Genomic DNA, 57,671 nt, shown 5'->3' with positions numbered 1-57,671 from the left:
CGATGAACGAGCACACCCCGTCCCAGGCCGAGGGCGAACGCGACGACGATCCGGGCGCCGAGCGCTCCTACGACCCGCCCTGGACGACGCCGTCCCAGGCGGAGGGCGAGAGAGAAGAGGAACCGGACGACTCGGAGGAACGCCCGCTGCCCGGCCCCCCGGACCGGTGACCCGACCGGGGCGGTCGCTGGAGGGGCGGCTATGCCCGCCGCGTCGCCGCCCCGATGGCCGCCGCCACCGCCGCCAGCACCGCCACGCTCGTGAGGGCGGCCGGCAGGGAGATCCCGTCGGCCATGAAGCCGATCGCCGGCGGGCCCAGCAGCATGCCGCCGTAACCGAGGGTGGAGGCGGTCGCGACGCCGCTCGGGCCGGCCAGCGCGCCGGCGCGTTCGACGGCCACCGGGAAGAGGTTGGCGAGGCCGAGCCCCGTGACGGCGTAGCCGAGCAGGGCCGCCCACAGGGTGGGGGCGAGTGATCCGAGCAGCATGCCCGCCGCCGCGAGGGCGCCCCCGGCCACGACGGTGCGGGTCCGCCCGAGGCGCTCCAGGAGGGCTGTGCCGCTGAGGCGGCCCAGCGTCATGGTGAGCGCGAAGCAGGAGTAGCCGGCCGCCGCGAGACCCGGGTGGGCCCGCAGGTCCTCCTCCAGGTGCAGCGCGCCCCAGTCGGCCATGGCGCCTTCGCCGTACGCGGTGCACAGGGCGATCAGTCCGAAGACGGTCACCAGGCCGCGGGTGCGGGCGTCCGGACGGCGTGGCCCCGGCTTCTCCTCGCGGGGCCGGCCGGGAGGCGCCGCGGGTTCGAGACGCAGCAGCGCGGGTCCCGCGACCGCGGTGACGAGCAGTCCGACGGCCGTGAGGCCCAGTAGATGGCGGGTCGGGGAGACGGCGCCCGCGACCAGCCCGCCCAGGCCCGCGCCGACCATGCCGCCCAGGCTGAACGCGGCGTGGAAGCTCGGCATGACAGGCCGTCGCAGCGCGGCCACGAGATCGACGGCGGCGCTGTTGAAGGCGACGTTGACGCCGCCGTACGCGGCCCCGAACAGCAGAAGCACCGCGCCGAGCGTGGACGCGGAGTGGGTGAGCGGGGGCAGCGCCACGCTGAGGGAGAGCAGGACCGCGCAGACCACCGTGACCGGATGGCTGCCGTAGTGGCGGCACAGGCGGCCGGTGAGGGTCATCGTGATGACCGCCCCGGCGGACACCCCGAGCAGTGCGAGGCCCAGCTCGGTGGCGGATGCGTGCGTCTGCTCCTTGACGGCCGGGATGCGGACGACCCATCCGGCGAAGATGAAGCCGTCGAGGGCGAAGAAGGTGGTCAGGACGGCACGGAGGCGGGACAGGTCGGCGGGGCGGCCCGGCACGGCGCTGTGCGGACGGGCTTTGTTTATTGGCGGCACAAAAGCAGGCTAAGTGTGCCCCGGGGGTGGGGCAAGGGCGATCCACCAGGACATGCATCCGGGTTCCGCAGGCTGTTCCCGCGGGCGGTCCGCTCCCATTCGCGCTCCCCGTGCTGCCGCCACGCCGGCGGCTCACCGGAAACGCCGGGGCCGGCCCTCCGTCGGACCGGCCCCGGCGCCCCGGCGCCCGAAGAGCGGGGCGGGGATCAGAGCGCCGGTGTCGCCGGGTACGTCGGGTACTCCACCCCGGAGACGTACTGGACGACCCGGACGACCTGGCAGGAGTAGCCGAACTCGTTGTCGTACCAGAGGTAGAGGATCGCGTTGTCGCCCTCCACCTTGGTGGCGCCGGCGTCGACGATCGACGCCTTGCGCGAGCCGATGAAGTCGCTGGAGACGGCGTCGGGCGCGCTGATGAAGTCGATCTGCCGCTTGAGCGGCGAGGTCAGTGACACGTCGCGCAGGTGGTCGAGGACCTCCTCGCGGGTGGTCTCGCGCGCGAGTTGCAGGTTGAGGATCGCGATCGACACGTCCGGGACGGGGACGCGGATCGAGCTGCCCGTGATCTTCGCCTTCAGGCCGGGCAGCGCCTTGGCGACGGCGGAGGCGGCGCCGGTCTCGGTGATGACCATGTTGAGCGGCGCGGAACGGCCCCGGCGGTCGGACTTGTGGTAGTTGTCCAGCAGGTTCTGGTCGTTGGTGAACGAGTGGACGGTCTCCACGTGGCCGCGCAGCACGCCGTACTCGTCGGCCATCGCTTTCAGCGGCGGGACGATCGCGTTGGTGGTGCAGGACGCGCAGGACAGGATGTTCTCGTCCGGCTTGAGCGTGTCGTGGTTGACGCCGTGCACGATGTTCGGGACGTCGCCCTTGCCCGGTGCGGTCAGGACGACCTTGTCGACGCCGGGACGCAGATGCTTCGACAGGCCTTCGCGGTCGCGCCACTTGCCGGTGTTGTCGATGAGGATGGCGTCCTTGATGCCGTACGCCGTGTAGTCCACCTGGGACGGGTCGTCGGCGTGGATGACGCGGATCTCGTTGCCGTTGGCGACGATCGTGCTGTTGGCCTCGTCCACCGTGATCGTGCCCTGGAACTGGCCGTGCACCGAGTCGCGGCGCAGCAGCGAGGCCCGCTTGACGAGGTCGTCGACGGGCCGGCCGCCGCTGCCTCGCACGACGATGGCACGCAGTCGCAGGCCGTTGCCCGAGCCGGCCTTCTCGATGAGGAGGCGGGCCAGCAGACGCCCTATGCGGCCGAAGCCGTAGAGGACGACGTCGCGCGGCTCGCGGCGCTCGATCTTGTTCGTGCCCGTGGCGCCCGCGACGGCCCCGGCCGTGAACTCCTCGACGCTCAGGCCCCGGTCGTCGGCCTTGTAGGTCGCGGCCAGCATGCCGATGTCGATCTGGGACGGGCCGAGGTCGAGGGCGGTGAGCGCCTTCAGGAACGGCAGGGTCTCGGTGACCGAGAGCTCCTGGCCCGCGATCTGCCGGGCGAACCGGTGGGTCTTGAGGATGCTGACCACCGACTTGTTCACCAGGGAGCGGCTGTGGAGGAGGACGGTGACGTCCCGCTCCCGGTGCAGCTTCCCGATGAGCGGGATCATCGACTCCGCGATCTCCTCGCGGTTCTTCCAGTTGGTGAACGAGTCCACGGTGGCAGTCACAGGTTCATCTTTCGAGCTAGGCGGTGCTCATATGTTAATCACCTGCCATTCTTGCCGATCACGTGGGTCCCTCTGCGCTCAGGTGTGAGCGCGTGCTGCCGGGATGCACGGGGGCGCTGTCGCTGCCCGCCGCGCCGAGGCGGCGCGAACGGTGGCCGCAGCCGTGCGCGCGGAGCCCGCTTTCGTAGCCGCAGCCGGTCGTGGACCGGGTCAGGCGTGTGCGTCGCGGCCCCGCATGTCGTCCCAGTAGGTGGCGTCGTCGGCGCTGTGATGTTCGCGTTCCCTCTTGCGGCGCCGGTGCGTCCGGGCCGCCGACATCAGAGCCAGCCCCAGGCAGAAGATCAGCGCCAGCGCGAGGCCGGAGCAGAACACGGCCAGCGTGTTCATGGTCGCGAGCTTCTCGCTCAGGATGGACACGGTGTACTCGGGACCGCCCGACAGGTTGTCGGCGATCAGCAGGACGGTGAAGGCGGCCGAGCCCGCGAGGAGCAGCAGTCCGAGGATCAGCATCCGAGTCATCTCCCCTGGTAGTCGTGCCGTGCCCGGGTACCCGAGGCCATCCGCGCCTACCGCGTCAACCGCCCGCGGAGGCCGGCGGCGCCGCACGCCGGGGAGGCCGGCGGCAGAGTGGCTTGGAGGCGGACGGCGGCGATCCGGTTCGGGCTGCGCGGGTACCCGGCACGACGGAGTTCCAGACAGCGGCTCACGCAGCCGAACGGTCCGAGGAAACGGGTGATGCTCATGATCTCCGAGATGGTGTCGGTGCCCGCCGGCCGCGTGACGCTCGGAGGCGATCTCGTCGTCCCGGCGCAGGCGCGGGCGATGATCCTGATCGCGCACGGCACCGACAGCTCTCGCCGGAGTCCGGGAAGTCGTTCGGTCACCGCCGCACTGCACCGGGCCGGCTTCGGCACGCTCGCACTCGACCTGCTCAGCGAGGCCGAGGACCGTGGTGTCTCCCCGGACGGCGATCAGCGTTTCGACGTGCGCCTGCTGGGCCGCCGTACCGCCGCCGGCAGCGACTGGCTCAAGGCCCAGCCCGAGACGCGGGGGCTTCCCATCGCCCTGTTCGGTACCGGCGTGGAGTCGGCGGCCGTGCTGGAGGCCGCCGCGGAACTGCCCGACGAGGCGCTGACCGCCGTGGTGTGGGGCGCCCGCCCCGACCTGGCCGGCGACGCGCTCCGCAGGATCCGGGTGCCGGTGCTGTTCCTCGCGGGCGGCCGGGACCCCGGGATGCTGCGGCTCGACCAGCAGGCCGCGGAGCAGATCCCGGCGGTCAGCGCCGTCCGCGTCGTGCAGGACGCCGGGCCTCTGTTCGACGAGCCCGGCTCGCTGGACGAGATGGTCGCCCTGGCCACGGCCTGGTGCGACGAACGGCTGCGGACCATGGCCGCGGCCGGTACGGACCCCGGCCCTGTCCGCTGAGGCGCGGGGCGTCGGAAAGGGCCGGCAGTCGGCGCGGGCCTCGGCCCGGCCGCTGGGGCGCGCGGCGCTGAGACATGGCTGGCGCTGGCGCGAACCCCGGCCCTGTCGGCGCTGCGGCGCGGGGCGCCGCGACACTGACGCAGTCGGCACGGGCCGTCCGCCGACGCGCGGGGCGCCGACGGACGGGCCGTGCGGCCGAGGGCCGGGACAACGGAAAGCCGGGAGAGCGAAGGGTGCGGGATGCCCCAGGACCCGGGTGAGCGAAGGTTCGGGGCGACGCAGGACCCGGGAGGGCGAAGGGTTCGGGATGACGCAGGACCCGGGAGGGCGAAGGGTTCGGGATGACGCAGGACCCGGGAGAGCGAAGGGCTCGGGAGAGCGCCGGGCCCGGGATGACGGAGGACCGCGGGAAGCCGAGGACGACCGGAGTCAGCGTGGGGCGGGGTAGGGCTTCGGCAGGCGCATGCCCCGTTCCGCCATGATCGTGCGGAGCCGGTCCGGGTAGTCCGTGATGATGCCGTCCACGCCGAGGTCGATGAGCGCCTCGAGGGTCGCCGGGTCGTCGCACGTCCACGGCACGACCTTCAGGCCCCTCGCGTGCGCGGAGCCGACCATCGCCCGGTCCGGGTAGAAACGGAAGCCGGGGTCGCCGACCTTGCCGCTCTGCGGGAAACCGTAGTTGGGCGAGAGCGCCGTCACGCCGGGGACGGCCGCGGCGGCCTTCACGAAGTCGCCGTCGTAGTCGTCGGCGTCGATCCCGCCGAGCCAGGGGGACGCGCCGGGCCTGCCGACCTCGAGGAAGTCGTAGTTCGTGAGCGCCACCAGCGGCCACCCGGGGGCCAGCCTGTGCATCGCCTTCAGCGAGCCCCAGTCGAAGGACTGCACGGTGACCTGGTCCTCGATGCCCGACGCGTGGATCTCCTCGTACACCCGGCGCACGAACAGTTCGCGCGGCGCGGTCTGCTCGGGCGCGCCCGCCTCGACCTTCGTCTCGATGTTGAGGGTGACCTGCTTGGCCCTGTAGCTCTTGACGAGGTTCAGGACGTCCTTCAGCTCGAGCAGGCGATGGCCGTGGACGACCTCCTGTCCGGGGTATCCGGGTACCTGCTGGTAGCCGCAGTCCATGGTGCGGATCTGCGCCAGCGTCAGGTCCTTGATGTACTTGCCCACGTACGGGTACACCGGGTCGCCGGCCTCGACCGGTGCGGTGTCCCGGCACTTCTGGGCGCTGACCTGCCGGTCGTGCGTGACGACGACCTTCTCGTCCCTGGTGATCTGGGTGTCCAGTTCCAGGGTGGACACGCCGAGCCGCAGCGCCTTCGCGAAGCCCGGCAGGGAGCTCTCCGTCGTCAGGCCGAGGCCGCCGCGGTGCGCCTGGAGGTCGAAGTGCGTCTTCTGCGGCGGTACGTGCGGCCCGCCGGGCGGGGCGGCGCCGGCGTGCGCGGTCGCCGGAACGGCCAGGGCGAAGGCCAGCAGGGGTGCCAGGGCTGCCGGCGCTGCCAGGGTGCGGATGAGCGGTCGTCTCGAGGGCATCGCAACCTCACGTCTCTCGGTCGGGGCCCCGCAGACGCTAGTGGGAGCCCGGGCGTGTGCAACGACCCGGACGTGAGGGTGTCGTGAACGCGCGGGTGACCTGGCCCGTGAACGCGCCCGTCCGGCACCGGTCCGGCTGGTACCCGGACCCCGCCTCGCCGGTACGTCCAACCGGCCACGGGTGGGAGGACGGGTGGGAGGGGCCGTCCCGGCCGGGACGGAACGCGGGCCGCTGCCCGGTGCCGTGCCTGGCCGGACCCGGGGGCTCACACCGTGAGGACGGTGAGGCCCGCCTCCTCGAACCGGCGCACCGTGTCCGCGTCGGCCGCGCTGTCCGTGACCAGCGTGTGCACGGTCTCGGCCGCGCAGATCCGGGCGAACGCCCGCCGGCCCAGCTTGCTGGAGTCGGCGGCCACCACCACCCGTTCGGCCCGCTCGCACAGCAGCCGGTTGACCGCGGCCTCCGCCTCGTCGTGGGCCGCCGCGCCGTGCGCCACGTCGAACGCGACCACGCCGACCACGGCCACGTCGAGCGTGATCTGGCCCAGCACCCCGTCCGCGAGCGGCCCGATCAGCTCGTACGACTGCGCCCGCGCGACCCCACCCGTCACCACGATCTTGAACTGCGGGCGCACGGCCAGTTCGTTGGCGATGTTCAGCGCGTTCGTCACGACGGTCAGCGCCGGAGAGCCGGACGACAGGTCGGCGCGCACGGCCAGGGCGCGCGCCACCTCCGTGGTGGTCGTCCCGCCGGTCAGCCCGACCGCCTCGCCCGGCACCACCAGCCGGGCCACCGCCGTCGCGATGCGCTGCTTCTCCGAGGCGCGCCGCGCCGTCTTGTAGCGCAACGGCAGCTCGTACGACACCCCGTGCACCACCGCGCCGCCCCGCGTGCGCACGAGCATCTGCTGCTCGGCGAGCTGGTCGAAGTCGCGCCGGATCGTCGCGGCCGACACCTCCAGCTCCGTGGCCGCCTCCTCGACGTCGAGCCGGCCGCGCTCCACGAGCAGCTCCAGCAGCGTCTTCCAGCGGGCGTCGCGCGACATCCGCAGCCTCCGTCCCCGGGCCGTACCCCTCTTGCGTGTCGGCGACCCTAGCGCACCCGATCATCGACGCATGCTTGATGTTGCTCGAAATGGCGCGCTATCTTGCAGGAACAAGCAAAGCGGGATGATGGTGACCAGGAATGGAGTGTGCGGTGACGGCGACGCATGTCGAGGACGAGCTGACCGGCCAGCCCGCGTGCTGGGAGCGTGCAGCGTCGCAGGCGGCGGACCATGTCCGCGCGCTGCCGCAGCCGGGGGAGCGGGTCGCGATCGTCGGCTGCGGCACCTCGTACTTCATGGCGCAGGCCGCCGCCGCGCTGCGCGAAGGCGCGGGTCAGGGCGAGACGGACGCCTTCGCCGCCTCCGAGTTCCCGCACGGCCGCGCCTACGACCGCATCGTCGCCCTCACCCGCTCCGGCACCACCACGGAGGTCCTCGACCTGCTGCACCGCGTCAAGGACCGTCCCGACAGCGCCACCGGCGCCCGTACCACCGCCCTCACCGCCGACCCCGGCACCCCGGTCATGACGGCGGCGGACGACGTCGTCGTCCTCGACTACGCCGACGAACGGTCCGTCGTGCAGACCCGGTTCGCGACGACCGCCCTCACCCTGCTGCGTGCCCACCTGGGCCTGCACCCGGAGTCCGCCGTGGCCGACGCGCGCACCGCGCTCGACGAACCCCTCCCCGAAGGGCTTGTCGACTGCACGCAGTTCACGTTCCTGGGCCGCGGCTGGACCGTCGGCCTCGCCAACGAGGCCGGGCTGAAGATGCGCGAGGCCGCACTCGCCTGGACCGAGGCCTACCCGGCGATGGAGTACCGGCACGGCCCCATCAGCATCACCACGAGCGGCACCGCCACCTGGATGCTCGGCGCGGCACCCGACGGGCTCGCCGAACAGGTCCGGGAGACCGGCGGGCGCTGGATCGCCGGAGGCCTCGACCCGCTCGCCGAACTCGTCCGCGTCCAACGGCTCGCGGTCGCCGTCGCGGCGGCCCGCGGCCTCGACCCGGACCGGCCGCGCCACCTCACCCGCTCGGTGATCCTCACCCCCTGACGACCGGCCCGCCCGACGGCGACCGGCCCGCCCGACGGCGACCGGCCCGCCCGACGATGACCGGCCCTACTCACGACAACCGGCAGTCCACAGTCCGGGGTGACGACCGACACCCCCTCACGTCCGGCAACCCCTCGCCTCTTCGACGGCGACGGGCCCCTGTCACGACAACCGGCAGCCCTCCGAAAGGACCCGCGTGCCCCTCGCCACCACCGGTGACCTCGTCACCCGCGCCGCCGCGGCCGGATCGGCCGTCGCCGCGTTCAACATCATCACGCTGGAACACGCCGAAGCCGTCGTCGCCGGAGCCGAGTCGGCGAACGCGCCGGTCGTCCTGCAAGTCAGCGAGAACGCGGTCACGTTCCGGCAGGGCCGTGTCCTGCCGCTGGCCCGCGCCGCCGTCGCCGTCGCGGAACGCGCCGCCGTGCCCGTCGCGCTGCACCTCGACCACGTCAAGAGCGACGCCCTGCTGCGCCGGGCGCCGGACGCCGGGTTCAGTTCCGTGATGTACGACGCCTCCGGGCTGCCGTACCAGGAGAACCTCGCCGTGACGCGGGCCGCCGTCGACTGGGGACACGCCCACGGGCTGTGGATCGAGGCAGAGCTGGGGGAGATCCGCGGCAAGAACGGCGAGGCGCCGCCCGGCCCGCACGCACCCGGCGCGCGCACCGACCCCGCCGAGGCCCGCGCCTTCGTCGCCGACTCGGGCGTGGACGCCCTGGCCGTCGCCGTCGGCAGCACCCACGCCATGACCAGCCGCACCGCCACCCTCGACCACGACCTGCTCGGCCGACTGGCCGACGCCCTGGACGTGCCGCTCGTCCTGCACGGCTCCTCGGGCGTCCCGGACGACGAACTCGCCGCGGCCGCCGCCGGCGGCATCGCCAAGGTCAACATCGGCACCGCGCTCAACGTCGCCATGACCGGCGCGATCCGCGAGTACCTCGCCGCGCACCCGGAGGCCGTCGACCCGCGCGCCTACCTGGCCGTGGGCAGGGAGGCGATGGCACGGACGGTCGCGGACCTCGTCGGCGTTCTCGGCCGGCCCTCGCGCCCGGCCACGGTCCGACAGCCGGGTCCCGCTACCGCTTGACGGCCTTCACCACCACGAACTTCCGGTCCCCGGCGACCAGCCGGCTGTTGCCGAACAGCCGCCGCAGCTTCGCGGGATAACCCAGGTGCCGGTTGCCGACCACCCACAGCTCACCCCCGGGCCGCAGCACCCGCCGCGCGCCGGAGAACATCCGCCAGGCCGTCGCGTCGGTCGTCGTCTGGTGCGAGTGGAACGGCGGATTGTTCAGCACCACGTCGACACTGTCCGACGGCACCCCCGCCAGGCCGTCCCCGACCCGGAACTCCGCGTGCCCCGGCACCCCGTTCGCCCGGTACGTCTCCTCCGCCGACGCCACCGCCTGGAACGACTCGTCCACGAACAGCACCTCGGCCCCCGGCTCGGCCAGTGCCACCGCCGTACCCACCACGCCGTTGCCGCAGCCCAGATCCACCACATGCTGCCCGCCACGCACCTGCGGCAGGTGCGCCAGGAAGAACCGGGTGCCGATGTCGAGCCGGTCGGCGCAGAACACCCCGGCGTGGTTGACGACCGTGCGCCCCGACATCGGGCCCACACCGTCGGGTAGCGCGTAGCGGTACGGCCACGGGCTCGCCGGCGGCTCCAGCGCGGGGTCCGGCGTGCAGAGGATCAGCCGGGCCTTCTTCTCGGCGAGCGAGGTGCGGGTCGGGCCGAGGATCCGCTCGAACAGCCGCAGCGTCGAGGTGTGGATCTCCTTCACCATGCCCGTGCCGATCACGACCGTGCCCTCGTGCACCGACGGCGCGAGCCGCAGCAGCTGGTCCTCCAGCAGGGCGAGACTCTTCGGCACCCGCACCAGCAGCACGTCGATCCGGCCGGGAGGCGGGTCCTGCGTGGTGAGCAACCGGACGGCGCCCGGCGTGACGCCGACCCGCGCGAGGTTGGCACGGGTCGCCTCCTGGGCCAGGAACGAGTCGGTGATCTGCACCGGCCCGTGCTCCGCCAGCGCGGTCACCAGGGCACCCCAGCGGTCGCCGACCACCACGACCGTCCCATGCAGCGGGACCTCCTGCCCGGCGGGACGGCCGGGAAGGTGCCCGGCGAAGTGGCCGGCGAGATGCCCGAGGAGGTACTCGTCGGAGGCGTCCCAGGCCCGCAGCTGCTCGCGGGGGTCCTCGGGGAATCGGGTGAGCGCCGCCTTGCCCCAGGGCGTCGTCATACGGTCGTTCGTCGCGCGGTCGTTCATCGCGCCCAGGCTAGCCGAGCCCCAGCTCAGACCTCGTCCGGCAGGATGGGGGCATGCACGCCGAGCTGTTCCCCAGGCCCCGCAGGCAGGTGGCGCCGGGCGCGGTGCACGTCCCCGACTGGCTGGACCCGGCCGCGCAGCGCGAACTGCTCGCCGCCTGCCGGGACTGGGCACGCCCGCCCGCCGGGCTGCGCACGGTCCGCACCCCCGGCGGCGGCACCATGACCGCCCGCCAGGTCTGCCTGGGCCGGCACTGGTACCCGTACGGTTACGCCCGCACCGCCGTCGACGGCGACGGCGCTCCGGTGAAACCGTTCCCCGCATGGCTCGGTGACCTGGGCCGCCGCGCCGTGATCGAGGCCCTCGGCCCCGACCCGGACCCGGATGCGGCCGCCGCGTACGACATCGCCCTGATCAACTTCTACGACGCGGGCGCCCGCATGGGCATGCACCGCGACAGCGACGAGAAGTCCGGCGCGCCGGTCGTGTCGCTCAGCCTGGGCGACAGCTGCGTCTTCCGCTTCGGCAACACCGGGACGCGCGGCCGCCCGTACACGGACGTGGAACTGCGCAGCGGCGACCTGTTCGTCTTCGGCGGCCCCTCCAGGCTCGCCCATCACGGGGTCCCGCGGGTGTACCCGGGGACGGCCCCGCCGGAGCTGGACCTGACCGGCAGGCTCAACATCACCCTGCGGGCCGGCGGCTTCCGGGACGACACCGTCGAGGCGCCACGGCACCGGTCCTGGCACGGGCGGACCATGGGAGACTCGCCCCCATGAGCGGCAAGGCGGACCCCCGGGCGGCGGGGGATGAAGGCACCTCGAGAGCGCGGCTGGACCGGGGGCGCGGCGCGCTCGGGCCCGCGTTGGAGCTCGTGCACACCGGCCGCGCGCCCACCCGTGCCGTACTCACCGCCGAACTCGGGGTGACCCGGGCGACGGCCGGCGCGGTCGCCGCCGAGCTGGAGGCCCTCGGGCTGATCCGCGTCGACGCCCGGCCGGGCGCCGCGGCCGGTTCCCAGGGCCGCCCCTCCCACCGCCTCGCGGTCGCCGAGGAAGGCCCCGTCGCTCTCGCCGCGCAGGTGCACGCCGACGGTTTCCGGGCGGCGCTGGTCGGGCTGGGCGGCCGGATCGTTGCCACCGCGCCCGGCTGCGAGGTCGTCGACGAGGATCCCGCGAAGGTGCTCGGTTCGGTCGTCGAGGCGGGCGCGGAGCTGCTCCGCGAGACCGGCCGGCGCTGCGTGGGCGCGGGCCTCGCCGTGCCGTCGGCGGTCGCCGAACCCGAAGGGCTCGCGCTGAACCCGCTCCACCTGGCGTGGCCCGCGGGCGCGCCCGTGCGGGAGATCTTCGCCGAGCAGATCCACGCGGCCGGCATCGACGGGCCCGCGTTCGCCGCCAACGACGTCAACCTCGCCGCGCTCGCCGAGCACCGGCACGGAGCCGGGCGCGGCTCCCGCGACCTGCTGTGCGTGGCCACCGGGCACCGCGGCGTGGGCGGCGCCCTCGTCCTCGACGGGCGGCTGCACAGCGGCAGTTCGGGACTGGCCCTGGAGGTCGGCCACCTCACCGTGAACCCCGAGGGCGGCCGGCCCTGCCACTGCGGCAGCCGCGGCTGCCTCGACGTCGAGGCGGACCCGCTCGCCCTGCTCACCGCGGCCGGCCGCGAGCCGGGCCCGGAGGTGTCGCTGCTCAAGCAGGCCCAGGATCTGATCCGCGGCCAGTACGACGAACCCGCCGTCCGCGTCGCCACCGAAACGCTGATCGACCGCCTCGGCCTCGGCCTCGCGGGCCTGGTGAACATCCTCAACCCCGACCGCATCATCCTCGGCGGCCTGCACCGCACGCTGCTCGACGCCGACCCCGAACGGCTGCGGGCGGTCGTCGCCGACCGCAGCCTGTGGGGCCGCAGCGGCGGCGTGCCCATCCTGGCGTGCAGTCTCGACCACAACAGCCTCGTCGGCGCGGCCGAACTGGCCTGGCAGCCCGTCCTGGACGACCCGCTCGGCGCGCTGACGCGTTCGGCGTGAAGCGGTCACGTTCGGCGTAGGGCGGGCATCCACCCGGGGCCCGCCCACCCGTCCCGCTGGCCTACGCGCCCGGTCCGCCCGGCCGGTCTGCGCGCCCCTCCCGCCCGGCAGGCATACGAGCCCCGTCCGCCGACCGAGCCTCGTCCGCCCGGCGGGTCTGCGCGCCCCGTCCGCCCGGCCTACCCGCGAGCCCTGCCCGACCGACCCGCTGGCCTACGCGTCCCGCCTGCCCGACCCGCTGGCCTACGCGTCCCGCCTGCCCGACCCGCTGGCCTACGCGTCCCGCCCGCCCGGCTGGCCTACGCGCCCCTCCCGCCGATCGAGCCCCGTCCGCCCTGCCGCCCCGCCCGCCGGTACACGTACACCTGGAGCAGCCACCGCGCCGCCTCGGCCGCAATCGCGCCGCCATGGGGCAGGCTGAACGTGGGCACCCCAGGACCCCGCGGGTACCGCACCGCCCCACACCCGCGCCTGCGCCGTCGCGCCGTCCTGCCCCCACACCGCCCCACACTGCCCCACACAGGAACAGGAAGCCGACGTCATGACCGACACACTGACCGTGAGCGTCCTGGGCACCGGCATCATGGGCGCCGCGATGGCGCGCAACATCGCCCGCGCCGGGCACACCGTCCGCGTCTGGAACCGCACCCGGGCCAAGGCCGACCCGCTCACCGCCGACGGCGCGCACGTCACCGGCACCCCCGCCGAGGCGGTCCAGGACGCCGACGTCGTCCTGACCGTGCTGTACGACGGCCCCGCCGCCCTCGAGGTGATGCGCGAGGCGGCCCCCGCCCTGCGCCCGGGCACCGCCTGGCTCCAGTCCACGACCGCGGGACTCGACGACGTCGCCACGCTGGCCGGCTTCGCCGCCGACCACGAACTCGTCTTCTACGACGCCCCGGTGCTGGGCACCCGGCAGCCCGCCGAGGCCGGGCAGCTCACCGTGCTCGCGGCCGGCCCCGCCGCACACCGGCAGAAGGTCGCACCCGTCCTGGACGCGGTCGGCGCCCGCACGGTGTGGACCGGCGAGGACGGCACGGCGGGCAGCGCGACCCGCCTCAAACTGGTCGCCAACACCTGGGTGCTCGCCGTCACGGTCGCCGCGGGAGAGGTGCTGGCCCTGGCGAAGGCGCTCGGCGTGACGCCCGACAGCTTCTTCGACCTCATCGAGGGAGGCACGCTCGACATGGGGTACCTGCGCGCCAAGTCCGCGCTCGTCCTGGAGGACCGGCTCTCCCCGCCACAGTTCGCGGTGCGCACGGCCGCCAAGGACGCCAGACTGATCGTCCGGGCGGGCGCCGACCACGGCATCCGCCTCGACGTGGCCACCGCGAGCGCCGAACGCCTGGAGCGCGCCGCCGGCCAGGGCCACGCCGACGAGGACATGGTCGCCGCGTACTTCGCGGGCTTCACCGCGCCACCGACCCCCTGAACCCGCCCGCCTCGACGACCACACCGACCCGCCCCACGACCCGCGAACCGGAGGAGAACCCCCGTGTCCAAGCCCCCGCTCCCGCCCGAGGCCGTCACCCTGCTGGGCCACGCCAACCCGTGCGTCATGGCGACCGTGCGTTCGGACGGCTCACCCGTGTCCACGCCCACCTGGTACGTGTGGGAGGACGGCCGCGCGCTGATCAGCCTCGACCTGGGCCGCGTACGCCTGAAGCACCTGCGGCACGATCCGCGCGTGACCCTCACCGTCCTCGACAAGGACAACTGGTACACGCACGTCACCCTCATCGGCCGCGTCGGCGAGATGCGCGACGACGAGGACCTGACCGACATCGACCGTCTCTCACGGCACTACACGGGCCACCCCTACCCGGACCGCGTACGCCCCCGGGTCAGCGCCTGGATCGAGGTCGACCGCTGGCACGGCTGGGGCGAGCTGCGCGACAGCGACCAGGCGTCGCCCTGACCACCACCCACCTCCGCGACTGACCGTGGCCGCCCTCACCACTGCCGCCCCCGGGGCAGCCGGTCCCGCCCCGGGGCCGACAGATGCAGTACCCGGAGCACCTCGCCTTCCCGCTCACCGCGGGCGTTCGGCGCGTCGTGCGCCCAGAGCGAGAAGTGGACGAGTTCCCAGCGGCCGGTGTCCACGGCGGTCGCCGCGAGCACCGCCCCGTCGAGCTCCGCCGGACGCGTCGTCTCACGCACCGCGTCCGCCACGGCGTCGGCCAGGCGCGCACGGTCCGGCAGGGCGGCCCGGCGCCGCACCGCGACCCGCGCCACGGAGTCCACGGCGCCGCCGGCCCCGTACGCCAGGCCGGTCCACTGCCGCACCGACGGCCGCCCGAAGTCGTCACGGATCCGCTGGGGGCCGCCGCCCCACAGGAACGCGTTCATGCCGGCCACGGTGTTCCACAGGTAGAAGCGCGTACTGGTTGACCGGCGAGCCGTCCCTGCCGCGCTCGCGCATCAGGTACGCCTTGACGCCCAGGCCCTCCCAGTCGTCCAGCAGATGCCCGGCGCGCGCGACACGGTCGCGGACGATGCCCTTGTCGTCATCGGCGGGCAGGCCGATCTCGTACTGCATCGCGTGCATCGGGGCGCCTCCGGGGCGGGGTGGCGGTACGTCAGGGGGTGAGCAGTGCGAGCAGGCCCCGCACGGCCGCGTCGAACGCGGCGGGCGGCACAGGGGAAGCAGCGCACCCGGCCCCGCCTACTCCCCGCGGGGTACGCACACGGCCACCGGCCGTACGACGACCCGGACCCCCTCCCGGGACGACCCTCGGAGGTGACATCACCACTCACGGCGTGACGAGGTGACGACGTCACCACGACACGCCATCGCATCCGAGGAGCTGACCGGTCATGCAGACCCTGGCAGACTTCACCGACGGCGGGCCCGGCCCGTGGATCCTGCTCTTCCCGCTGATCTGGGCGGCCGTCATCGGCGGTGGCATCGTGCTGCTGCGCCGCACCGTGTGGCGCGGCCGGCGTGGCCCCTGGCACCCCGCCCGCGAGGACAACTCGCCGCTCTCCGTGCTCGGCCGCAGGTTCGCCTCCGGCGAGATCGACGAGGACGAGTACTGGCGCCGGCTGTCCGTCCTGGAGGAGCAGTTCGGCCGCAAGGGCGGTGCGGCATGACGTCCACGACGAGCACGAGCACGGCGTCCACGACGACCGGGCGAGCCGCCGCCCGGGTCGTGGACGCCGTGAAGGTGTACGGCGCCGGAGACACCGCCGTACGCGCCCTGGACGGCGTCACCGTGGATTTCCCGGCCGGCCGCTTCACCGCGATCATGGGCCCCTCGGGGTCCGGCAAGTCCACGTTGATGCACTGCGCGGCCGGTCTGGACACCCTCACCTCCGGCAGCGCCTTCGTCGGCGACACCGAACTCGCCGGGCTCGAGGACCGCCGGCTCACCCTGCTGCGCCGCGACCGCGTCGGCTTCGTCTTCCAGGCGTACAACCTGGTGCCGACGCTCACCGTCGCCGAGAACATCACCTTGCCCCTGGACCTCGCGGGCGGCACGGGCGACCCGGACTGGATCGACGCGCTGATCGACGTCGTCGGACTGCGCGGCCGGCTCCACCACCGGCCCGCCGAACTGTCCGGCGGGCAGCAGCAGCGCGTCGCCGTGGCACGGGCGTTCGCGAGCCGCCCCGAGGTCGTGTTCGCCGACGAGCCGACCGGCAACCTCGACTCCCGCTCCGGCGCGGAGGTGCTCGGGCTGCTCGGCCGTACCGTGCGCACCACCGGCCGCACCGTCGTCATGGTCACCCACGACCCGGTCGCCGCCGCCCACGCCGACGAGGTCGTCTTCCTGGCCGACGGGCGCCTCGTCGACCGCATGACGGACCCGACCGCCGACAAGGTCCTGGACCGCATGAAAGCCTTCGAGGTGCCGTCATGAACACCGCCGGACGCCCGCATAAGCCCGCACCCCCGCGTACACCCGCAGCCCCGCACACGTCCGTACGCCGCAAGACTTCCCCGCGCCGGAACACCTCCGGCCCCCTGACCGCCTCCCTGCGCCTCAGCCTGTCCTCGCTGCGCGCCCACGGCCGCCGCTTCGCCGGCACGTTCCTCGCCGTGTTCCTCGGTGTCGCCTTCCTGGCCGGCACGCTCGTCATGGGTGACACGCTGCGCGCGAGCTTCGACTCCCTGTTCGCGGGCGCGAGCAGCGGCACCGACGCCGTGGTGCGCAGTGCCGACGCCATCACCGCACCGGGGGAGAGCCAGGGCGTACGGCAGCCCGTCGGCACCGCTCTCGCCGACCGGGTGGAGCGGGTCCCGGGCGTCGCGGCCGCCGAGCCCGACATCCAGGGCGCCGGCCAGCTCGTCGGGTCCGACGGCGAGCCGATCGGCGGCCAGGGCCCGCCCACCCGCGCGGGCAACTGGATCGCCGACCCTGACCTGAACCCGTACCGGCTCGCCGAGGGCCGCGCCCCGCACGCCTCCGGTGAGGTGGTCGTGAACCGCGGCACCGCGGAGCGGGGCGGCCTGCGCATCGGAGACACCACCACGCTGCGCACCCCGGACCCGGTGCGGGTCACGATCGTCGGCCTCGCGACCTTCGGCGGCGAGGACGGCATGGCGCAGATCACCTACACCGGCATGACGCGCTCCGACGCCGAGCGCTACCTCACGGCCGGGCCCGGCCGGGCCGCGAGCATCCTGGTCCGCGCGGAACCCGGCGTCACCCAGGCGGAACTGGTGGGCCGGCTCACGCCCGGCCTGCCCAAGGGCGTGGAGGCGATCACCGGGGAGGAGTCGGCCCGGGAGAACACGGAGATGATCTCCAGCCAGTTCCTCACCCTCTTCACCACGTTCCTGCTGGTGTTCTCCGGCGTCGCGCTGCTGGTGGCGACGTTCTCCATCCACAACACGTTCGCGATCGTGGTCGCCCAGCGCACCCGCGAGAACGCCCTGCTGCGCGCGCTCGGCGCCTCCCGCCGCCAGGTCACGACCGCCACCCTCGTCGAGGCGGGCGCGGTCGCCGTGACCGCGTCGGCCGTGGGCCTCGCGGGCGGCGTCGGCATCGCCGCCGGCCTCCAGGCCCTGTTCCCGGCGATCGGCTTCCCCTTCCCGGACGGTGATCTGGTCGTCAAGGCGCTGTCCCTGGTGCTGCCGCTCGCCGTCGGCGTCGTGGTCTGCCTCGGCTCGGCCCTGATGCCCGCCGTACGGGCCGGGCGCACCGCACCGCTCGCCGCGCTGCGCGAGACGGCCGTCGACGGCTCGGGCGCCTCCCGCTCGCGCGCGGTCACCGGAGCCGTCCTCGCCGCGCTCGCCCTGGCGGTCACGCTCACCGGCGTCCTGCTGGAACCGTCGCTGTGGCTGGCGGGCGGCGGCGCCGTGCTCGCCCTGGCCGCCTTCGTGGTCCTCGGCCCGGTGGTGTCCGGCACCGCCGTACGCGTCCTCGGCAGCCCGCTTCCCCGGCTGCGCGGTGTCACCGGTTCCCTCGCCCGGCGCAACGCGCTGCGCAGCCCCAGGCGGACGGCCGCCACGGCGGGCGCGCTGATGATCGGTGTGGCGGTCGTGTCGCTGTTCACCGTGTTCGGCGCCTCGCTGAAGGCCACCATGGACCAGACCGTGTCCCGGTCCTTCGCCGGCGACGTCGCCGTGAGCGCGCCCTCGTTCGGCGCGGGCGGCAGTGGGCTGAGTCCGCGCCTGGCCGCCGCCGTGCAGCGGCTGCCCGAGGTGGACACGGCCGTCGGTCTGGGCCGGGGGGTCGCCGAAGTCGACGGCAGTGGACGGGCGTTGACCGTCACCGACCCGGCCGCGCTGGCCCGCACCTTCGACCTCGGCGAGGTACGGGGCTCACTGACCGGCCTCGGCACCGACGGCCTCGCCCTCACCGCGCAGGAGGCCGGCAGGCTGGGCCTGACCACCGGCGACACGGCACGCCTGACGTTCACCGACGGCGACCGCGAGACCTTCACCGTCCGCGCCGTCTACGACCGGTCCGAACTCGCCGGCGACTACGTCATCACCCGCGGAGCCTGGGCCCCGCACCGCACCCAGGACTCCGACACGCTCGTCGCCGTCACCTTCGCGGACGGCGTGGGCGAGGACGAGGGCCGCGCGGCGGTCGAGAAGGCCACGGCGCCGTACGGCAACCCGGAGGTGCAGACCCGTGCGGAGTACGCCGAGTCGTCGGCGGCGGGCATCGACATGATGCTGACGCTCGTCTACGCGCTGCTCGCCCTCGCGGTCCTGATCGCGCTGCTCGGCATCGCCAACACGCTGACGCTGGCCGTCCACGAACGCACCCGAGAACTCGGACTGCTCAGGGCCGTCGGCCAGACCCGTGCCCAGCTGCGGGCCATGGTCCGCTGGGAGTCGGTCCTGGTGGCCGCGTTCGGCACGGCGGGCGGCCTCGGCCTCGGCGCCTTCCTCGGCTGGGTCCTGGTCACGGCGTCGGACGGGGCGTCCGACAGTGACTTCGTCTTCGCCCTGCCGCCCGGACGGCTGGCCCTGGTCGCCCTGGTGGGCCTCGCCGCCGGAGCCCTCGCGGGCCGCCGCCCGGCACGCCGCGCGGCCCGCCTGGACGTGCTGCGGGCCGTCGCCACGGAGTGAACACCGGGCCGGCGGCAGTAACAGCGCGACCAGTGCGAACCGGGGGTGCCGGGCGGCAGCCGGCACCCCCGTACGGCGTTACCGCCCGGTCAGCCGGCAACGGCCGACCGGGCGGGAGCGTGCCGAGCCCCGCGCGCCTCAAGAACCGGCTCCACGCCCGGCCCACAGACAGGTTCCCTGCCCGGCCCGAGGACGGGTTCCCTGCCCGGTCCGAGGACCGTCTCTGTGCCAGGCCCGGGGAGCGGCTCCATGCCCGATCCGAGGACCGGTCCCACGCCCGGCCCGAGAACCGGCCTCGTGCCCGGCCCGGAAGCCTTCTCCACGGACGGCTCGAGGATCAGTGCGAGATCCGGCGCGAGGGCCGACTCCAGGACCGGCTCGAGGTCCGGTTCACGGACGGGCGCAGAGGCCGGCCCGAGGACCGGCTCGGCTTCGGGTTCGAGCACCGGCTCGGGTTCCGGTTCCAGGATCGGCTCGGGTTCCGGTTCCAGGACAGCCTCGGGGCCCGGCTCCCACGTCAGCTCCCCGGCTTCGCCCCCCACCAGCACCGGGCTCGTCCCCTCCCCGGCATACACCGGCGAGCACCCGGCCCCGGCCGCCGCGGGCGCCGGCGCGAGCGCCGCCGTGGGCAGCGTGAACCACACGACCTTCCCGGTGTCGCCCTCCTGCCGCACACCCCAGCTCTCGCTGAGCGCGGCCACCATGGCGAGCCCGCGTCCGCAGGTCGCCAGCGGCTGCGCGTCACCCATTTCCGGGAGGCGCGGATCGTGGTCGCGCACCGAGACCGTCAGACGGTCGAGCTCCAGCTCGATCTCCACGGTGCACGTCTTGTCGGGCCGGGCATGCCGGTGGACGTTGGACAACAGCTCTGTCACACCGAGTATCGCCTGGTCGGTCAGGGAATCCAGATGCCAGTAGCGCAATTGCGCAGATACGATTCTGCGGACCTGGCCGATCCGCGACGGCAGGACCTGCAGCTCCACGGTGCAGCGCCTGCTTCGATGACTGATCACGGCTGCGACTCCCCGGTGTCAGGTCCGGAGGGGGATCCGGAAGAACGCGGAGTACGGATCCAGCAGGGCGCCTGCGTGACACTGCCGCCTGCTGTCGTGGCCGGCGGGCTGGTTCGCAGCGTTATCGCCGGTAAACCCAGAGTGATGTGGGATCAGCGTCACCCAGTGCACGAGGTACCGCAACTCGCGGCGTCTCAGTGACCGCGTCCCGCCGCCCTGCGTACCGCCTCGATGAACCTGCTGGCGGCCGGCGGCCCGGATTCGTCCGGCGCGGGGTCGCTCTCGCGCAGCGTCAGCAGGTACCGCTTGCCGTTGACATCGGCGAGCGCCCTGTCGTCCGGCACGAACCACGGCTTGGAGGCGCGCACCGCCTGCACCGGCGCGCTGTCTATCTCGCTGCCGTAGCTGGTGAGCAACTCCAGCCTGCCGTCATTGATCCGTACCTGTCCGGCCCGGGTCAGCGAGCGCAGTCCGTTGCCTATCCGCACGCCCCTGGCCGTGAACTCCGGCTCCGCCATCTCGTGCGCCCCCTCGCGTGTGTCCTCGGACTGCCGGCCTGTGCGGCCGGCGCCCGTCCGGCTGCCGCCGCGATCCAGTGTGCCCCGGTTCGGGGCCTCTGCCCGCCCCGGTGCAGTGTGCCCCCGCCGAGAGCCGAGCACCAGTGCGCGTGGCCCCTTCGTTCCGGGTGCCCGGAGCATTGGGGCGAATGCGCCCCACCCGAGGCGCATCCGCTGCCCCAGCTACGCCTTTGACTGGCCCAAAGATGCGTTTATGCAGGTGAGAAGTGGGGCGAGCGGTGCTTATGATCCGTGTACCGGCCGTGCGACGCGCTGTCGGCGCACAGCGCAAGGAGCACCGCCGTGAGCACCCCGCAGCAGATCAGACCCGGCGAGACCCTCGACGTCGACCGCACCGACCCTGTCTATCGGGCCTGGCTGAAAGAAGCCGTCCGCAGGGTGCAGGCCGACGCGAACCGCTCGGCCGACACCCACCTGCTCCGCTTTCCGCTGCCGGAGCACTGGAACATCGACCTGTACCTGAAGGACGAGTCGACCCACCCGACCGGCAGCCTCAAGCACCGCCTCGCCCGCTCCCTCTTCCTGTACGGGCTCTGCAATGGCTGGATCCGGCCCGGACGGCCGGTGATCGAGGCCTCCAGCGGCTCGACCGCCGTCTCGGAGGCGTACTTCGCGAAGCTGATCGGCGTGCCCTTCATCGCGGTCATGCCGCGCACGACCAGCCGCGAGAAGTGCCGCCTGATCGAGTTCCACGGCGGCCGGTGCCACTTCGTGGACGACCCGCGCACGATGTACGAGGCGTCGGCCGCCCTCGCGGCGGAGACCGGCGGCCACTACATGGACCAGTTCACCTACGCCGAACGCGCCACGGACTGGCGCGGCAACAACAACATCGCGGAATCGGTCTTCCGCCAGCTCCGCCTGGAGCGTTATCCCGAACCGGCCTGGATCGTCGCCACGGCCGGCACCGGCGGCACCTCGGCGACCATCGCGCGCTACGTCCACTACTTGCAGCACGACACCCGCATCTGCGTCGCCGACCCGGAGAACTCCTGCTTCTTCGACGGCTGGAGGACCGGCGACCCGGATGTCACCTGCGACTGCGGCTCCCGCATCGAGGGCATCGGCCGGCCCCGCATGGAACCCAGCTTCGTGCCCGGCGCCGTGGACCGCATGATGAAGGTGCCCGACGCCGCGAGCGTCGCCGCCGTACGGGCCCTGGAGGCGGCGATCGGCCGCAGGGCAGGCGGCTCGACCGGCACCGGGCTGTGGAGCGCGCTGAAGATCGTCGCCGAGATGGTGGCCGAGGGCCGCCAGGGCAGCGTGGTGACACTGCTGTGCGATCCCGGCGACCGGTACCTCGACAAGTACTACTCGGACGCCTGGCTCGCCGAACAGGGCCTGGACATCGCGCCGTACAGCAGCGCGATCACGTCCCTGCTGGAGACGGGCGTCTGGCCCTGCTGACCACCGCCTAGGACGTCAGGCGCCGGTCCAGCGCCGTGACCGCGTCGCGGAACGCACGGTCGAGCCCGGCCCGCGCCAGGTTCAGCGCGCCACGGAAGAGGGCGGTCCCGTCCGCCGCGAACGTCCACTGCACGCGCGTGCCCGTCCCGATCGGCACGAGCCGCCACTCCTCGGCCAGGGCACGGACGCCCGGCGTGTTGGTGACGTCCACGCGATAGGCATACACATCGGGCGCCTCCGTCACCAGGACGGTCTCCAGGAACCGGGCGCCGCCCCTGAGCCGGATCTCGCGCCCCGCGCCGCCGCGCGCCGGCCGGGCCACCGCCACCGCCGGGAACCACTCCGCCCAGCCCGCGACGTCCTCGGCGAGGGCGCGGAACACCGCCGGGGGCGGCGCGCCGATGCCACGCGCGAACACGAGCCGGACCGGCGCGCTCCGCACGAACCCGTGCTCGACGGGGCGCAGACGATGAGCCATGGGCGTAACTCCTCTGCCAGAGACCGTGGGACCAGGAGGGCGGAGCGGGCGGACGAGGGGGGCGGACGGGGACGTCCCGTCGGGCGGACCGGGAGCCGTCCGTCCGACGGCTCAGACCTCGGTGTCGTCGCCCTCGGGCTCGCCCGCGACCACCAGCCGCCGCAGATGTTCCGACACCTCGGCGCGCGCGCCGGCCGGCAGTCCCGAGTCCGTCACCAGAATGTCGATCTGCTCCAGCGCCGCGAACGAACTCAGCCCCACCACACCCCACTTGGTGTGGTCGGCGACCACCACGACGCGCCGCGCGGACTGCACCAGCCGCCGGTTGGTCTCGGCCTCCGCGAGGTTCGGCGTCGACAACCCGGCCTCGACCGATATGCCGTGCACGCCGAGGAACAGCAGGTCGAAGTGGAGCGCGGCGATGGCCTGGTCGGCGACCGGACCCACCAGCGAGTCGGACGGGGTGCGCACACCGCCGGTCAGGACGACCGTCGCCGCGCCCTGCCGCGGCCCCGCGGTGCGCTGCGCGGCATGGAACACGTCGGCGACCCGCACCGAGTTGGTGACCACCGTGAGATCCGGCACGTCGAGCAGCTGGTGCGCCAGCGCGAACGTCGTCGTACCGCCCGACAGCGCGATCGCCGCGCCCGGCGCGACCAGCCCCGCCGCCGCCCGCGCGATGTCCTCCTTGGCGGTCAGCTCCAGGCTCGACTTCGCCTCGAAACCCGGCTCGTGCGTACTCGCCTCGGCCACCGGCACCGCGCCGCCGTGCACCTTCTCCAGCACACCCTGGCGGGCCAGCGCGTCGAGGTCGCGGCGGACCGTCATGTCCGACACGCCCAGCTTCCGCGTGAGCTCGTTGACCCGCACCCCGCCCCGGCGCCGGACCTCGTCCAGGATGAGGGCGCGGCGCTGCTCCGCGAGGAGGTTCTGATTCTCGCTCACGTACGCTCCGGTCCTTTCGCCTCAAGCCGCCGTCCGGCCCGCCCGGCGCACCCGCTCCGACAAGGACGTTCCCCCCGCCCCCGGTGCGCGGACGCCCCATCCTCGCACGCTCCCGCACACGCCGCGTCACCACCCAGCGCGATGTGCACATGACACATTGGCATCGGAAGGGTCACACCTGCCGCACGGATCGGGGAAATTCGGTGTCGAGGCGTGCGCACCCGCCCGGAACGGGAGATCCTGGTCCCGCACATCGACAGCCGACGGCGCGTCACGGGGGAAGTGCCAACAGTGGAACGTGCGCAGGAACACGCGACGACGGACGACACACACGACCCGGCAGCGCGGCCCGCCGGAGCCGCACTGGAACTCCTCGTCCACGGAGTGGGCGGGACGACACCCGGAGAGATGCTCGACGATCCGCGCACCGTGCGGATCACCGGCGACGACATCGCGGCCGTCTTCCGGCGCGCCGACGACGTCGACGCGGAGACCGACCCCACCACCGACAGCCGACGCGACGGCCCCGTGCCCGAGGCCTACGTCTGGTGCAACCTCACCTCCGGCAACGGCTCCCGCGCCCTGTGGCTGCTGCTCTTACCGTTCATGGTCGTCAATCTCGCCCACTGGATGCGCCCCAGCACCCACGGCCGCACCCGCACCGTGCGCCTGTACGGACTGCTGGTGCGGCTCGCGGGACTGTCCCTGACCGTGCTGTTCGTGGCCGCCGCCTGCGAGGTCGCCCTCGACCTGACGGCCTGGCAGTGCGCGGGCACCTCCGCCTGCGCCGAACGGCACTCCTGGCTCGGCTTCCTGTCGCCCGAGGCCTCCGACGGCGGCTGGTGGAGCCTGCCCGGCCGCCGCCTCGCCCTCGCGTCCCTGGTGCCCGCGGCGCTCACCGGCCTGCTCTGGTACCTCTCCCGCCGCACCTGGAGCGACTACGAGTCCCAGCAGCCGATGACACACCCCTCCGACCCGGAGGAGGACAACGCCGCGTCCGTGCCCACCGCGCTCGGCCGGCCCGGCTTCTGGTACGGCCGGCGCCTGGTCGCCCGGCTGCGCGCCGCGCACACCGCCGCCGCCCTGCTCACCGTCGCCGCCGCCGTGGGCACCTCGGCTGCCCGACACGACAGCGCCGCAGGGGGCTCCACGTCGCTCGACCTGGCCGGCCGGCTGCTGGAGGCGGCCCTCGTCGTCGGTGCGGCGGCCGTGCTGTGGGTGGTGTGCCGCCGAGGCCGCACCGAACGCCGCCTGGACTGCCGGCTCGACAGGACCGTGGTACGGGGCCTCCCGCTCGCCGCCCTCGCCCTGTTCGCGCTCACCCTGCTCTACGCCGCCTGGGACCGCCCCGGCTGGGAGTCCACCGGCCGGCTGCCCGGCGACGCGACCTTCGGCGCCATCGTCCTGGGACAAGGCCTGCTGGTGACCGCCCTCGCCGTGGTCGCCCACCTGCTGCACCGCACCCGGCCCGACGGGCGCGCCGCCATGCACGGCCTGGGAGGTCCCGCCGTCGCCATGCTGGCCTGCGCACTGGGCGGCGTGATGTCGGGCGGCGTCGCCCAGCGCGTCGCCGACTGGCTGGACGGCACCGGGGCGTCCATCCCCGGCCCGCCGGTCCTGCTGACCTGGCAGGCCTCCGCGATCCCGCCGCTGCTCGTACTGCTGCTGGTGCTGTGCGCCGAGCTGGCCCGCCGCACCTGGCTCCTCGCCCGCGCCGAACGCGCCGCCGTGGAACGCGACCACCCGCACGACGTCCGCGACCCCGGCCGCACCCGCCGCATCGCCACCATGCGCGCCATGGCCCGTCTCACCGACCGGGCCCCCCTCATCGTCGCCGTCACCGCCACGGCCACCCTGCTCCTCGGCGCGGGCGCCCTCCTCGGCGCCCTCGCCACCGACAAGACCCCCGGCGAGGCCGCCGACGACTCGTACGCCTTCGTGCACGGCGCCGCCCAGGCCGCCGAGGCACTGGGCTCCTGGCTCATAGGGTTCGGCTTCGTCCTGTTCGTCACCTGGGGCCGGCGCGCCTACAAGGACCCCTCCGCACGGCGCACCATCGGCATCCTGTGGGACGTCGGCACCTTCTGGCCGCGCGCCGCCCACCCCTTCGCCCCGCCCTGCTACGCCGAGCGCGCGGTACCCGACCTGACCTGGCGGGTGGCGACCTGGACCCGCGTCACCGGGGGCCGCCTCGTCATCTCCGGACACTCCCAGGGCAGCGTCCTCGCCGCCGCGACGGCCTGGCAGCTCCCGCCGTCCGTCCGCAAACGGGTCGCGCTCCTGACGTACGGCTCACCGCTCGAGCGCCTCTACGGCCGCTGGTTCCCGGCCCACTTCGGGCCGGACGCGCTGCTCTCCCTGCACCACGAGGTGGCTTGCTGGCGCAACCTGTACCGGATCACCGACCCCATCGGCGGCCCCGTCCGGCTGCCCGGCGCCTGCGGCCCCGAGGTCGACGGCGAAGCCCTCAAGGACCCGCTCGCCTACGGCCGTACCGAACTGCTGCCGCTGCCCGCGCCGATCCTCGGCCACTCCGACTACCAGGCCGACCCGGCGTTCGCCGAGGAACGACAGCGGCTGCTCGCCCGGCTGCGCCCGGACGTGCCCGCGCCACGTCGTCACACGGCGCGGGGGGACGGGGCGGCTCCGAAGGGGGAAACGGATCCGGAGGGGGAGCCGCCTCAGGACAGCTCGGGCAGGTCCTCGCCGTAGAGCAGGGTCAGGTCGTCCGTGCTGGGGTCCGCCACCTGGGCGACCCGGCTCGCGTGCCGCTCCACCATCGCCTCGAAGGTCTGCCGGGCCGTCCGGCCGTTGCCGAACGCCGGGCCCTTGGGGATCGCCGTGAAGTACTTCAGCAGCGCCTCCCCGGCGCCCGGCGCGAGCCGGTACTCGTGCTCCTCGGCCTGCTGCTCCACGATCCGCAGCAGCTCCTCAGGGCCGTAATCGCCGAACGTGATGGTGCGTGAGAAGCGGGACGCCACACCCGGATTGACGGACAGGAACCGCTCCATCTCGGCGGTGTATCCCGCGACGATGACCACGACGGCGTCGCGGTGGTCCTCCATCAGCTTCACGAGCGTGTCGATGGCCTCCCGGCCGAAGTCCCGGCCCGAGTCCTCCGGGGACAGCGCGTACGCCTCGTCGATGAACAGCACGCCGCCGCGCGCCCGCTCGAAGGCCTCCTGCGTGCGGATCGCCGTGGAGCCGATGTGCTCACCGACCAGGTCGACCCGGGACACCTCCACGAGATGGCCCTTCTCCAGCACACCGAGGGACGCCAGGATCTCGCCGTACAGCCGCGCCACCGTCGTCTTGCCGGTACCGGGGGAGCCCGTGAAGACCAGGTGCCGCTTGACGGAGGCCGCCTTCAGGCCCGCCTGCTGCCGGCGCCGTCCCACCTCGATCATGTCGGTGAGGGCACGCACCTCGCGCTTGACGCTCTCCAGACCGACCAGGGCGTCCAGTTCACCCATCACGTCCTTCGAGGACCGCGCCGGCTGCTCCGGGTGGGCCGTCGCGACGAGGGCCTCCTGCTCCGTGGTGCGCTGGCCGGGGATGGCGCCGAGCAGACCGGAGGAGGGGGACGCCGTCTGCACGGCCGTCGCCGGCGCCGCGGGCGGCTTGAGCCCCGCGCTCTCGTCGCTGCTGCAGTCCTCCACGACCGGGCCCCCGCCCGAGGCGGCGTCGCTCCCGCTGTCCGCGAACTCGTACCCGCCGCGCGTGCAGCGCTCGGTGCGGCACTTCTTCAGTGTCGTGCGGCAGCCGTCGATCACGTGGAAGCCGTAGCCGCCGCTGTCCGCCACCCGGCAGCCCAGGAAGCTGCCCCGGCCGCCCGCCGAGACGTAGAACCCGGCCTCGGACGGCGACTCCACGGTGCAGCGCTCGATGGTCGGGTCGGCGCCCTTGGTGACGATCACACCGGTCTGTGTCCCGGTCAGGGTGCAGTTGTTGAGGGTGCCGCCGCTGCCGTGGTCGCGGAACCAGGCACCGGTGGCGGCGTCCCGGATGCGGCAGTCGTCGAGCTGCGCCGTCGCGCCGTCGCTCACCGACACCGCGGTGTTGCGCACCTGGGTCAGGTCGCTGTCGACGACGTCCGCGCGGGAGCCGCGGTCGAGGACGAACAGCGCGTCCGGCACGTCGTGCACCCGGCAGGAGTCCAGTACGGCCGTCGCGCCGTCGCTGACCCACACCGCGGGATAGTCGCCGGTGCTGTCGAAGATCTCGCACTGGTTGGCGTCCACGCGTGTGCCCGGATCCCACACCGACAGGCCGTTGCGCCCGAACTGCCGCACCGTCGTGCGGGTCAGCGTCAGCACGGAGCGCGACCGCAGGTCGACCGCGTTCTCCGGGATGTCGTGGATGCGGCAGTCCGCCAGCGTCAGGACGGCGTCCGTGTCGAGCGTGACACCGTCCCCGGTGGTGCGGTGCACGTCGCAGTCGGTGAGGTGGGCGGTGGCCCGGCCGGTGACCTGGACGCCGCTGCCCCGCACCTCGTAGACCTCGCAGCCCACGGCCTCCAGAGCGGAGTTCTCACCGGTCGCCGTGAGGCCCGAGCCCGAGGCGTGGTGCACCTGGCAGCGCTCGAGCCGCGGATGGGCGCCGCCGCGCACCGCGATCCCGGCCTGGCCCGCCGCGACGACCTCGCACTCCTCGAACACCCCACCGCCGCCGTCGAGTACGGCGATGCCGATGCCCGCCGGATTGTCGACGGTGCAGCGCCGCACCGTCGGCCGGGCGCTGCCGCGCACCTCGATGCCCGCGGCGGACCGGGTCACGACCCGCACGTCCAGCAGCTCCGGGGCGCCCTCCTCGACCAGCAGCGCGGGCGCCGCCGCGTCCTGGCCCTCCACGTGCAGGTCCTGGATCACCGCCGAGGCCCGCACGGTGAGGGGCACGCCCTCGGTCGGCGCGATGCGGACGGAACCGGGGGAGCCCTCCGGACCGCGCAGGGTGACCGCCTGCTGGACGACGAGGTTCTCCCGATAGGTGCCGGGGGCGACGGTGAGTACGTCACCGTCCGTCGCGGCCTCCAGGGCGGCGGCGAGCGTGGCGTACTCACCCGTGCGGCGCCGCCACCGCGATGTGCCGGTGTGCGTCACCTGGACCGTGCCCTGTGCCATGGCGTTGCTGCGCCCCCACCTCGTCGTACGCGGGAAGTGCCGATCGGTTCGGCCGGTCCACCGTAGCGTGTGCGCAGGCGGTGAGTTGACCGGAGGCGGAACGCCGTCAGCCGCCGGTGCCGGTCCTGCCCCAGCCCTGGGCCGCCCTGTCCCAGGCCTGGTCCCAACGGGCGTATCTGCGGCGGACCATGTGCCAAAGGACCAGCCGACGCGCCGTCTCGACCAACGCGGTCGTCACCAGGACGGCGCCGAGACCGGCGAGGAAGGCATGCGTCGTCGCGGTGGCGGAGTCGAGCGGCCGGGTCGCCTTCCGGCCGTGCCGGTCGGTCCACATCGCGAAGCGGTCGCCCGGGTGCGGGTCCGCCAGTCCGGCCCGCACGATGCCGCGGCGCGGGGTGCCGTCCGGCGCGGTCCAGCGGGCGAGGACGCGGCTGCGCAGGTCCCGTCCCGTGCTCGTCTCCGGGTCGGTGTCCGGCAGGGACCGGTCGAGCCGGCGCAGCACGCAGGCCCTGACCGGGTGCCGGTTCCTGTGCTGGTCGCGCACGGCACGCTGCAGGGACTCCTCGGCCGCGCCGCCCACGCGGGTGCCCGCCACCGGCGCCAGGAGGAGGACGAGCAGCAGGGAGCCGAGGGCGAGCCAGGCCTCGGCCCGGTCGGTCGCACGGCACAACGGATTGTGCCGCCAGCGCCAGAGTCCGCTGATCGCGCGCACGATCCGCACCCCTCCTTCCCGCTCCGTGACAACTCTTGCCGGAGCCGTTCACCCCGGACCCGGGCCAGGAGAGGGCGCCGTCACTCCCTCACCCGCCCGGACCGGAGCCCTCACGAACTCCTCACACCACGTCAACGCGGTGCATGTCACCCCGGGTTCCCGTCCCCGCGCCGCCCGGCGTACGGACCAACGGTCTCAGCCGACGACGCGCACCGGGTCGCCCACTCGGATCGTGCCGGGCGACAGGGGCACCAGGTTCTGTCCGAAGACGGCCTTGCCGTCCATGAGGCGGTGCCGGGCCAGCGTGTGCAGCGGCTCCTTGCCGCGCTCGCCGCTGCTCTGGTCGGTCGTGGTCACGACGCAGCGACCGGATCTCTTCGCGACGCGGAAGGCGACCTCGCCGATGGACACGCGCGACCAGTCGTCCTCGGCCCAGGCGTCGGTGCCCGTCACGACCACGTTCGGCCGGAAGCGGTTCATGGGCAGCGGGCCCTCGCCGGGGTGCTCACCCCGCGCGATCAGGGAGTTGAGGGCTTCGAGGGAGGCGGTGGTGGTGACCAGCAGCGGATAGCCGTCGGCGAACGAGACGGTCTCGCCCGGCAGCGCGTACTCCGGGTCGACGGGCCGGCAGCCCGCCGGGTCGGCCATGTGCACGAGGCGTACGTCGGTGCCCAGGAACGCGCTGCACCAGGCGTGCACCGCCGCGTCCTCGGCCGGGACCGCCCGTACCTTGTCCCGGAAGATCTCCACCGGCACCGCTCCGTCCGGACGGGGCACGGCCACCGTCACCGGCTCCGCCCCGGGCGCGGACAGCCGCAGGCCGCCGCCGGGCAGCAACTCGGCGGCGGCCGTCGCGAGGCGCGGCTGCTGGCGCTGGGTGACGACCCTTCCCCCGTCGTCGACCAGCATCCAGCGCCGGTCTCCGGCCAGCCCCCAGGGCTCCACGACGGCCTGCCTGGGCGAGAGGCGACCGAGCGCCTTGACCGGGTGGATGTGTATCGACTGCAGCTGAGCGTTCCCCATGCGGCCATCGTGCCAGGTGGCACCGACAGGCCGGGGAAAGTCTCAGTAACCGCGGTACTGCTGGTTGTTGTACGGGTCCTGGTAGGAAGCCGGAGCCGGAGCCGGAGCGGGCCGGGGAGCCGCGGGGCGCATCGCCTCGTAGCCGGCGGGCGCGGCGGGTCGCGGCTGCTGCGGGTACGGCGCGGGGTAGCCGCGCGGCGCGGCGGCCTGCTGTGGGATGTACGGCGCGGGCGCCTGCTGCAGCGGAGCGGACTGCGGTGCCTGCTGATAGCCGTAGGAGGGCTGGGACGGGGCTGCCGGGAGGGCGGGGAGCGCGGACGGCAGGGCGGGCAGGTGGCTGCCCGGCATGTCGTAGGCGGCGGGGACCCGGATCGGGGCGATCTGCGGGGTGCCCCGCTCGGCCACGAGCGAGTCGTAGATCGGAGTGTCCGGGAAGGAGGCGGAGTAGTAGCCGCCGCCATAAGTGGAGCGGGGGGAGGTCATGGCACATAAGTTAAGCCCACGATGTGCTGATTGGGGAGACCGATAAGAGGGTTGTTTTTCGTGCCCGGGGTGACGCCGGATCCCCAATGCGAGCGAAGTTGGCAAAATGGGGCAGCGGAAGATTGCTTGATCGTGTAAAGGCCGAGATCCGGGCGGGTTACCGACGGGTCGGGCTGTTCTGCCTCCGGCCTCCTCGGTGACGCTTCGGGGACGTGGAATAGGTTGTGCGGACAGAGATCAGGACGGGCGGCCGGATTCGGTCGGCGCGCTGACACGTGATGGGGGCGGACATGACAATGTCGAAAGGATCGAACACGCCGGTGCCGACCGCGGCACTGAGGGTGGAAGTCGGATGGCGTTCCGGGCCGGGCGTGCCCGACGCGGATGCCTCGGCATTGCTGCTGGTCGGCGGAAAGGTCCGTTCCGACGGCGACTTCGTCTTCTACAACCAGCCGGTGCATTCCTCCGGCGCGATCCGCCACGAGGGCAAGCGGAACGACGGCGGTCGGGTCACCGACAGCCTCCTTGTCGACCTCGCGCGCGTGGAGCCCGCGATCGAGACGGTGATCCTCGCCGCCTCCAGCGACGGCGGTTCCTTCGGCCAGGTCCCCGACCTGTACATCGAGGTCCGCGACGCCGCGCAGGACACCGTCGCGGCGCGCTTCGACAGCAGCGGCGCGAGCGTCGAAACGGCGTTCGTGCTCGGCGAGTTCTACCGTCGGCAGGGCGCCTGGAAATTCCGCGCGGTCGGCCAGGGCTACGGCAGCGGGCTGCAGGGCCTGGCCACCGACTACGGCATCACCGTGGACGAGCCGCAGCGGACCGCGCCCGCCGTCGCACCCCCGCCCCCGCCCATGCCGCCCGCACCGCCCATGACCGTGGCACCGCCCGTCGCCGTGCCCCCGCCCCCGCCCACGGCGCCCCCGGCCGCTCCCGTCCGGCTGACCAAGGTGACGCTCACCAAGGCGGCCCCGTCGGTGTCCCTGACAAAACAGGGCGGCGCCTCCGGCCAACTGCGCGTCAACCTCAACTGGCAGGTGCGCAAGCAGTTCTCCGGCTGGGCGAGCAAACTGGGCCGGCCCGTCGCCATGCACGACGACCTCGACCTCGACCTGTGCGCCCTCTACGAGCTCAGCGACGGCCGCAAAGGTGTCGTACAGGCCCTCGGCAACGCCTTCGGGTCGCTGCACCAGCCGCCCTACATCCATCTCGACGGCGATGACCGCACCGGCGCCGTGTCGACCGGTGAGAACCTCACCGTCAACCTGGACCACAAGAACGACTTCCGGCGCCTGCTCGTTTTCGTGACCATCTATGAGGGCGCCCGCTCCTTCGCCGACCTGAACGCCACGGTCACCCTCCAGCCGCAGCACGGCGCCCCGATCGACTTCTCGCTCGACGAGTGCACGGTCCCCTCGCCGGTCTGCGCCCTCGCACTGATCACCAACAACGGCGGCGACCTGGTCGTGCAGCGCGAGTCGCGGTTCCTGGTCCCCGAACGCGGCGTCAGCCCGCAGCGGACGGTCGACTACGCCTACGGGTGGGGCATGAATTGGACACCGGGCCGCAAGTGAACCGGTCCGCGGCTCACCCCTCGTCGGGCGCCGCGTGCACGCGCGCGTAGGTGCGGCCCTTCCACGCCGCGCCGCGCCCCCGCTGGTGCTGCACCGCGGAGCCGACCGTCATCAGGAGATAGAGGAAGGCGGTGAACGGCAGCAGGGGCGCGAGCCACAGGGGCTGTCGGTAGTGGCGGAGCATCGGCACGTACGTCCCCGTCATCACGAGCCACGCGAGCGCGCCGAACAGCGCCCCCGCCCCGTCCCCGGTCGCCGCGCCCACGGTCACCGCCACCGGCGGCACCAGGTACACCAGGGCGAGCCCGGCGACCGTACCGGCCAGCAGGACGGGACTGTGCCGCAGTTGCGCGTAGGCGCTGCGCGAGACCATCCGCCACAGATCGCGCAGCGCCGGGTACGGGCGCACGCTGTCCACCCGGTCGGCCAGACCCAGCCAGACGCTGCCCCCGCTGTTCTTGACCGCCCGCGCGAGCGCCACGTCGTCGATCACGGCGTGCCGGATGGCGTCCGGGATGCGCGCCCGCTCGGCGGCCGCGGCACGCAGCAGGACGCAGCCGCCTGCCGCCGCGGCCGTACGCGCCCTCTTCCTGCCGACGCGCCGGAACGGATACAGCTGCGCGAAGAAGTAGACGAACGCCGGGACCACCAGCCGCTCCCACACGCTCTCGACGCGCAGCCTGGCCATCTGGGAGACGACGTCGAAACCGCCCGTGCGGGCCGCCGCCACCAGCTCCCGCAGACTGTCCGGCGCGTGCGCGATGTCGGCGTCCGTCAGCAGCAGGTACTCGGGTGAACGCGCGCGGGCCAGGCCGATGCCGTGCCGCACCGCCCACAGCTTGCCCGTCCAGCCGGCGGGCGGCTCGCCCGGCGAGTCCACGGTGAGCGCCAGCCCCCCGTGCCGACGGGACAGGTCCCGGGCCAGCTCACCGGTGCCGTCCGTGCTGCCGTCGTCGACGAGGAACACCTCCGCCCGGCCCGGATAGTCCTGCGCGAGCAGGGACGGCAGGCTCATGCCCAGTACCGCCGCCTCGTCACGCGCGGGGACGACGACGCACACCGACGGCCACGTGTCAGGCTCCCGGCGCGGCGGCAGCCTGACGTCCGTGCGCCAGAAGAAGCCCTGGCAGAGCAGCAGCCAGAGCCAGGCGGCGAAGGATCCGGCGGCGGTCCACGCGAGGATGCTCACGCCGGCAGTGTGCCCCACGGCACGGGCCGGACACGGCTCATCGTCTATCGTGGCCGGGTGAAGATCGCGCTCATGGACTCCGGAATCGGTCTGCTCGCGGCCACGGCCGCGGTACGGCGTCTCCGCCCCGACGCCGATCTCGTCCTCTCCCTCGACCCCGACGGCATGCCCTGGGGACCGAGGACACCCGAGGACCTCACGGAGCGCGCGCTCGCCGTCGCGGGGGCCGCCGCCGAGCACCTGCCCGACGCCCTCATCGTCGGCTGCAACACCGCCACCGTGCACGCCCTGACCGCACTGCGCGCCCGGCTGGAGCCCGGCATCCCGGTCGTCGGCACCGTCCCGGCGATCAAGCCGGCCGCGGAGGGCGGCGGACCCGTCGCCATCTGGGCCACCCCCGCCACCACCGGCAGTCCCTACCAGAAGGGCCTCATCGAGGACTTCGCCGACGGCGTGAGCGTCACCGAGGTGCCCTGCTGGGGGCTCGCGGAGGCCGTCGAACACGCGGACGAGACCGCGATCGACGCCGCGGTGGCCGCCGCCGCGCGGCTGACACCCGGCGACGTGACGACCGTCGTCCTCGGCTGCACCCACTACGAGCTGGTCGCCGAGCGCATCCGGGCCGCCGTCCAGCGCCCCGGTCTCCCGCCGCTGGTCCTGCACGGCTCCGCGGAAGCCGTCGCCGCGCAGGCGCTGCGCCGGATCGGAGGGCGGCCGGCGCCGCACGCCGCGGCCGCGGGCACCCTGACGGTGCTGCTCAGCGGCCGGGAGGGCCCCCTGCCCCCCGCAGCGCTGTCCTACGAGGAGGGGCGGACGCTGCGGACGGTGGCGACGGCGGGCTGACCGGGACCGGATGCGCGTCCCGAGGCCGGCGGCCCGGAACGCGGTCCGGTATCCCACGCGTCGCCCGTCCGGCGCAGTCACCGTCCGTGACGACGGCTTGCGCAGCGGATCCTGAGTACGCTCGAAACATGAGGGACCACATCCACGGCAAGAGGCACGGCCCGCACCCCGACGTGTGGACCGGGCGTGCCACCAACCGGGTCCAGTGGCTGGCGGCGCTCGCCGGTGCGGCCTGTCTCGCCCTCGGCATCGAACTCGCCGTGGACTCCGCGTGGACCTCCGGCATCGCGCCGCTGGCCATGGCGGTCGTCGGCTGCATCGCGGCAGGCCTGCTGGCCCTCTTCGGCACTCTCGCCTTCGTGCACGTCGCGCTGCGCGTCGACCAGGAGACCCTGGAAGTGCGGTGCGGCCACATCGGCGTGCCGCGCCGCCGCATCCCGCTCGCCCACGTCGTGGGCGCCGACTTCGCCCCGCACGTCACCCCGCGTCACTGGGGTGGCTGGGGATACCGCTGGCGTCCCGAGCAGGGCACCGCCGTCGTCGTACGCCGTGGCGAGGGTGTCGTGCTGCGCCTGTGGGACGGGCACACGTTCACGGTCACGGTGGACGACGCCGAGGCGGCGGTGCGGGTCATCAGGGACCGGCTGCGGCCGGGGTCGCCCGGCTCGGCCCACTGAGGTCCACCGCCCGTACGCATGGCGTCCGTCCCGCGGTTCTCGTGCGGCTGGCGTCAGTCACCCGGTCGGGCGGTCGCGCTGCCGGTACGTGTCATCCCGGGGGGCTCGGGAGTTCCTGAACCTCGTCCGTGAACGGTCGTGCGGTGGCCAGGCCCGCCAGTACGCCCGCTCCCGCCGTGACCGCCGTGAAGCTCAGCGCGTTGCCGGCCGACGCGATGGCCGCGAGCACCGTCAGGGCGGCACCCGCCGTGAGTGCGATCGGCGTCGGACGCGGGGTGCGCCACAGCGCGTGGAGCACCCACCCGAAGACCGCCGCCAGCAGAACCACCCCGGTGACGCCCTGCTCGGCCGCCTGCTGGAGCGGCGCGGAGTGCGGCTTGCCGTCGGCGGGCGGCAAGCCGGTCGCCGTCGCGGTCGCCGTCGCGCTCAGGTCCCCGAAGCGACCGGGTCCGACGCCCAGGGCGGCGTCCTGCCGGGCCATGTCCAGCGCGTCGTGCCACAGCCGTACGCGGTGTGACGTCAGGTGTCCGTCCAGGACCGTGGCGAGCCCGCCCGGCAGGTGATGGGAGGCGACGGCCCAGGTCAGCCCGGCTACCAGGGCAGCGGCCAGCGCCAGCCCCAGGATGCCCGAGCCGCGGTGGCGCATGTGACCGGCCGCCAGTGAGCACACCAGCACCGCGCCGCACGCCACGCCCCCGGCGGCGGAACCGAGCACGACGGACGCCACCACGGTCGCCACGGCCGGCACGCCCAGCGCGAGGCGCGCGGCCCGGGACCGGCAGGCCCAGACCGCACAGCACGCGGAACCCGCCGACAGCGCCAGCACGGCCGCGGTGGCCCCCGCGTGCCCGAGCGGCGCGACGATCTGCGGCCCCGGCGCGAGATGCGGAACGGCGACCGCGAGCGCGACACCGGCCAGCGCCCACGCGCAGGGCGCGGCGACCGGCAGCAGCGCGCCGGACATCCGGCCCGCGGCGTAACCGGCGGCCACGGCCAGCACCGCGAGGAGCACGCCCTCGGGCCGGCCATTGTGTGCCGCGGCCGTGGCCAGGGACCAGACGGCGCACGCGCCGAGGATCACCGTGCCGGCCACATCGGAAGCGTTCCGTACGCCGGAAGCGTTCCGTCTTTCACCGTCCGCCGCGTCCGCAGACGGCATCCCCCTGATGCCCACCCCGCCCCCCGAACCAAGAACCAGGTCGCCCCCGACCTGTGACCGTCCCGGTGGCACGCCCACGAGGGGCCATGACCAGGAGGTGGCCACCGTAACCGCTGGTGGACGGTTTGTGGATAAGTCGCGGACGAGTTATGTGGAAACGGTGGGGTGGTTCAGTGATCCGGGGCGACCCGCCCGTCACGGACTGATCACCGTACGGCTGCGGACTGCGGACTGCGGACTGCGGGCTGCGGTCTGCCTGTGGTCTGCGGTCTGCCTGTGGTCTGCGCTTCGCGGTCTGCGCGCCGCGCCGCTGCCGGCAGGCGGCATGGGCGGAGTCCCGGACGGCTGGGGACCGCTGTCGTGGGCGGAGGCGGTGGATCTCCGTCCGGTGAAGGGGGGCGGTGGCGGCGCCGCGGACCGTGCTGTCTGTGCCCGAGCCGGCCGCCGTACACTCCCGGAGTGACCGTCACCGCAACCTCCGTCGGCGAGTCGGACCGGCTGGAGCCCCGGGCGGCGTCCGCGTCGCGCGGCGCCCGCCTCGCGCGGCTCGGACGTCTCGCGCCGTACGCCGCGGCCGTGCTCTCCGGAGTGCTGCTCTACGTCAGCTTCCCGCCGCGCACCCTGTGGTGGCTGGCCCTGCCGGCCTTCGCCGTCTTCGGCTGGGTGCTGCGCGGCCGGAACTGGAAGGCGGGCCTCGGCCTCGGCTACCTCTTCGGCCTGGGCTTCCTGCTGCCGCTGCTGGTGTGGACCGGCGTGGAGGTCGGTCCGGGGCCCTGGCTCGCGCTCGTCGTGGTGGAGGCGGTGTTCGTCGCGCTGGTCGGCGCGGGCATCGCGGTGGTCTCCACACTGCGCGCCTGGCCGGTGTGGGCCGCGGCGCTGTGGATCGCGGGCGAGGCGGCACGCGCGCGTGCACCGTTCAACGGCTTCCCCTGGGGCAAGATCGCCTTCGGGCAGGCCGACGGCGTCTTCCTGCCGCTCGCCGCCCTGGGCGGCACCCCCGTGCTGGGCTTCGCGGTCGTCCTGTGCGGCTTCGCGCTGTACGAGACCGTCCGCCTCGCCGTCGAAGCGCGCCGCACGCGCGCGGTGCGGCGACCCGCCGCGGCGGCGGCCCTGCTCGGCCTGGCCGTGCCCCTTCTCGCGGCCCTCGCCGCCCGCCCGCTGGTCAGCGACGCGGCCGAGGACGGCACCGTCACCGTCGCCGTCATCCAGGGCAACGTCCCGCGCGCGGGCCTCGACTTCAACGCCCAGCGCCGCGCCGTGCTCGACTACCACGCGCGCGAGACGGAACGGCTGGCCGCCGAGGTGCGGGCCGGGAAGACCGCCAGGCCCGACTTCGTGCTGTGGCCCGAGAACTCCTCGGACATCGACCCGTTCGCCAACCCCGACGCGCGCGTGGTGATCGACACCGCCGCCAGGTCGATCGGCGCGCCCATCTCCGTCGGCGGGGTGGTGGACAGGGACGGCAAGCTGTTCAACGAGCAGATCCTGTGGGACCCGGACGACGGCCCCGTCGACACCTACGACAAGCGGCAGATCCAGCCGTTCGGCGAGTACCTGCCGCTCCGCTCGCTCCTCGGGGCGATCAACGAGAACTGGACCTCCATGGTCCGCCAGGACTTCAGCCGGGGCGGCGAACCGGGCGTCTTCACCCTCGACGGCACGCGCGTGGGCCTCGCCACCTGCTACGAGGCCGCGTTCGACTGGGCCGTGCGCGCCACCGTCACCGGCGGCGCACAGATGATCTCCGTGCCCAGCAACAACGCGACCTTCGACCGCAGCGAGATGACCCACCAGCAGCTCGCCATGTCCCGCATCCGGGCCGTCGAGCACAGCAGGACCGTGACCGTGCCGGTGACCAGCGGGGTCAGCGCGGTCATCATGCCGGACGGAACCATCACGCAGAGGACCGGCATGTTCGTGGCGGACTCGCTGGTCCAGGAGGTGCCGCTGCGCTCGTCGCGGACGCCCGCGACCCGGCTGGGCATCCTGCCCGAGATCGCTCTCGTGCTGGTCGCGGCCGGTGGCCTCGGCCGGGCGATCGGCGCGGGAGTGCGCGGTGGGCGCGCGGGTGGCGTGTAGCCGTACGACCGCCGTACGCCCCCACAACCGGTCGGGGCGCCGGATCGGGGCCATTAGGGTCGGGCTCATGGCAACTCCTGAATTCATCCGCTCCCTGCGCGTATCGGCCGGTCAGCAGCTGCTGTGGCTTCCCGGAGTCACCGCTGTCGTCTTCGACGACGAGGGCAGAGTGCTGCTGGGGCGTCGTACGGACAACGGCAAGTGGTCGTTGATCGGTGGCATCCCGGAGCCGGGCGAGCAGCCCGCGGTCTGTGCCGTGCGGGAGGTCCAGGAGGAGACGGCGGTGCACTGCGTCGCGGAACGGGTCGTCCTCGTGGAGGCGCTGGAACCCGTCACCTACCCCAACGGGGACGTCTGCCAGTACATGGACATCACCTTCCGGTGCCGCGCGGTGGGCGGCGAGGCCTGCGTCAACGACGACGAGTCGCTGGACGTCGGGTGGTACGAGGTGGACGCGCTGCCGCAGATGGACGAGTTCGCGCTGCACCGGATCAAGCAGGCGCAGTCGGACACGCCGACGTGGTTCGAACCCATCGCCTCCCTGTGAAGTGTGGGTTCTGAGCACATGGGGTGGTGGGGGGCGGCTGCCTAGGGTCGAGGCATGACCGTGCCCAGTCCCTTCCAGGGTCCCCACGCCCCCTCGCCCGACCTCGGCGGCCGGACCGCCCTCGTCACCGGTGCCGCCGGCGGTATCGGCCGCGCCTGCGTGCTGCGGCTGGCCGCCGCCGGGGCGAAGGTCAGAGCGGTCGACCGTGACGCCGCCGGTCTCACGGCGCTCGCCGCACCGGCCGCCGGCCTGCCGGGCACCGTCGAACCGCACGTCCTCGACCTCACCGACCTGGACGCCGCCGAACACGCCGCCGCGGGCACCGACATCCTCGTCAACAACGCGGGGCTGCAGCTGGTCAGCCCTCTCGAGGACTTCCCGCCCGACGTCTTCCACACCGTGCTCACCGTCATGCTGGAGGCCCCGTTCCGGCTCGTCCGCGGAGCCCTGCCGCACATGTACGGGCAGGGCTGGGGCCGCATCGTCAACATCTCCTCCGTCCACGGCCTGCGCGCCTCGCCGTACAAGTCGGCCTACGTGTCCGCCAAGCACGGTCTGGAGGGGCTGTCCAAGACGGCCGCGCTGGAAGGCGCCCCGCACGGCGTCACCTCGAACTGCGTGAACCCCGGCTACGTCCGTACGCCGCTCGTGGAGAAGCAGCTCGCCGACCAGGCCCGGGCGCACGGCATTCCCGAGGAGCGCGTGCTGACCGAGGTGCTGCTGCGGGACAGCGCACTCAAGCGGCTCATCGAGCCGGAGGAGGTCGCGGAGGCGGTGGCGTATCTGTGCGGGCCTGCGGCGTCCTTCGTGACCGGTGCGTCGCTCGTCATGGACGGGGGGTGGACCGCGCACTGAGGGTGCCTTCTGTGCAGTACGGGCCCCGAAAGCGTTCGGGCCCGGCGGATGCGCGGCGGTCCGGGGTGCGCGGGTCCGCTGATCCTCCGGTCCACCCGGCCCCGTGAAGCCGGGTGAGCCGGGCGAGGCCCCGTGAGTTTTCCACAGGCCTGCCGGACGGACGGGGCGATGGTGAATCCTGTGAGCATGTCCCGCGATCACGTGCAGCCGACCGAGCGCCCCACCCCCGGCGCTGACGCCCGGGCGGAGCGCCCGGCCACCGATGCCGTTGCCGCCGCCGAGGGTGCCGCCACGGCCGCCGGTGCCCCGGGCGATGCCGGGAACGCCGCGGTCCGGGCCGGAGCGGCGTCCGGCGGCACCGGGGCGCCGTTCCTCGAGCTGCTGGCCAGAGGCGCGGCGGCCGACGCCTACGAGCAGCCGGTGCTGCGGGCCCGCGCCGAGGGGGCCACGGCCGAGCGGATCGCCGAGCTGGAACACGCCAAGCTGCTCGCGCTGCGGGTCCGGGCCGAGCTGGAGGGAAGGCGCCGCCGGGAGGCCGAGCTGTCGGCCCTCTTCGAGACCGCCCACGACCTGGCGGGCCTCAGGGACCTGGACGCGGTTCTCCAGGCGATCGTGCAGCGCGCCCGCTCCCTGCTGGGCACGGACGTGGCCTACCTCAGCCTGAACGACCCGGAGCGCGGCGACACCTACATGCGTGTCACCGAGGGCTCGGTCGCCGCCCGCTTCCAGCAGCTCCGCCTCGGCATGGGCGAGGGCCTCGGCGGACTCGTCGCCCAGACCGCCCGCCCCTACGTCACCGACGACTACTTCAAGGACGCCCGCTTCCAGCACACCGTCACCATCGACACGGGCGTCCAGGACGAGGGGCTGGTCGCCATCCTCGGCGTGCCGCTGATGCTCGGGTCCGGCGTCATCGGCGTGCTGTACGCCGCCGACCGCCGAGCCCGGGTCTTCGAGCACGAGCAGATCGCCCTGCTCGGTTCCTTCGCCGCGCTCGCCGCGGCCGCCATCGACACGGCGAACCTGCTGACCGAGACCCGTGCGGCCCTCGCCGGCCTGGAGCGGGCCAACGAGATCATCCAGGACCGCAGCGCCGTCATCGAGCGGGCCTCCGAGGTCCACGACCGGCTCGCCGAGCTCGTTCTGCGCGGCGGCGGGGTCCATGACGTGGCCGCCGCCGTCTCCCAGGTCCTGGACGGCACGGTCGAGTTCAGCGAGGCGGGCGACGCGCCCGCGGGCCCCCTGGAGGCCTCCCGCGCCGAAGGACACGCGGTGCGGCACGGCGACGCGTGGGTCGCCGCCGTCACCGCGGGCGGCGAACTGCTCGGCGCGCTCACGCTGCGCGGGCATCCCGGACTCGACCCCGTCGACCAGCGCACCCTGGAACGCGCCGCGATGGTCACCTCGCTGCTGCTGCTCGCCCGGCGGTCCGCCGCCGAGGCCGAACAGCGCGTCCGCGGTGAGCTCCTCGACGATCTGCTGGACGCCCGCGACCGCGACCCGCGCCTGCTGCGGGAACGGGCCACCCGGCTGCATGCCGACCTCGGTTCCACACACGTCGTGCTCGCCGCCCGCCTCGACAGCACGGCGCAGGACGCCGAACAGGAGGCGGACGCCCGTCGCCGGCTGTGGGCCGCCGCGTCCCACCTCGCCGCGACCCGGCAGGGCCTCGCCGCCGCCCGCGACGGCGGCACCGTCCTGCTGCTGCCGCTGGGCACGGGCGACACCGCCACCGAGGTGGCCCGCCGTACCGCCCGGCACCTGGGGGCGGCCGTCCACGAGGCCGTCACCGTCGGCGCCTCGGCCCCGGTCGAGGACCTGGCCACCGCCCCGGACGCCGTGGCCGCGGGCTATGCGGAGGCCAGACGCTGTCTCGACGCGCTGCGCCTCCTCGGCCGCGCGGGGGACGGGGCCGCCGCCGAGGACTTCGGATTCCTCGGGCTGCTCCTCGCCGGGGAGCGGGATGTCGCGGGCTTCGTCGAGCGCACCATCGGCCAGGTCGTGGCCTACGACGAGCGGCGCGGGACCGACCTGCTGCGCACCATCGACGCGTACTTCGCCTGCGGCATGAGTCCGGCCCGCACCAAGGACGAACTGCACGTCCACGTCAACACGGTCGCCCAGCGACTGGAGCGCGTCGCCCGGCTCCTCGGCGACGACTGGCAGAGCCCGGCCCGCGCCCTGGAGATCCAGCTGGCCCTGCGCCTGCACCGGCTGTCGGCACCAGCACCGGCACAGCACTGACCCCCGTACGGGCGGGCGTACGGGGGCCGGTGAGACCGGAGGGCCCGGTTCAGCGTGTGGGCGAATCGGCCGCGCGGGCCTTCGCCGGCGTCCTGCGGTTGCCGGAGGGCGCCACGTCGGTCACGTCGGCCAGGTCGCGGTCGCGGGTCTCCTTGGCGGCGACGATGGCGACCACCGTCAGCAGCACGGCGGCGATCACGTAGAGGGAGATGGGGGTGGAGCTGTCGTAGTCGGACAGGAGCGCGGTCGCGATCAGCGGGGCGGGGGCGCCTGCCGCGACGGAGGCGAACTGGGCGCCGATGGAGGCACCCGAGTAGCGCATCCGGGTCGCGAACATCTCGGAGAAGAAGGCGGCCTGCGGCGCGTACATCGCCCCGTGCAGCACCAGGCCCACGGTCACCGCGAGGAGGAGGGCGCTGAACCTGCCGGTGTCGATGAGCGCGAAGAACGGGAACATCCACAGGCCGATGCCGACCGCTCCGATCAGATACACCGGCCGGCGGCCGATCCGGTCGGACAGCGCGCCCCAGAGCGGGATGACCACGAAGTGCACGCCCGAGGCGATCAGTACGGTGTTGAGCGCGGTCTGCTTGGAGAGACCGACCGACGTGGTGGCGTAGACGAGGATGAAGGCGGTGATCACGTAGTAGCTGATGTTCTCGGCCATGCGCGCGCCCATCGCGACGAGCACGTCACGCCAGTGGTGGCGCAGAACGGCCACGAGGGGCATCTTCTCGGCGACCGGGTCCACCTCGGCCTTGCGGGCCTCGGCCTGCGCCAGCGCCTTCTTGAAGACCGGCGACTCGTCGACGGACAGCCGGATCCACAGACCGACCATCACCAGCACGCCCGACAGCAGGAACGGAATCCGCCAGCCCCAGCTTTCGAACGTGGAGTCCGACTGCACGGCGGTGAGCAGTGACAGCACACCCGTCGCCAGCAGCTGGCCGGCCGGTGCGCCGGTCTGCGGCCACGAGGCCCAGAATCCGCGCCGCCGCGCGTCCCCGTGCTCGGAGACGAGCAGCACCGCCCCGCCCCACTCGCCGCCCAGCGCGAAGCCCTGCACGAGCCGCAGTGCGGTCAGCAGTATGGGCGCGGCGCCCCCGACGGTGGCGTGCGTGGGCAGCAGACCGATGGCGAACGTCGCCCCGCCCATCATCAGCAGGCTCAGCACCAGCAGCTTCTTACGCCCGAGCCGGTCTCCGTAGTGCCCGAACACGAGGGCGCCCAGCGGTCGGGCGGCGAATCCGACCGCGTACGTGAGGAACGACAGGAGTGTGCCGACGAGCGGGTCGGAGTCCGGGAAGAACAGCTTGTTGAAGACGAGGGCGGCGGCGGAGCCGTAGAGGAAGAAGTCGTACCACTCGATGGTGGTGCCGATGAGGGACGCGGCGACGATGCGCTTGAGGTTGTTCGGCGTCGGTGGAGCGGATGCTGGGGAGGCCATGTGCGCCACTTCCTCGTGTGCGGTGGGGACGGGTGGGTGTCGGCACACCGTAGGAAAGCGCAGGTCAGGCGCACATGTGGTGGGGCAACATAGTTCTGGGGGTGGCTATGCGTGCGGCCACCATGCGAGGTGGCGCAGGCGTGGGTCACGGACCCGAACGTGATCCATAGGGGCGCCGCCCGGAGAGCGGGATCCGGTGAGCTGGTGCAGGTCGTCGGCGGAGCCGTCTCGCATGCTGGTCGCGGGGGCGGGTACCACCCCACCCGTACAGGACGTCCCCTCCCGTACGGGACGCCGTGGAAGTGGTCGACGAGTGCGAGGTGTCGGAAGTGATCCGAAGGCTGCAGATGGTGGCGTTGGACTGCGACGATCCGGTCCGGCTTGCTCAGTTCTACGCGGAGCTGCTCGGTGGCCGGGTGGTCGCGGACGAGGACGATTCCGACTGGGTCGAGGTGCACGGGTTCGAGGGGACCCCGCTGGGCTGCCAGCGGGTGGACGGCTACCGACCGCCCCAGTGGCCCGGCCAGGAGCGCCCGCAACAGCTCCACCTGGACTTCGACGTGGACGATCTCGAGGGGGAGGAGGAGCGGGCGCTCGCTCTCGGTGCGACCGTGCTGGAGCGGACGGACCAGCTCCGCCCGGACGCCAACTGGCGGGTCTACGCGGACCCGGCCGGCCATCCCTTCTGCCTCTGCCTCCACTGAGTCCACACCTGCTGCGGCGACCTCTGTGGCGGTTCCTCATCGGTCGCCCAATGGGTTTGCCGCGGGGGGAGCCGCGGTGCTGTGCCCTTGCGGCTTCGTCGTACGCGGCCTGCACCGGCTGCGGATCCAGACGCCGGCGGACAACACCCGGGGCCCGTCGGGGCGCCCCGGGGCTCGTCGCGTCGACGGGAGAGGGCCTCCTGTGGTCGGCGGCCGGTGTCGTCATCCACGCCGAACCGCCGAACACGGAAAGTCCTCCCCCGTTCACGCGCCTTCTGCGCGGGTCGTGTCACCGGTCCGCCGGGACGTCGCACGGGGCCCTGGTGGCTGCGGGCTCAGCAGAACCAGCCGTTCTGGACCCAGCCGCGGCGGTTGATGTCTCCGTAGGCGAAGCCGTAGACCCAGTCCCCGCCGTCCTGTTCGACCAGGAACGTCTGTCCCCGGTACAGGGTGCCCAGCCACGCTCCGTGGGGGGCGCTGACCCGGACGAACAGGTCGTTGGCGCAGACGGTTTCGCGTTCGCCCACCGTGCCGTTGGCGGCACTGGCGGGGCTGGTGGACATGGCGATGGTCGCGGCAGCGGCCAGGGCAAGGGTGGCGAACCTGCTCGTGCGGGTCATGTGTGTGTCCCTTCCGTCCCGTCGTGGTCTTCGGTCACCAGGATCCGTAGCCGCCCAGGCATTCCTCCCGGACGTAGCCCCAGTCGTTGGGGCCGAAGTCGAAGGTGGCCGCCCAGCCGTTGTAGACCGGGTGGGCGCCGCGGGTGTGTCCGACCTTGTCGCCGCGGTACAGGATCCGCTTCAGGTTGACCGGCCCTGACGCGCTGTCGTAGTTCGCGTAGAAACTCGCGCTGTCACAGACGATGACCGCGTGCTCCGGCACCGTCGGGTCCGCCTGCGCGACACCGGCCGTGCTCAGGGTGAGAACGGCGGTCACGGAGAGGGCGATAGCCATTTTCCGAGTCGTGTTCATGACAACCATGGTGGGGTAAGGCCGCTCCCGAGTCCAGAAGGCGGGTGCGCGGAGTGGAAGCGGAGTGGTTCGCCCGCCGTCAGCGTATGCCCGCCGGGCCTCCATGGCGCCGGGCCAGGACCGTCCGGCGCGACCACCGCACTGGTGTGCGTGGCGTCGGACGGCCCTGGCCCGGTCGGGCTCTGTCACCCGCCTGCCCTCACGGCGTGGGGCCGGTCAGTTGAAGGGGTCCAGGGTGAGGTAGGCCTCGCGCGGGTTGCCGTCGTGGACGAGGGACTCGTGGTTGCCCACGTCGTCGAAGGCGAAGGCGTAGGCCTTGCCGTCGGCCATCTGCGCGTGGATGTGCCGGGCGTAGTGGTTGGTGACACCGTCCTGGTAGAAGCCGGACGAGCTCGTGTCGGGCTGGTTGGGGTTGGTGAGGAGGGTGGAGCGGTTGAAGCCGGCGCACAGCGTGCGGGAGATGGGGCCGCGCACCTGGTCGTTCGGAGCGTCGAGCTTCTTGTGGCAGCCGAAGATGGAGTCGGCGTCGGGCTTCTGGAAACTGGTGACCACGGCTCCGGAGCCGTTGGTGAAGTTCATGACGTCACCCGAGACCCGGCCGTAGTACTTGGTGTTGGGCTGGTCGCCGAAGGGGGTGACCGTCAGCGTGGAGCTCGCGTACTTGCTCCAGACGCGGTTGATGTAGTCGTCCATGACCGAGGCCGGCAGGGCGCCGGTCTCCATCCCGTACAGCGGAGCCAGTGCGCGCAGCACGGTGCCGTCGGAGCGGGTCTGGATGAGGTTGCCCCAGCCGCCGGACTGTCCCCTGAGCGCGTTGAAGAACCCGTTGTACCCGCCGGACTTGAGGCGGCCGGCCGTCGTCGTGCTGCCGTCGGAGCGCTGCACGCCGACCGAGTACGGCACGGCGAACATGTCGACCTGCGAGCTGTTGAACCACACGCCGGAGTCGTTGAGGGTGTACTCCGCCCAGTGGAACAGGATGTTGCGGTTGGGGTCCGACGGGTTCTGCACGGCCGGCTGCACCAGGCCGCCGGTGGCCAGCTTGAACACCAGCTTCTGGCCGAAGGACATGTAGACCCGGCCGGAGAACTTCGGCATCCGGATGGTCGTCGACTGTCCCGCGGCCGGGCCCGTGATCGCGGCGTCGGGCGCGGGAATCGGCGGGTTGCCGCCGGCGGGCCACGGGTGGAAGGTGCCGGACGCGTCGGCCCAGCCCTGGCGGCCCGTCGCCAGTTCGGTGCCGACGTTGTAGATGTACACCTGGTCGCCGCGGCCCGAGTTGTTCGTGATCTTGAGGGGGATCGTCGTGGGGACCGCGTGGGCGGGCGTGGAGGACGCACCCACGGCGAGCAGTGAGCCCGCCAGGGCCAGGACCGTGGCCACCACGGCCCAGGCCCGGTATCTGAGTGTCTGCAGCATGCTCTGCCTCCGGTTCGGCTTCTGCCGGTGGGGGAAGGGAAGCTATGGCTCTGAGAGCGCTCTCAGAGAGTGGCGCTGTGGTGTGACCCTGTCAACCATCAGTCCGTAATCCGTCAAGGGCGGGCGCGGGGAGGGAGCGCATGCCGGCCACGGGGTCGCCGCGTGCGCGTGGCCAGGACGTGGGGGATCGAGGCCGGCGCGCCCCGCGCCGCACCGGACACGGGAGGCGCCGTGAGTGCTGCCGGGCGGGGAGCGTCCCGGGCCGCCCTCGGTGAACGGAGGCGGGCCGGTCGTGGTCGGCGTGGTGGTCACCCGCGCCTTCCGGCGTGCCGGTCCCCGCGCCTACCAGTGGGCGGGGCGGCGCAGCGATCCGGACACCACGGTGGACGCGTCGCCCTTGGCCGCGTTCAGTTGCGCCTGGGTGAGGAACAGTGCGTCGCTGAGGTCGGCGCCGCGCAGGTCCGTGTCGCGCAGGTCGGCCCCGATCAGGTCGGCGTTGCGCAGGTCCGCCCCGCTGAGGTCGGCTGCGACGAGCCGGGCTCCACGCAGGCTCGCCCCCCTCAGGTCGGCGCCGGACAGCTTCGCACCGATCAGATCGGCTCCGCGGTGGTTCTTCCGGGGGCCGGGGACCTGGGCCCGGGCCAGTTCGCCGGCCCGCAGCAGCAGGGGGTTGACCTGGTCGCGCAGGGCGTTCACGTCCAGCCCGGTGATCGACTCGGCGGTGCCGCGGGTCAGCCCCTCGATGTGGGCCAGCGCCGTGCGAAGCTCCTGGTGGACGGGGCGGGCCGGCGGGAGCTCGAGGGCCTCGGTGACGTACCGGAGGAGCTCCTGCAACTGCCGCATGACGGGGAAGACCTCGAACATGGGGCGCGCGGTCTCCGGCGCCCGGCGCCAGTCGGTGCCACCGAAGGTGATCTGCGAGACCTTCTGGCCGGCGCCGAAACAGTCGAACACGGTGCAGCCCGGGTAGCCCTTGTCGCGCAACTGCGTGTGGATGCCACAGCGGAAGTCCTGCCGGAGGTTCGAGCAGGCGTGGCCGGCGGACTTGGTGACGGCGAAGTCGGCGGAGCGCGAGAAGGGCAGGGCCACGCAGCACAGGCCGAAGCAGTTGGCGCAGTCCGCCTGCAGGTCCCTCCGGTCCTGGCGGTCCCGGCCGTACGGGGAGTCCTCGCGGTCCTGGCTCCCGGGGGCCGGGCGGCGGTTCCCGGGCCGTCGCTCCTTGCGGCCCCGGTCGCCGGTGGCGCGCTCATTGCCCCGGTCCGCGGCCCGGTCCTCGCGCCCGCCCGGCCGGGAGGGGCGGCCCTGCCCCGGTTCCTGCCCGTGGCCCTGCCCGTCGGGGGCGGCCGGCCGCCGGTGTCCTGCGGCGGGGGGAGTCCGCTTGCGGGGCTCGCCGGAGGAACGGCGCTTGCGTCCCCCGGAGGGAGAAGGGGCTCCGTGCTGTGGCGACACCGTGCGTGCTCCTGTGGGGAGGCGAGCACCGCATGAGGCCGTGCTCCGGGGACTGGTTCCATTCTCGCAGACGGCGTGGGGCGGCGGACCGAGGTGCCGCCGTCGGCCCCTTCGCCGGCCCGCGCATGGCACGACGACTGCGACGAGGTTCGGCGGCGGCACTCGGTCTTGTTCTGCGTCCACCGGGAGCCGCACGGTCCGAGGCCCGGGACGTCACGTCCTGAACGCGACGGACGAGTCGGGCGGGGCCGATGACGCGGACGCGGGCCTGTCCGGACGGGAACTGACGTCGTGTCACGGCGTATCGTTCAGAACGGAAACCGATGTTTTGACGGTTCGGGGGGCGTCGATGAGTGGTGGGCAGGGTCCGTGGGGACCGCACGGTGGTGGACCGCGGCCGGCCGGAGGACAGCCCGGGTGGCCGCCACAGCCGCAGGGCCCGGGGGTGCCACCGCAGGGCCGGCCGCAGGGCGGTGGCCCGCAGCCCGGCTGGGGGCCACCGCCCGGACCGCCGCGGCCGCTGTCGTGGAGGCGGCGGGTGTGGCGGTCGATCGGCCCGATACCGGTCGCACGCCGGGTGTGCAAGCCGTCGCGGCCGGACCGGGCGGACGATCCGGTGGTGCGGAAGATCCAGGTCCTGCGCACGGTGGCCGGTCTCGTCGCGATGGTGTGGATCCTGGTGTCGTACCGCATCACCTCGGATGCCACATCCCTGGCCTATCAGCGGGCCGACCAGCTCGTCATGTCCGCGACCCTGCTGGCGGCCACGTTCCCGGTCGTCGTCGGCGCGTTCATCATCGCGAGCCGTCCGCACCGCCGGCGCCTGCACCTGCGGCGGGCGCTGAAGCCCTTCGGGACGGTGCTGGCCCTGGGCGGCGCGATTCTGTACTTCGTCCTGCTCACCCGCGGCACGCTGGCCGACGTCCCGTTCGGGCAGATGCCCGAGAAGCCGTCCACGGCCGACTACATGCGCCTCCTGTACGAGGTCTCCCTCGCTCTCGTGGCGCTGTGGGCCCTGGCGTTCGTGTTCTTCGGTGCCGTCCTGGCGGTGATCCACGTGTTCCGCACCGCCGACATCCACGAGGTGCTGCCTCCGGTCATCGCGATCGTCCTGGTCTGGGAGCTCGCGCTCTCGGACCTGGTCTCGAACGCCTACGACAGCGTCCCCCTGCTGGTGCGGGGCGCGGCGGTCTTCGGCGGTCCGCTGTCGGTCACGGCGGTCAGCCTCTGGGAACTGCGGCGCCTCAGGACCCGCCACGGACTCACCCTGCGGGATGCGCTCGGCCGCTGATCCACGCCGACGGCGACTCGTACCGCATCGTCTACCGGGGCGTTCGCCGGTTGTGAGGGCGGCCTCCGGCCGGTGCCGTGCATGTCGGCCCGGGTGCTGACCGGGACGAGCCGTCCCTCCGGCCGTCGATCACCCGTCCTGTGGGGGGCGGCGGAGGACGTCGGTGCGCAGGCGGAGGGCCGGGCTGCCCGGGCACGGGCGGCGGCCCGCGCCTCGGCCCCGCGGTGCCGGCCGGGGCCGCTCGCCGGGTCGCACCGCAGACTCCGGCCCCCGGCCTCGGGCCCCGCTCACGCCTGGCCGTCGGCGTAGTAGCGGCGGCAGCTGCGGAGCATGCCCTCCGCGGAGAGGGTGAACACGTCCACGAACTCGCGGTGCTGCGGGGCCAGTCGGCCCATGACGACCACGCAGTCGCCGTCCGCCACGATCCGGGAGATCAGGTGCCGGATGCCCGGCGGTCGGGGCCACCCCAGTTCCGTGCCGAGGGCGTCGGTGTCTAGGAGTGAGCCGTAGCCGTCGGCGTCCCCCGCGTCGAGATAGTCGTAGGCGAGACGCACATGGTCCACCCCGGACTCGGTGATGACGCGGCTCGGAATGGGGCGGCAGGGGTACGGGATGTCCATGGCGTGTCCTCTCGTGCGGCCGGTCGGCGAAGCGACGGTGGGGCGGCGCGATGACGGGCGGAGCGACAGCGGGCGGGATGATGGCCGGATGACGACGGGCGGGATGATGGCCGGATGACGACGGGTGGGCCGGTGCTGCGGTGAGACCACCGTGGGCGAAAGCCGCATCCCGCAGCTATCGCGCGCCTATCACGGGCGAAGAGGATCAATCCTGGACGGGTGACACGACCATCCGGATACGTCCCGAGCTGCGGCGATACGCACTTCGGTACCGCTGCCCAGTGGACGGGTCCCGGTCAATGGCCCTTCATCAACATGAAAAGTCCGCACCATGGACAAGCTGTGAACGCGTCAGCCAAACTGAGTTTCCGGTCCACCACCTGACCAGGGTGCGGCTTCTGCCTGGGAGAATTATGACTGCTTCACCCGGCGGAGGTGTGTTCAGTCCGGCTTCGGTGGCTTTTCGCATTCTCGGTCCGCTGACAGTGACCGGACCGAACGGCCCCGTGCGTGTTCCGCCCGGCCGTCAGGAAGTCATCCTGGCCGCGCTGCTGCTGGAGGCCGACCGGATCGTCAGCACGGACTACCTGGTCGATCTGATCTGGCACGACGAGCCGCCGGACACCGCCCGTACCCAGGTCCAGATCTGTGTGTCGCGGTTGCGCAAGCTGTTCAGCAAGGCCGAAATCGCCGCCGCCATCACCACGCGCCCGCCCGGCTACGTCCTCAGGACCGAGCACGAGCAGGTCGACGCCCTGCTGTTCGCGCGCAGGGTCGCCGAGGCGCGCTCCGCCGCCCGGCAGGGCGACCCGGACGCCGCCGCCGATCTGCTGCGCGCCGCCGACGAGCTGTGGCAGGGCAGCTGCCTGAACGGCATGCCCAGCGAGACGCTGCGCAACAAGGCGCTCCAGCTCGACGAGGAGCGGATGACCGCTGCCGAGACCCGTATCGACCTGGAGTTGCGACTCGGCCGGCACCATCAGCTCATCGCCGAGATCCGGACACTCGTGCACGTCCATCCGCTGCGGGAGCGGCTGCGCGGGCAGCTGATGCTGGCGCTCTACCGGTCCGGGCGGCAGGCCGAAGCCCTGGAGACCTATCGCGTCGGACGCGAACTCCTCGTCGAGGAACTGGGACTGGAACCGGGCAGCGAGCTGCGCGGCCTCGAGGCGGCCATCCTCGCCGGCGACGTACCCCTGGTGACGGCCGACGGTGACGGGCCCCGCGCCGGCGGGCCGGTGGGTCAGGCCGCGGCGAGTCCGGACCCCGTCCTCGCGGACGCCTTCCCGGGGGCACTGACGGATGTCTTACCGGTGGCTTTGCGGGAGGCCCTCCCGGACGGTCCGACGGACGGCCCCGCGGACGTGCTGACCGGGGCCGGGCCGGGGGCCCTCGGCCCGGCCCCGCACCCCGGGCCGTCGGAGGGGCTGCCCGAAGGGCCGCCGGAGGGCAGCAGACCCGCCGTGCCCGGACCCGGTAAGGCGAGGACGTCTCCAGCGGGCTTCTCCCCTTGGACGGCCGACGTCGACGGCCCCACCGCCGGGACTCCGGCGCCGACGGGCGCGCCGCACCCGGCCGAGGGCGCGGCTGCGTCCCCGGGGCCGGTTCTGGTGCGCGGCGCCGGCCGCGCCCTCCTCGACGCCCCGGCCCGGCCCCGGGCCCTGGCCACGTCTGCGTCCCTGTCTCCCTCCCCGTCCCTGCCCTCGGACGGGCACGACGTCGCCGCCCGTACGGCCGCGTACCGCGTCGACGGGCCGGCCGGCGGACGGCACGCACCCGTGCTCCCGCAGGCCGGAAACCCTGCCGGTGAGGAGGTCCCGCGGCAACTGCCCGCCGACACCTCCGACTTCGTCGGCGACGAGGAGCAGATCGCCGGTGTCGAGCGGCTGCTGCTGGGTGACGGCTCCCGCCGGTCCGTCGGTCTCGCGGTCGTCGTCGGCAAGCCGGGGACCGGAAAGTCCACCCTGGCCGTCCACCTGGGGCACCGGCTGGGGGAACACGCCTATCTCGACGGCCAGCTGTACTGCGACCTGCGCGGCACCACCGGTGCGCCCGCCGCGTCCAACGAGGTGCTCGGACGCTTCCTTCGCGCCCTGGGCATCCCCGGGCCCGTCATCCCCGAGTCGCAGGACGAGCGGGCGGAGATGTACCGCACGCTGCTCGCCTCGCGGCGGATCCTGGTGGTGCTCGACGACGCCGTGTCCGAGAGCCAGGTACGTCCGCTGCTGCCCGGCAGCAGCCAGTGCGCGGTACTCGTCACCAGCCGTTTCCGGCTGACCGGCCTGCCGGGCGCGCAGCGCGTCGAACTCGACGTGATGAGCACCGACCGGGCTCTTGAACTGCTGGCCCGGGTGATCGGGCACGAGCGGGTGGAGCGGGAGCGGGCCGCCGCCGAGATGCTCGTCCGGACCGTCGGCGGGCTGCCGCTGGCTCTGCGGATCGTGGCCGCCCGGCTCGCCGCACGCTCGCACTGGACCCTGGCGTCGATGGTGCAGCGGCTGGCCAACGAGCGCCACCGGCTGGACGAGCTGACGCACGGGGAGATGACCATGCGGGCCAGCCTCTCCCTCACCCACGACGGACTGGCGCCCGAGGACCGCGAGCTGCTCCGCCTGCTCAGCCTCGCGCGGACGCCCACCATGCCGGGCTGGCTGGCCGGGGCCCTCCTGGACGACCACCGGCCCTACCCGTCGGACCTGCTGGAACCGTTGGTCGACGTACAGATGCTGGACGTGGTGGGAGTGGAGTCCACGGGCGGGTTCCGCTACCGCTTCCACGAGATCATCCGGGTGTTCGCGCGGGAACAACTGCTGCTGCACGACGAGCCGGCCGTGCGGACGGCGGCACTGGAGCGGATGGTGGGCGGCTGGCTGTCCCTGGCCGAGCAGGCCCACCGGCGGATCTACGGCGGCGACTTCACCGTCCTGCACGGCACGGCGCCCCGCTGGGTGCCGCCCGCCATTTGCGCGGACGAACTCCTCGTGAACCCGCTGGAGTGGCTGGACAGCGAGCACGCCGGCCTCGTCGCGGCCGTCGAGCAGGCGGCCGAGGCCGGGATGGACGAGCTGTGCTGGGACCTGACCACCACCCTGGCCACCCTGTTCGAGGGCAAGGGCTACTTCGACGACTGGCTGCGCACCCACCAACTCGCCCTGGAGTGCGTGCGCGCCGCCGACAACACGCGGGGCACCGCCGCGCTGCTCAGCTCCCTCGGCGTGCTGTACCTCGGGCGAACCCAGCACGAGGAGTCGCAGAGCGTACTGACCTCCGCGCTGGACCTGTTCCAGGTGCTCGGCGACCGCCAGGGGCTCGCCCTGTGCCACCGGGACCTGGCGCTGCTGGCGCGGATGAGGGGCGACGACGACCGGGCCCTGACGCTGTACGACCGTGCGCTGCGAGATTTCGACCAGGCCGGTGACGTGGTGGGCCGGGCCATCGTGCTGACCCAGAGCGCCCACATCTGGATGCGGCGGCAGCGGACCGAGACGGCTCAGGCCCGGCTGGACGAGGCCCTCGCCATCTACCGCTCGGTCGGGTACACGGGCGGCGAGGCGCGCACCCTGCGCCGCGCCGGTCAGTTGCAACAGGGGCAGGGGGCGTACGCGGCGGCGGTACGGACGTTCACCGAGGTGCTGGAACTGTGCCGGGACGACGGTGACGTGATCGGTGAGGGACATCTGCTGCGGGACCTGGGCCACGTGCACGCGGAGATGGGGAGCGGGCAGGCGGCCGGCGCCTTCTACGCGCAGTCGCTGGCGGTGCGCGAGCAGATCATGGACCTCGGGGGTGCGGCGCTGGTGCGGCTGGACCTGGCGCGGCTGCTCGCGTCGGGCGACGGCGCGGCGGACCGGGCGCGGTCGCGGGAACTGCTGCACGAGGCGACGGGGGTGCTGCGGGAGCGTCGGATGGGGCCGGAACTGGCGGAGGCGCAGCGGTTGCTCGGCGCGATGGGGGGCGACCCGGTGGGTGCCGGACCGACGGGATTCGAGTCGGCGGGAGCCTGACGGACGGGGACTCGCCGGCGTACGCCCGGCCGGCGGCCGACCCGTCGCGAACGGAGTGGCCGAGGGTCACCCGGGCGGTTCGCGGGCGCGGTGCCGTGCCGGTGTGCGCGGAGCACCGTCGGGTGCTGCGCAGCACCATGGGGGTTCCCGCGCGTTCTACCGGCTTCCACCGGCTTCTGGCGTAGCCCTCGGGGTGGCCGGTGCGCGGGCTGGTGTGCGGGGGCGGGGCGGTCGTTCCACGGGTTGGTGTGCGGGGTCGTGATGGTCAGTCCCACGGGTTGGTGTCTGCCGTCACGGTGGTCAGTCCCACGGGTTCGTGTCGGTGGTGGCGGTGGGCGTGGCCGTGGTCTGCGGGGCGGTCACACCGGTGCCGGCCGTGCCGGTGCCGGCCTCGCCGTCGGCCTGGGCGATCTGGGCGCCGAGCAGCGTGGTGCCGGCGATGGCGAGGGTGACGAGAGCGGCGCGGGCGGCGGGGACGAGCGTCATGTCGGTGTCCTTCCGGTGGGGCGTCCCGGCTTGTCCGGGGCGCTTCCTTCGTTCTGGGCACCACGCTAGGAACGGCCGGAATCCCGGCACCGGCCCCGGCCTTATCGCCGCGCTATCACGCGGATCCAAGGCTGATCCGGGCCGGTGATAGCGGCCCGCGGAGGGCGCGCCCGCAGCGCGATGCCCCCGGGATAGTCACCTGCCGACGATGGGACCCAGAGAACGGGGCGGGCGCCCCGTCCCGCCACCTCCGCCGCTGACCCCGGGAGCGCCACCATGGACACCCTCGCCGCCCACACCCTCGCCGCCCCCACCCGCGCCGTTTCCGCTCCCCCCGCCCCCGCCCTCCCGTCCGCCCCGACGCCCGCCGCGCAGGAGACGTCGCTCATAGGCTCGCTGATCCGCTCCCACCGGCTGCGTATCGGGCTCACACAGCGGGAGCTGGCCGATCTGTCCACCATCAGTGTCCGGGCCATACGCGACCTGGAACACGGCAAAGCGAGACGGCCGCGCTCCGCCACCGTGCAGCTCGTGGCGGACGCGCTCCGACTCGGTCCGCGTGCCCGGGCCGCCCTGGAGGAGGCGGCACACCAGGGCCGCTTCACGGCGGCGGGCCGCCGGGAGGCCGCGGCACCTCCCACCGCCCTGCACGCGATCGTGGGCCGCGAGGGAGAGACGGAGACCCTGGCGGCGGAGCTGTCGGAAAGCGGCACGGAACGGCTGGTCACCATGGTGGGGCTGACCGGCGTCGGCAAGACACGGCTGGCCCTGGCGGTCGCCGAGCGGCTGCACGGCGCCGGCCTGCCGGTGTTCTGGCACGCCTTCCCCGGCGGCCGTACCGAGTACCTCGCCCCCGGCGACGAGACGACCGCCGCCGTGGCGGCGGTCGTGGACGACCTGTTCGCCCCCGGGGCCGACCCGGGCGGCGACGCGCGTACCGGGACCGGGGCCGGTCCGCGCGTCGCCGCCTCCTTGGCCGAACTGGTCGGCGACGGCGGCGCCTTGCTCGTCCTGGACGGCGCCCCGGCGGCCCCGCCCCGGCCGGACCGGCTGACCGCGCTGCTGCGCGCCTGCCCGGGACTGCGCCTGCTGGTGACCTCCGGCGCCCCCTGGCACGTCCCCGGCGAGCGGGTCTTCCTGCTGTCCCCGCTGGAGGTGCCGGCACCGGCCGGTGCCGACGCCGCAGCCCCGGCCTTAAGAGTCTTCCTGGGTCACGTACGCCGCGCGCGGCCGGACTTCGTGGCCGGGCCGGCGGACCTGGAGCGCGCCGCCCGGGTCTGCCGCCTCCTGGACGGGCACCCCGGAGCCCTGGCCGCCGCAGCGTCCTGGCTGGTGGTGTACGACCTGGCGACGCTGTGCCACGGCCTGGGCTCCGACCCGGCCGCGCTGCTGCACCACCTCGGTGAGGCGGGCGGCTCGGGCGACCTGCGCACGGCGCTGCACGACAGTCTGCGCCGGCTGTCCCCCGGCGCCCGCACCCTGCTCGACGCCCTGTGCACGCCCCCGGCCGCGAACCAGCACGCGGACCCCGGCACCCACCCGGACCAGGGCCGCGAACTGACCGAACTCACCACCCTCACCGGCCTCGCCCTGCCCGACGTGGGCCGCCTGCTGCGCGAGCTGATGATCAGTGGTGCGGTGCGCGCCGAGTACCAGGGCGGCGGCTCCCGCTTCCGCGTCCTCGGCCTGGCGCGTGCCGCCTGGGCGCACCCTGCCGCGGCAACTGCCGCCGCCCACTGACTGCTCCCGCATTGCCGCACCAACTGCCGCCCCCCGGCCCGGGGCGGGGCTTGGATGACACACGGCGGGAACGACGACCCGACCGTCCCGAACCTCTCGCCGCCCCCGATCCCGAGGAGCCTCCCCATGTCCCCGAACGCGTCTGAACAGGGCACCGCGTACGGGCCCGCCACGGTGCGGCTGCCCATGTCGGCCGCGCAGCGCGACATCTGGATGGCGCACGGACTGGACAGCTCCGGCTGCCGCTACAACATCGGGGAGTACCGGGAACTCAGCGGCTCACTGGACGCCGGCCTGGTGGCCTGCTGCTGGTACCGGCTGGCCTGCGAGGCCGACGCGCTGCGCATCCGCGGCGTCGGCGCCGACGAGGACGGCACGCCGTGGCTGGAGGTGCACGCCAAGCCCATCGGACGCAGCCTGCAGATGGTCGACGTCAGTGACGAGGCCGACCCGGCGGCGGCGGCCCGCGCCTGGATGGACGCCGAACTCGCCCGCCCCTTCGACCTGGAGCACGACTGGCTCACCCGGCACGCACTGATCCGCGCGGGCCGCACCGAGACGGGGGAGGAGCGCTGGTACTACTTCCACGGCTTCCACCACCTGGCCATCGACGGCATGGGCCTCGCCCAGATCGACCAGCGACTCGTCGACCTGTACGACCAGGCCGCCGAGGGCGAGCCGTGGGGCGAGTCGCCGTTCGGCACCCTCGCCGACCTGATCGCCGAGGACACCGCCTACCGCTCCTCGGAGGAGGCCGCCGCGGACCGGGCGCACTGGGCCGAGAACCTGGCCGGCCTCCAGCCGTCCCCGCGGATCGCCGAGGGGCACACCGAGAAGACCCGGCCGGGGCACCTGCCGTTCGCCCGCCGCACCGTGCTCCTCGGCGCGGAACGCTCCCTCCGGCTGAAGGAGGTGGCCCGCGAGCAGCGAGCACCCTGGACCATGCTGATGCTCGCCCTGGTCGCGGCGTACGTCCATCGTGTCACCGGGACGCCCGAACCGGTGCTGGGCCTGCCGGTGACGAGCCGGCGCACCGAACTGGCCAAGCGCACCCCCGGCATGATGTCCAACGTCATCCCGCTGCGCGTGCCCGTCGACGCCGACGGCACCCTCACCGACCTGCTCGCCACGGTCGTGGCCACCGCCCGCCGGGGACTGAAACACCAGCGCACCCGCTACGAGGACATCTGCCGCGGCCTGGGCCTGGCCGAAGGAGAACGCCGTATCGCGTCCCCGCAGGTCAACATCATGGCCTTCAACCCGGGCATGAGCTTCTTCGGCCTGCCGACCGTCCAGCACAACCTCGGCAACGGCCCCGTGGAGGACCTCGCGGTCGGCGTGTACGACCTCGGCCCCGGCCACGGGCTGCGCATCGACTTCGACGCTTCCCCCGAGGTGTGCGACCTCGCCGCCGTCGCCGGCCACCACGACCGCTTCGTGGCCTTCGTGGAACGCCTCCTGACGACACCCCGCGCCACCTTGTCCGACGTCGATCTGCTCGACGGGACGGAGTTGCGGCGGGTGCTGGGGGAGTGGGCCGGTACCTCGGTACCCGACGCGGGGGTGCCGGTGTTGCCGGCCCGTTTCGAGGAGCAGGTGCGGTCGCGGCCGGGGGCTGTGGCGCTTGTCTCGGGTGGGGAGTCGGTGTCGTACGGGG

General features: G+C 73.6%; 47 protein-coding genes and 2 pseudogenes. 25 read left to right on the top strand and 24 right to left on the bottom strand.

The window, feature by feature from the left end; genetic code table 11:
• Positions 1–2 precede the first annotated feature (2 nt).
• On the top strand, positions 3–170 hold the full coding sequence (locus ABZ354_RS22540) for a hypothetical protein (protein WP_358659402.1): 168 nt from the start codon (positions 3–5) through the stop codon (positions 168–170).
• Between the two features lie 29 nt (positions 171–199).
• Here the strand turns inward: ABZ354_RS22540 and ABZ354_RS22535 are convergent, their stop codons facing one another.
• The 3 genes from ABZ354_RS22535 to ABZ354_RS22525 form a co-directional block, all read right to left on the bottom strand.
• Entirely contained in the window at positions 200–1,360 is a 1,161-nt protein-coding gene (locus ABZ354_RS22535) for an MFS transporter (protein WP_358659474.1), read from the bottom strand.
• A 242-nt stretch (positions 1,361–1,602) separates the two neighbouring features.
• The gene (locus tag ABZ354_RS22530) at positions 1,603–3,060 is read right to left on the bottom strand and encodes a glyceraldehyde-3-phosphate dehydrogenase (RefSeq protein WP_358659400.1); all 1,458 of its coding nucleotides are present in this window, start codon (positions 3,058–3,060) and stop codon (positions 1,603–1,605) included.
• Positions 3,061–3,270: 210 nt separating this feature from the next.
• On the bottom strand, positions 3,271–3,570 hold the full coding sequence (locus ABZ354_RS22525; protein ID WP_358659398.1) for a hypothetical protein: 300 nt from the start codon (positions 3,568–3,570) through the stop codon (positions 3,271–3,273).
• Positions 3,571–3,795: 225 nt separating this feature from the next.
• Here ABZ354_RS22525 and ABZ354_RS22520 point away from each other — a divergent pair, with 225 nt between their 5' ends.
• Complete coding sequence (locus tag ABZ354_RS22520; protein ID WP_358659396.1) at positions 3,796–4,485, top strand: hydrolase; 690 nt, start codon at positions 3,796–3,798, stop codon at positions 4,483–4,485.
• Positions 4,486–4,914: 429 nt separating this feature from the next.
• Here the strand turns inward: ABZ354_RS22520 and ABZ354_RS22515 are convergent, their stop codons facing one another.
• Positions 4,915–6,018, bottom strand: a complete 1,104-nt coding sequence (locus tag ABZ354_RS22515) for a glycerophosphodiester phosphodiesterase family protein (protein WP_358659394.1) — start codon at positions 6,016–6,018, stop codon at positions 4,915–4,917.
• Positions 6,019–6,284: 266 nt separating this feature from the next.
• Entirely contained in the window at positions 6,285–7,064 is a 780-nt protein-coding gene (locus ABZ354_RS22510) for a DeoR/GlpR family DNA-binding transcription regulator (protein ID WP_358659392.1), read from the bottom strand.
• A gap of 152 nt (positions 7,065–7,216) precedes the next feature.
• On the opposite strand from ABZ354_RS22510, the gene ABZ354_RS22505 reads away from it, so the two are divergent.
• Entirely contained in the window at positions 7,217–8,122 is a 906-nt protein-coding gene (locus ABZ354_RS22505) for an SIS domain-containing protein (protein ID WP_358659390.1), read from the top strand.
• Between the two features lie 196 nt (positions 8,123–8,318).
• Positions 8,319–9,215 (top strand): class II fructose-bisphosphate aldolase, encoded by an 897-nt coding sequence (locus tag ABZ354_RS22500; protein WP_358659388.1) that lies wholly within the window; start codon positions 8,319–8,321, stop codon positions 9,213–9,215.
• Here ABZ354_RS22500 and ABZ354_RS22495 read toward each other — a convergent pair.
• Positions 9,205–10,374, bottom strand: a complete 1,170-nt coding sequence (locus ABZ354_RS22495) for a methyltransferase (protein WP_358659472.1) — start codon at positions 10,372–10,374, stop codon at positions 9,205–9,207. The genes ABZ354_RS22500 and ABZ354_RS22495 overlap by 11 nt on opposite strands.
• 80 nt (positions 10,375–10,454) lie before the next feature.
• On the opposite strand from ABZ354_RS22495, the gene ABZ354_RS22490 reads away from it, so the two are divergent.
• The 4 genes from ABZ354_RS22490 to ABZ354_RS22475 all read left to right on the top strand — a co-directional run bounded on the left by ABZ354_RS22490 (position 10,455) and on the right by ABZ354_RS22475 (position 14,345).
• Positions 10,455–11,180: an alpha-ketoglutarate-dependent dioxygenase AlkB gene (locus ABZ354_RS22490; RefSeq protein ID WP_358659386.1), complete on the top strand. Its 726-nt coding sequence runs from the start codon at positions 10,455–10,457 to the stop codon at positions 11,178–11,180.
• Positions 11,177–12,427, top strand: a complete 1,251-nt coding sequence (locus ABZ354_RS22485; protein WP_358659384.1) for an ROK family protein — start codon at positions 11,177–11,179, stop codon at positions 12,425–12,427. The genes ABZ354_RS22490 and ABZ354_RS22485 overlap by 4 nt, the downstream gene beginning before the upstream one ends.
• 541 nt (positions 12,428–12,968) lie before the next feature.
• A complete protein-coding gene (locus ABZ354_RS22480) occupies positions 12,969–13,859 on the top strand; it encodes an NAD(P)-dependent oxidoreductase (protein WP_358659382.1) in 891 nt (296 codons plus the stop codon).
• A 63-nt stretch (positions 13,860–13,922) separates the two neighbouring features.
• Positions 13,923–14,345 carry a PPOX class F420-dependent oxidoreductase gene (locus ABZ354_RS22475; protein ID WP_358659380.1) on the top strand — a complete coding sequence of 141 codons (423 nt, stop codon included), beginning with the start codon at positions 13,923–13,925 and terminating at the stop codon, positions 14,343–14,345.
• Between the two features lie 35 nt (positions 14,346–14,380).
• On the opposite strand, the pseudogene ABZ354_RS22470 reads toward ABZ354_RS22475, so the two are convergent.
• Positions 14,381–14,975, bottom strand: a pseudogene (locus ABZ354_RS22470) (DUF4865 family protein).
• Positions 14,976–15,244: 269 nt separating this feature from the next.
• On the opposite strand from ABZ354_RS22470, the gene ABZ354_RS22465 reads away from it, so the two are divergent.
• The 3 genes from ABZ354_RS22465 to ABZ354_RS22455 all read left to right on the top strand — a co-directional run bounded on the left by ABZ354_RS22465 (position 15,245) and on the right by ABZ354_RS22455 (position 18,956).
• A complete protein-coding gene (locus ABZ354_RS22465) occupies positions 15,245–15,520 on the top strand; it encodes an SHOCT domain-containing protein (protein ID WP_358659378.1) in 276 nt (91 codons plus the stop codon).
• The gene (locus ABZ354_RS22460; protein WP_358659376.1) at positions 15,517–16,290 is read left to right on the top strand and encodes an ABC transporter ATP-binding protein; all 774 of its coding nucleotides are present in this window, start codon (positions 15,517–15,519) and stop codon (positions 16,288–16,290) included. The genes ABZ354_RS22465 and ABZ354_RS22460 overlap by 4 nt, the downstream gene beginning before the upstream one ends.
• 104 nt (positions 16,291–16,394) lie before the next feature.
• On the top strand, positions 16,395–18,956 hold the full coding sequence (locus tag ABZ354_RS22455; RefSeq protein WP_358659470.1) for an FtsX-like permease family protein: 2,562 nt from the start codon (positions 16,395–16,397) through the stop codon (positions 18,954–18,956).
• Positions 18,957–19,585: 629 nt separating this feature from the next.
• On the opposite strand, the pseudogene ABZ354_RS22450 reads toward ABZ354_RS22455, so the two are convergent.
• Together ABZ354_RS22450 and ABZ354_RS22445 are read right to left on the bottom strand one after the other, a co-directional pair.
• Positions 19,586–19,969: pseudogene (locus ABZ354_RS22450) on the bottom strand (ATP-binding protein); the annotation flags it as partial.
• Between the two features lie 194 nt (positions 19,970–20,163).
• On the bottom strand, positions 20,164–20,487 hold the full coding sequence (locus ABZ354_RS22445; protein ID WP_358659374.1) for a hypothetical protein: 324 nt from the start codon (positions 20,485–20,487) through the stop codon (positions 20,164–20,166).
• Between the two features lie 342 nt (positions 20,488–20,829).
• On the opposite strand from ABZ354_RS22445, the gene ABZ354_RS22440 reads away from it, so the two are divergent.
• Positions 20,830–21,954 (top strand): PLP-dependent cysteine synthase family protein, encoded by a 1,125-nt coding sequence (locus ABZ354_RS22440; protein WP_358659372.1) that lies wholly within the window; start codon positions 20,830–20,832, stop codon positions 21,952–21,954.
• 7 nt (positions 21,955–21,961) lie between these two features.
• On the opposite strand, the gene ABZ354_RS22435 is transcribed toward ABZ354_RS22440, so the two are convergent.
• Both ABZ354_RS22435 and ABZ354_RS22430 read right to left on the bottom strand, forming a co-directional pair.
• Positions 21,962–22,432 carry an SRPBCC family protein gene (locus ABZ354_RS22435; protein ID WP_358659370.1) on the bottom strand — a complete coding sequence of 157 codons (471 nt, stop codon included), beginning with the start codon at positions 22,430–22,432 and terminating at the stop codon, positions 21,962–21,964.
• A gap of 111 nt (positions 22,433–22,543) precedes the next feature.
• Positions 22,544–23,377, bottom strand: coding sequence for a DeoR/GlpR family DNA-binding transcription regulator (locus ABZ354_RS22430; RefSeq protein ID WP_358659368.1), 834 nt, complete (start codon positions 23,375–23,377; stop codon positions 22,544–22,546).
• Between the two features lie 408 nt (positions 23,378–23,785).
• Between ABZ354_RS22430 and ABZ354_RS22425 the strand changes: the two genes are divergently transcribed.
• Entirely contained in the window at positions 23,786–26,089 is a 2,304-nt protein-coding gene (locus tag ABZ354_RS22425; RefSeq protein WP_358659468.1) for a hypothetical protein, read from the top strand.
• On the opposite strand, the gene ABZ354_RS22420 is transcribed toward ABZ354_RS22425, so the two are convergent.
• The 4 genes from ABZ354_RS22420 to ABZ354_RS22405 all read right to left on the bottom strand — a co-directional run bounded on the left by ABZ354_RS22420 (position 26,059) and on the right by ABZ354_RS22405 (position 30,715).
• Positions 26,059–28,497, bottom strand: a complete 2,439-nt coding sequence (locus tag ABZ354_RS22420) for a right-handed parallel beta-helix repeat-containing protein (RefSeq protein ID WP_358659366.1) — start codon at positions 28,495–28,497, stop codon at positions 26,059–26,061. The two genes, ABZ354_RS22425 and ABZ354_RS22420, sit on opposite strands and share 31 nt — an antisense overlap.
• A gap of 106 nt (positions 28,498–28,603) precedes the next feature.
• On the bottom strand, positions 28,604–29,209 hold the full coding sequence (locus ABZ354_RS22415) for a hypothetical protein (protein ID WP_358659364.1): 606 nt from the start codon (positions 29,207–29,209) through the stop codon (positions 28,604–28,606).
• A 195-nt stretch (positions 29,210–29,404) separates the two neighbouring features.
• Positions 29,405–30,232 carry an MOSC N-terminal beta barrel domain-containing protein gene (locus tag ABZ354_RS22410; protein ID WP_358659362.1) on the bottom strand — a complete coding sequence of 276 codons (828 nt, stop codon included), beginning with the start codon at positions 30,230–30,232 and terminating at the stop codon, positions 29,405–29,407.
• A 42-nt stretch (positions 30,233–30,274) separates the two neighbouring features.
• Entirely contained in the window at positions 30,275–30,715 is a 441-nt protein-coding gene (locus ABZ354_RS22405) for a DUF6643 family protein (protein WP_358659360.1), read from the bottom strand.
• Positions 30,716–31,011: 296 nt separating this feature from the next.
• Between ABZ354_RS22405 and ABZ354_RS22400 the strand changes: the two genes are divergently transcribed.
• Entirely contained in the window at positions 31,012–32,289 is a 1,278-nt protein-coding gene (locus tag ABZ354_RS22400) for a TerD family protein (RefSeq protein ID WP_358659466.1), read from the top strand.
• A gap of 13 nt (positions 32,290–32,302) precedes the next feature.
• On the opposite strand, the gene ABZ354_RS22395 is transcribed toward ABZ354_RS22400, so the two are convergent.
• On the bottom strand, positions 32,303–33,478 hold the full coding sequence (locus ABZ354_RS22395) for a glycosyltransferase (protein WP_358659358.1): 1,176 nt from the start codon (positions 33,476–33,478) through the stop codon (positions 32,303–32,305).
• 57 nt (positions 33,479–33,535) lie between these two features.
• On the opposite strand from ABZ354_RS22395, the gene ABZ354_RS22390 reads away from it, so the two are divergent.
• Both ABZ354_RS22390 and ABZ354_RS22385 read left to right on the top strand, forming a co-directional pair.
• Complete coding sequence (locus ABZ354_RS22390; protein WP_358659356.1) at positions 33,536–34,321, top strand: aspartate/glutamate racemase family protein; 786 nt, start codon at positions 33,536–33,538, stop codon at positions 34,319–34,321.
• 128 nt (positions 34,322–34,449) lie between these two features.
• On the top strand, positions 34,450–34,998 hold the full coding sequence (locus tag ABZ354_RS22385; protein WP_358659354.1) for a hypothetical protein: 549 nt from the start codon (positions 34,450–34,452) through the stop codon (positions 34,996–34,998).
• Positions 34,999–35,089: 91 nt separating this feature from the next.
• On the opposite strand, the gene ABZ354_RS22380 is transcribed toward ABZ354_RS22385, so the two are convergent.
• On the bottom strand, positions 35,090–36,157 hold the full coding sequence (locus tag ABZ354_RS22380; protein WP_358659352.1) for an O-antigen ligase family protein: 1,068 nt from the start codon (positions 36,155–36,157) through the stop codon (positions 35,090–35,092).
• A gap of 459 nt (positions 36,158–36,616) precedes the next feature.
• Between ABZ354_RS22380 and lnt the strand changes: the two genes are divergently transcribed.
• From lnt to ABZ354_RS22360, 4 genes are all read left to right on the top strand, one after another.
• Positions 36,617–38,236 (top strand): apolipoprotein N-acyltransferase, encoded by a 1,620-nt coding sequence (gene lnt, locus ABZ354_RS22375; RefSeq protein ID WP_358659350.1) that lies wholly within the window; start codon positions 36,617–36,619, stop codon positions 38,234–38,236.
• 67 nt (positions 38,237–38,303) lie between these two features.
• Complete coding sequence (locus ABZ354_RS22370) at positions 38,304–38,783, top strand: NUDIX domain-containing protein (protein WP_358659348.1); 480 nt, start codon at positions 38,304–38,306, stop codon at positions 38,781–38,783.
• A gap of 54 nt (positions 38,784–38,837) precedes the next feature.
• Complete coding sequence (locus tag ABZ354_RS22365; protein WP_358659346.1) at positions 38,838–39,638, top strand: 3-hydroxybutyrate dehydrogenase; 801 nt, start codon at positions 38,838–38,840, stop codon at positions 39,636–39,638.
• A gap of 186 nt (positions 39,639–39,824) precedes the next feature.
• Positions 39,825–41,882, top strand: a complete 2,058-nt coding sequence (locus ABZ354_RS22360; RefSeq protein ID WP_358659344.1) for a GAF domain-containing protein — start codon at positions 39,825–39,827, stop codon at positions 41,880–41,882.
• 49 nt (positions 41,883–41,931) lie between these two features.
• Here ABZ354_RS22360 and ABZ354_RS22355 read toward each other — a convergent pair whose 3' ends face one another.
• Positions 41,932–43,329 carry an MFS transporter gene (locus ABZ354_RS22355; RefSeq protein ID WP_358659342.1) on the bottom strand — a complete coding sequence of 466 codons (1,398 nt, stop codon included), beginning with the start codon at positions 43,327–43,329 and terminating at the stop codon, positions 41,932–41,934.
• 329 nt (positions 43,330–43,658) lie between these two features.
• On the opposite strand from ABZ354_RS22355, the gene ABZ354_RS22350 reads away from it, so the two are divergent.
• Positions 43,659–44,033: a VOC family protein gene (locus ABZ354_RS22350; RefSeq protein ID WP_358659340.1), complete on the top strand. Its 375-nt coding sequence runs from the start codon at positions 43,659–43,661 to the stop codon at positions 44,031–44,033.
• A 335-nt stretch (positions 44,034–44,368) separates the two neighbouring features.
• On the opposite strand, the gene ABZ354_RS22345 is transcribed toward ABZ354_RS22350, so the two are convergent.
• From ABZ354_RS22345 to ABZ354_RS22330, 4 genes are all read right to left on the bottom strand, one after another.
• Entirely contained in the window at positions 44,369–44,653 is a 285-nt protein-coding gene (locus ABZ354_RS22345; protein ID WP_358659338.1) for a hypothetical protein, read from the bottom strand.
• 34 nt (positions 44,654–44,687) lie between these two features.
• The gene (locus tag ABZ354_RS22340) at positions 44,688–45,005 is read right to left on the bottom strand and encodes a hypothetical protein (protein ID WP_358659336.1); all 318 of its coding nucleotides are present in this window, start codon (positions 45,003–45,005) and stop codon (positions 44,688–44,690) included.
• Between the two features lie 216 nt (positions 45,006–45,221).
• Positions 45,222–46,424 (bottom strand): glycoside hydrolase family 64 protein, encoded by a 1,203-nt coding sequence (locus ABZ354_RS22335; protein ID WP_358659334.1) that lies wholly within the window; start codon positions 46,422–46,424, stop codon positions 45,222–45,224.
• 342 nt (positions 46,425–46,766) lie between these two features.
• Positions 46,767–47,552, bottom strand: a complete 786-nt coding sequence (locus tag ABZ354_RS22330; RefSeq protein ID WP_358659464.1) for a pentapeptide repeat-containing protein — start codon at positions 47,550–47,552, stop codon at positions 46,767–46,769.
• 940 nt (positions 47,553–48,492) lie between these two features.
• Here ABZ354_RS22330 and ABZ354_RS22325 point away from each other — a divergent pair.
• Positions 48,493–49,164, top strand: a complete 672-nt coding sequence (locus ABZ354_RS22325) for a hypothetical protein (protein WP_358659332.1) — start codon at positions 48,493–48,495, stop codon at positions 49,162–49,164.
• Positions 49,165–49,451: 287 nt separating this feature from the next.
• Here ABZ354_RS22325 and ABZ354_RS22320 read toward each other — a convergent pair whose 3' ends face one another.
• Positions 49,452–49,784: a nuclear transport factor 2 family protein gene (locus ABZ354_RS22320; RefSeq protein ID WP_358659330.1), complete on the bottom strand. Its 333-nt coding sequence runs from the start codon at positions 49,782–49,784 to the stop codon at positions 49,452–49,454.
• Positions 49,785–50,251: 467 nt separating this feature from the next.
• On the opposite strand from ABZ354_RS22320, the gene ABZ354_RS22315 reads away from it, so the two are divergent.
• On the top strand, positions 50,252–53,788 hold the full coding sequence (locus ABZ354_RS22315) for a BTAD domain-containing putative transcriptional regulator (protein WP_358659462.1): 3,537 nt from the start codon (positions 50,252–50,254) through the stop codon (positions 53,786–53,788).
• A gap of 300 nt (positions 53,789–54,088) precedes the next feature.
• Here the strand turns inward: ABZ354_RS22315 and ABZ354_RS22310 are convergent, their stop codons facing one another.
• The gene (locus ABZ354_RS22310) at positions 54,089–54,274 is read right to left on the bottom strand and encodes a hypothetical protein (RefSeq protein WP_358659328.1); all 186 of its coding nucleotides are present in this window, start codon (positions 54,272–54,274) and stop codon (positions 54,089–54,091) included.
• A gap of 276 nt (positions 54,275–54,550) precedes the next feature.
• Between ABZ354_RS22310 and ABZ354_RS22305 the strand changes: the two genes are divergently transcribed.
• Positions 54,551–56,014 (top strand): helix-turn-helix domain-containing protein, encoded by a 1,464-nt coding sequence (locus tag ABZ354_RS22305; RefSeq protein ID WP_358659326.1) that lies wholly within the window; start codon positions 54,551–54,553, stop codon positions 56,012–56,014.
• A gap of 126 nt (positions 56,015–56,140) precedes the next feature.
• On the top strand, positions 56,141–57,671 hold a 1,531-nt coding region (locus ABZ354_RS22300), incomplete at its 3' end, for a condensation domain-containing protein (RefSeq protein WP_358659324.1).

Source organism: Streptomyces sp. NPDC005925 (assembly GCF_040638805.1).
Classification (GTDB): Bacteria; Actinomycetota; Actinomycetes; order Streptomycetales; family Streptomycetaceae; genus Streptomyces.
The sequence above is the reverse complement of the archived record's forward strand: the minus strand, read 5'-3'. Positions and strand labels throughout refer to the sequence as shown.

Bases quoted from the DNA above. Each gene is read 5' to 3' on its own strand.
- ABZ354_RS22515 (WP_358659394.1), bottom strand. From the start codon at position 6,018: ATGCCCTCGAGACGACCGCTCATCCGCACCCTGGCAGCGCCGGCAGCC.
- ABZ354_RS22380 (WP_358659352.1), bottom strand. From the start codon at position 36,157: ATGCCGTCTGCGGACGCGGCGGACGGTGAAAGACGGAACGCTTCCGGC.
- ABZ354_RS22420 (WP_358659366.1), bottom strand. From the start codon at position 28,497: ATGGCACAGGGCACGGTCCAGGTGACGCACACCGGCACATCGCGGTGG.
- ABZ354_RS22410 (WP_358659362.1), bottom strand. From the start codon at position 30,232: ATGGGGAACGCTCAGCTGCAGTCGATACACATCCACCCGGTCAAGGCG.
- ABZ354_RS22335 (WP_358659334.1), bottom strand. From the start codon at position 46,424: ATGCTGCAGACACTCAGATACCGGGCCTGGGCCGTGGTGGCCACGGTC.
- ABZ354_RS22320 (WP_358659330.1), bottom strand. From the start codon at position 49,784: ATGGACATCCCGTACCCCTGCCGCCCCATTCCGAGCCGCGTCATCACC.
- ABZ354_RS22445 (WP_358659374.1), bottom strand. From the start codon at position 20,487: ATGGCGGAGCCGGAGTTCACGGCCAGGGGCGTGCGGATAGGCAACGGA.
- ABZ354_RS22310 (WP_358659328.1), bottom strand. From the start codon at position 54,274: ATGACGCTCGTCCCCGCCGCCCGCGCCGCTCTCGTCACCCTCGCCATC.
- ABZ354_RS22495 (WP_358659472.1), bottom strand. From the start codon at position 10,374: ATGACGACGCCCTGGGGCAAGGCGGCGCTCACCCGATTCCCCGAGGAC.
- ABZ354_RS22305 (WP_358659326.1), top strand. From the start codon at position 54,551: ATGGACACCCTCGCCGCCCACACCCTCGCCGCCCCCACCCGCGCCGTT.
- ABZ354_RS22510 (WP_358659392.1), bottom strand. From the start codon at position 7,064: ATGTCGCGCGACGCCCGCTGGAAGACGCTGCTGGAGCTGCTCGTGGAG.
- ABZ354_RS22355 (WP_358659342.1), bottom strand. From the start codon at position 43,329: ATGGCCTCCCCAGCATCCGCTCCACCGACGCCGAACAACCTCAAGCGC.
- ABZ354_RS22365 (WP_358659346.1), top strand. From the start codon at position 38,838: ATGACCGTGCCCAGTCCCTTCCAGGGTCCCCACGCCCCCTCGCCCGAC.
- ABZ354_RS22425 (WP_358659468.1), top strand. From the start codon at position 23,786: ATGCTCGACGATCCGCGCACCGTGCGGATCACCGGCGACGACATCGCG.
- ABZ354_RS22400 (WP_358659466.1), top strand. From the start codon at position 31,012: ATGTCGAAAGGATCGAACACGCCGGTGCCGACCGCGGCACTGAGGGTG.
- ABZ354_RS22340 (WP_358659336.1), bottom strand. From the start codon at position 45,005: ATGAACACGACTCGGAAAATGGCTATCGCCCTCTCCGTGACCGCCGTT.
- ABZ354_RS22405 (WP_358659360.1), bottom strand. From the start codon at position 30,715: ATGACCTCCCCCCGCTCCACTTATGGCGGCGGCTACTACTCCGCCTCC.
- ABZ354_RS22465 (WP_358659378.1), top strand. From the start codon at position 15,245: ATGCAGACCCTGGCAGACTTCACCGACGGCGGGCCCGGCCCGTGGATC.
- ABZ354_RS22360 (WP_358659344.1), top strand. From the start codon at position 39,825: ATGTCCCGCGATCACGTGCAGCCGACCGAGCGCCCCACCCCCGGCGCT.
- ABZ354_RS22485 (WP_358659384.1), top strand. From the start codon at position 11,177: ATGAGCGGCAAGGCGGACCCCCGGGCGGCGGGGGATGAAGGCACCTCG.
- ABZ354_RS22525 (WP_358659398.1), bottom strand. From the start codon at position 3,570: ATGCTGATCCTCGGACTGCTGCTCCTCGCGGGCTCGGCCGCCTTCACC.
- ABZ354_RS22490 (WP_358659386.1), top strand. From the start codon at position 10,455: ATGCACGCCGAGCTGTTCCCCAGGCCCCGCAGGCAGGTGGCGCCGGGC.
- ABZ354_RS22540 (WP_358659402.1), top strand. From the start codon at position 3: ATGAACGAGCACACCCCGTCCCAGGCCGAGGGCGAACGCGACGACGAT.
- ABZ354_RS22435 (WP_358659370.1), bottom strand. From the start codon at position 22,432: ATGGCTCATCGTCTGCGCCCCGTCGAGCACGGGTTCGTGCGGAGCGCG.
- ABZ354_RS22385 (WP_358659354.1), top strand. From the start codon at position 34,450: ATGAGGGACCACATCCACGGCAAGAGGCACGGCCCGCACCCCGACGTG.
- ABZ354_RS22345 (WP_358659338.1), bottom strand. From the start codon at position 44,653: ATGACCCGCACGAGCAGGTTCGCCACCCTTGCCCTGGCCGCTGCCGCG.
- ABZ354_RS22480 (WP_358659382.1), top strand. From the start codon at position 12,969: ATGACCGACACACTGACCGTGAGCGTCCTGGGCACCGGCATCATGGGC.
- ABZ354_RS22520 (WP_358659396.1), top strand. From the start codon at position 3,796: ATGCTCATGATCTCCGAGATGGTGTCGGTGCCCGCCGGCCGCGTGACG.
- ABZ354_RS22370 (WP_358659348.1), top strand. From the start codon at position 38,304: ATGGCAACTCCTGAATTCATCCGCTCCCTGCGCGTATCGGCCGGTCAG.
- ABZ354_RS22460 (WP_358659376.1), top strand. From the start codon at position 15,517: ATGACGTCCACGACGAGCACGAGCACGGCGTCCACGACGACCGGGCGA.